The 56430-nt window shown below is 72.8% G+C and carries 48 protein-coding genes (2 of these 48 only partly in view); 23 read left to right on the top strand and 25 right to left on the bottom strand.

Annotation, left to right across the window (positions count from 1 at the left end; genetic code table 11):
• On the bottom strand, window positions 1–249 hold the 5' portion of the coding sequence (locus tag SXIM_RS00715) for a TerC family protein (RefSeq protein WP_030726672.1). 714 nt of this gene lie to the left of the window's left edge; 249 of the gene's 963 nt are visible here — the first part of the coding sequence; it begins with the start codon at window positions 247–249; its stop codon lies beyond the left edge, outside the window.
• Between the two features lie 223 nt (window positions 250–472).
• Here SXIM_RS00715 and SXIM_RS00710 point away from each other — a divergent pair, with 223 nt between their 5' ends.
• A complete protein-coding gene (locus SXIM_RS00710; protein ID WP_158707972.1) occupies window positions 473–1702 on the top strand; it encodes an MFS transporter in 1230 nt (409 codons plus the stop codon).
• Here the strand turns inward: SXIM_RS00710 and SXIM_RS00705 are convergent.
• Together SXIM_RS00705 and SXIM_RS00700 are read right to left on the bottom strand one after the other, a co-directional pair.
• Window positions 1686–4025 carry a glycoside hydrolase family 95 protein gene (locus SXIM_RS00705; protein WP_246156801.1) on the bottom strand — a complete coding sequence of 780 codons (2340 nt, stop codon included), beginning with the start codon at window positions 4023–4025 and terminating at the stop codon, window positions 1686–1688. The two genes, SXIM_RS00710 and SXIM_RS00705, sit on opposite strands and share 17 nt — an antisense overlap.
• 36 nt (window positions 4026–4061) lie before the next feature.
• Window positions 4062–4517, bottom strand: a complete 456-nt coding sequence (locus SXIM_RS00700) for an ATP-binding protein (RefSeq protein WP_234306749.1) — start codon at window positions 4515–4517, stop codon at window positions 4062–4064.
• Between the two features lie 112 nt (window positions 4518–4629).
• Here SXIM_RS00700 and SXIM_RS00695 point away from each other — a divergent pair, with 112 nt between their 5' ends.
• The gene (locus tag SXIM_RS00695; RefSeq protein WP_046722633.1) at window positions 4630–5520 is read left to right on the top strand and encodes a helix-turn-helix domain-containing protein; all 891 of its coding nucleotides are present in this window, start codon (window positions 4630–4632) and stop codon (window positions 5518–5520) included.
• A 2-nt stretch (window positions 5521–5522) separates the two neighbouring features.
• A complete protein-coding gene (locus tag SXIM_RS00690; protein WP_030726660.1) occupies window positions 5523–5759 on the top strand; it encodes a DUF397 domain-containing protein in 237 nt (78 codons plus the stop codon).
• Window positions 5760–5838: 79 nt separating this feature from the next.
• Here SXIM_RS00690 and SXIM_RS00685 read toward each other — a convergent pair whose 3' ends face one another.
• On the bottom strand, window positions 5839–8802 hold the full coding sequence (locus tag SXIM_RS00685) for a glycoside hydrolase family 2 TIM barrel-domain containing protein (protein WP_046722632.1): 2964 nt from the start codon (window positions 8800–8802) through the stop codon (window positions 5839–5841).
• A gap of 283 nt (window positions 8803–9085) precedes the next feature.
• Between SXIM_RS00685 and SXIM_RS00680 the strand changes: the two genes are divergently transcribed.
• The gene (locus SXIM_RS00680) at window positions 9086–9898 is read left to right on the top strand and encodes an SGNH/GDSL hydrolase family protein (RefSeq protein WP_030738497.1); all 813 of its coding nucleotides are present in this window, start codon (window positions 9086–9088) and stop codon (window positions 9896–9898) included.
• A gap of 60 nt (window positions 9899–9958) precedes the next feature.
• Here the strand turns inward: SXIM_RS00680 and SXIM_RS00675 are convergent, their stop codons facing one another.
• A complete protein-coding gene (locus SXIM_RS00675; protein ID WP_046722630.1) occupies window positions 9959–11230 on the bottom strand; it encodes an SWIM zinc finger family protein in 1272 nt (423 codons plus the stop codon).
• Window positions 11227–14085: a DEAD/DEAH box helicase gene (locus tag SXIM_RS00670; protein ID WP_030738502.1), complete on the bottom strand. Its 2859-nt coding sequence runs from the start codon at window positions 14083–14085 to the stop codon at window positions 11227–11229. The genes SXIM_RS00675 and SXIM_RS00670 overlap by 4 nt, the downstream gene beginning before the upstream one ends.
• A gap of 189 nt (window positions 14086–14274) precedes the next feature.
• On the opposite strand from SXIM_RS00670, the gene SXIM_RS00665 reads away from it, so the two are divergent.
• From SXIM_RS00665 to SXIM_RS00650, 4 genes are all read left to right on the top strand, one after another.
• Entirely contained in the window at window positions 14275–15393 is a 1119-nt protein-coding gene (locus tag SXIM_RS00665) for a fatty acid desaturase family protein (protein ID WP_030738505.1), read from the top strand.
• A 43-nt stretch (window positions 15394–15436) separates the two neighbouring features.
• The gene (locus tag SXIM_RS00660; RefSeq protein WP_030738508.1) at window positions 15437–15619 is read left to right on the top strand and encodes a hypothetical protein; all 183 of its coding nucleotides are present in this window, start codon (window positions 15437–15439) and stop codon (window positions 15617–15619) included.
• A 201-nt stretch (window positions 15620–15820) separates the two neighbouring features.
• The gene (locus SXIM_RS00655; protein ID WP_030738511.1) at window positions 15821–16213 is read left to right on the top strand and encodes a roadblock/LC7 domain-containing protein; all 393 of its coding nucleotides are present in this window, start codon (window positions 15821–15823) and stop codon (window positions 16211–16213) included.
• A 907-nt stretch (window positions 16214–17120) separates the two neighbouring features.
• Window positions 17121–17900, top strand: a complete 780-nt coding sequence (locus SXIM_RS00650) for a DUF6397 family protein (protein ID WP_046725355.1) — start codon at window positions 17121–17123, stop codon at window positions 17898–17900.
• A gap of 14 nt (window positions 17901–17914) precedes the next feature.
• On the opposite strand, the gene SXIM_RS00645 is transcribed toward SXIM_RS00650, so the two are convergent.
• On the bottom strand, window positions 17915–20428 hold the full coding sequence (locus SXIM_RS00645; RefSeq protein WP_030738516.1) for a DEAD/DEAH box helicase: 2514 nt from the start codon (window positions 20426–20428) through the stop codon (window positions 17915–17917).
• 126 nt (window positions 20429–20554) lie between these two features.
• Here SXIM_RS00645 and SXIM_RS00640 point away from each other — a divergent pair, with 126 nt between their 5' ends.
• Window positions 20555–21340: a metal-dependent hydrolase gene (locus tag SXIM_RS00640; protein ID WP_030738518.1), complete on the top strand. Its 786-nt coding sequence runs from the start codon at window positions 20555–20557 to the stop codon at window positions 21338–21340.
• 111 nt (window positions 21341–21451) lie between these two features.
• Here the strand turns inward: SXIM_RS00640 and SXIM_RS00635 are convergent, their stop codons facing one another.
• Both SXIM_RS00635 and SXIM_RS00630 read right to left on the bottom strand, forming a co-directional pair.
• Window positions 21452–23269 carry an ABC transporter ATP-binding protein gene (locus SXIM_RS00635; RefSeq protein ID WP_030738519.1) on the bottom strand — a complete coding sequence of 606 codons (1818 nt, stop codon included), beginning with the start codon at window positions 23267–23269 and terminating at the stop codon, window positions 21452–21454.
• Window positions 23266–25038, bottom strand: coding sequence for an ABC transporter transmembrane domain-containing protein (locus SXIM_RS00630; protein ID WP_030738521.1), 1773 nt, complete (start codon window positions 25036–25038; stop codon window positions 23266–23268). Before SXIM_RS00630 ends, SXIM_RS00635 begins: the two co-directional genes overlap by 4 nt.
• 199 nt (window positions 25039–25237) lie before the next feature.
• On the opposite strand from SXIM_RS00630, the gene SXIM_RS00625 reads away from it, so the two are divergent.
• Both SXIM_RS00625 and SXIM_RS00620 read left to right on the top strand, forming a co-directional pair.
• The gene (locus SXIM_RS00625; protein WP_030738523.1) at window positions 25238–25606 is read left to right on the top strand and encodes an ArsR/SmtB family transcription factor; all 369 of its coding nucleotides are present in this window, start codon (window positions 25238–25240) and stop codon (window positions 25604–25606) included.
• A gap of 15 nt (window positions 25607–25621) precedes the next feature.
• Window positions 25622–26179, top strand: a complete 558-nt coding sequence (locus SXIM_RS00620; protein WP_046722628.1) for a DUF6886 family protein — start codon at window positions 25622–25624, stop codon at window positions 26177–26179.
• Between the two features lie 505 nt (window positions 26180–26684).
• On the opposite strand, the gene SXIM_RS27170 is transcribed toward SXIM_RS00620, so the two are convergent.
• Complete coding sequence (locus SXIM_RS27170; RefSeq protein WP_168222735.1) at window positions 26685–26843, bottom strand: hypothetical protein; 159 nt, start codon at window positions 26841–26843, stop codon at window positions 26685–26687.
• 56 nt (window positions 26844–26899) lie between these two features.
• Between SXIM_RS27170 and SXIM_RS00615 the strand changes: the two genes are divergently transcribed.
• Window positions 26900–27493 (top strand): membrane protein, encoded by a 594-nt coding sequence (locus SXIM_RS00615; protein ID WP_030738527.1) that lies wholly within the window; start codon window positions 26900–26902, stop codon window positions 27491–27493.
• Between the two features lie 427 nt (window positions 27494–27920).
• Here the strand turns inward: SXIM_RS00615 and SXIM_RS00610 are convergent, their stop codons facing one another.
• The 3 genes from SXIM_RS00610 to SXIM_RS00600 form a co-directional block, all read right to left on the bottom strand.
• Window positions 27921–28514: a lytic polysaccharide monooxygenase auxiliary activity family 9 protein gene (locus SXIM_RS00610; protein ID WP_030738528.1), complete on the bottom strand. Its 594-nt coding sequence runs from the start codon at window positions 28512–28514 to the stop codon at window positions 27921–27923.
• 203 nt (window positions 28515–28717) lie between these two features.
• Window positions 28718–29686: a hypothetical protein gene (locus tag SXIM_RS00605; protein WP_030738530.1), complete on the bottom strand. Its 969-nt coding sequence runs from the start codon at window positions 29684–29686 to the stop codon at window positions 28718–28720.
• Between the two features lie 143 nt (window positions 29687–29829).
• Window positions 29830–30849: a hydroxyacid dehydrogenase gene (locus SXIM_RS00600; RefSeq protein WP_030738532.1), complete on the bottom strand. Its 1020-nt coding sequence runs from the start codon at window positions 30847–30849 to the stop codon at window positions 29830–29832.
• A gap of 156 nt (window positions 30850–31005) precedes the next feature.
• On the opposite strand from SXIM_RS00600, the gene SXIM_RS00595 reads away from it, so the two are divergent.
• Together SXIM_RS00595 and SXIM_RS00590 are read left to right on the top strand one after the other, a co-directional pair.
• Complete coding sequence (locus SXIM_RS00595) at window positions 31006–32103, top strand: LacI family DNA-binding transcriptional regulator (RefSeq protein ID WP_030738535.1); 1098 nt, start codon at window positions 31006–31008, stop codon at window positions 32101–32103.
• 344 nt (window positions 32104–32447) lie between these two features.
• Window positions 32448–34433 carry a glycoside hydrolase family 31 protein gene (locus SXIM_RS00590; protein WP_046722625.1) on the top strand — a complete coding sequence of 662 codons (1986 nt, stop codon included), beginning with the start codon at window positions 32448–32450 and terminating at the stop codon, window positions 34431–34433.
• Between the two features lie 130 nt (window positions 34434–34563).
• On the opposite strand, the gene SXIM_RS00585 is transcribed toward SXIM_RS00590, so the two are convergent.
• Window positions 34564–36162, bottom strand: a complete 1599-nt coding sequence (locus tag SXIM_RS00585) for a phytoene desaturase family protein (protein ID WP_046722623.1) — start codon at window positions 36160–36162, stop codon at window positions 34564–34566.
• A 122-nt stretch (window positions 36163–36284) separates the two neighbouring features.
• Between SXIM_RS00585 and SXIM_RS00580 the strand changes: the two genes are divergently transcribed.
• The 3 genes from SXIM_RS00580 to SXIM_RS00570 all read left to right on the top strand — a co-directional run bounded on the left by SXIM_RS00580 (window position 36285) and on the right by SXIM_RS00570 (window position 41034).
• Window positions 36285–38132 (top strand): DUF2264 domain-containing protein, encoded by a 1848-nt coding sequence (locus SXIM_RS00580; protein WP_046722621.1) that lies wholly within the window; start codon window positions 36285–36287, stop codon window positions 38130–38132.
• A 94-nt stretch (window positions 38133–38226) separates the two neighbouring features.
• Window positions 38227–40059 carry an ABC transporter ATP-binding protein gene (locus tag SXIM_RS00575; protein WP_030738543.1) on the top strand — a complete coding sequence of 611 codons (1833 nt, stop codon included), beginning with the start codon at window positions 38227–38229 and terminating at the stop codon, window positions 40057–40059.
• A 114-nt stretch (window positions 40060–40173) separates the two neighbouring features.
• Window positions 40174–41034: an alpha/beta hydrolase gene (locus SXIM_RS00570; protein WP_046722620.1), complete on the top strand. Its 861-nt coding sequence runs from the start codon at window positions 40174–40176 to the stop codon at window positions 41032–41034.
• On the opposite strand, the gene SXIM_RS00565 is transcribed toward SXIM_RS00570, so the two are convergent.
• On the bottom strand, window positions 41031–41663 hold the full coding sequence (locus SXIM_RS00565) for a TetR/AcrR family transcriptional regulator (protein WP_030738549.1): 633 nt from the start codon (window positions 41661–41663) through the stop codon (window positions 41031–41033). The two genes, SXIM_RS00570 and SXIM_RS00565, sit on opposite strands and share 4 nt — an antisense overlap.
• Before the next feature lie 38 nt (window positions 41664–41701).
• Window positions 41702–42103, bottom strand: a complete 402-nt coding sequence (locus SXIM_RS00560) for an NUDIX hydrolase (RefSeq protein WP_030738552.1) — start codon at window positions 42101–42103, stop codon at window positions 41702–41704.
• A gap of 96 nt (window positions 42104–42199) precedes the next feature.
• Between SXIM_RS00560 and SXIM_RS00555 the strand changes: the two genes are divergently transcribed.
• A complete protein-coding gene (locus tag SXIM_RS00555; RefSeq protein WP_053116053.1) occupies window positions 42200–42886 on the top strand; it encodes an NERD domain-containing protein in 687 nt (228 codons plus the stop codon).
• 21 nt (window positions 42887–42907) lie between these two features.
• Here the strand turns inward: SXIM_RS00555 and SXIM_RS00550 are convergent, their stop codons facing one another.
• Window positions 42908–43336 carry a PPOX class F420-dependent oxidoreductase gene (locus SXIM_RS00550; RefSeq protein WP_046722618.1) on the bottom strand — a complete coding sequence of 143 codons (429 nt, stop codon included), beginning with the start codon at window positions 43334–43336 and terminating at the stop codon, window positions 42908–42910.
• Window positions 43337–43350: 14 nt separating this feature from the next.
• Entirely contained in the window at window positions 43351–44430 is a 1080-nt protein-coding gene (locus SXIM_RS00545; protein WP_046722616.1) for a DUF2332 domain-containing protein, read from the bottom strand.
• 203 nt (window positions 44431–44633) lie between these two features.
• On the opposite strand from SXIM_RS00545, the gene SXIM_RS00540 reads away from it, so the two are divergent.
• Complete coding sequence (locus SXIM_RS00540) at window positions 44634–45305, top strand: ThuA domain-containing protein (RefSeq protein ID WP_046722614.1); 672 nt, start codon at window positions 44634–44636, stop codon at window positions 45303–45305.
• Between the two features lie 56 nt (window positions 45306–45361).
• Complete coding sequence (locus tag SXIM_RS00535; RefSeq protein WP_030738566.1) at window positions 45362–46354, top strand: aldo/keto reductase; 993 nt, start codon at window positions 45362–45364, stop codon at window positions 46352–46354.
• A 124-nt stretch (window positions 46355–46478) separates the two neighbouring features.
• Here SXIM_RS00535 and SXIM_RS00530 read toward each other — a convergent pair whose 3' ends face one another.
• From SXIM_RS00530 to rhaI, 7 genes are read right to left on the bottom strand one after another with little or no spacing between them, the layout of a single operon-like run.
• Entirely contained in the window at window positions 46479–47045 is a 567-nt protein-coding gene (locus SXIM_RS00530; protein WP_030738569.1) for a TIGR03086 family metal-binding protein, read from the bottom strand.
• Window positions 47046–47087: 42 nt separating this feature from the next.
• Window positions 47088–47723, bottom strand: coding sequence for a LutC/YkgG family protein (locus SXIM_RS00525; RefSeq protein ID WP_046722612.1), 636 nt, complete (start codon window positions 47721–47723; stop codon window positions 47088–47090).
• Window positions 47720–49177: a lactate utilization protein B gene (locus SXIM_RS00520; protein ID WP_046725353.1), complete on the bottom strand. Its 1458-nt coding sequence runs from the start codon at window positions 49175–49177 to the stop codon at window positions 47720–47722. Before SXIM_RS00520 ends, SXIM_RS00525 begins: the two co-directional genes overlap by 4 nt.
• A 26-nt stretch (window positions 49178–49203) precedes the next feature.
• Window positions 49204–49959, bottom strand: a complete 756-nt coding sequence (locus tag SXIM_RS00515) for a (Fe-S)-binding protein (protein WP_030738577.1) — start codon at window positions 49957–49959, stop codon at window positions 49204–49206.
• Window positions 49959–51467 (bottom strand): rhamnulokinase, encoded by a 1509-nt coding sequence (locus SXIM_RS00510; RefSeq protein WP_078846795.1) that lies wholly within the window; start codon window positions 51465–51467, stop codon window positions 49959–49961. The genes SXIM_RS00515 and SXIM_RS00510 overlap by 1 nt, the downstream gene beginning before the upstream one ends.
• Before the next feature lie 25 nt (window positions 51468–51492).
• Window positions 51493–53532 carry a bifunctional rhamnulose-1-phosphate aldolase/short-chain dehydrogenase gene (locus SXIM_RS00505; RefSeq protein WP_046725351.1) on the bottom strand — a complete coding sequence of 680 codons (2040 nt, stop codon included), beginning with the start codon at window positions 53530–53532 and terminating at the stop codon, window positions 51493–51495.
• Window positions 53533–53537: 5 nt separating this feature from the next.
• Window positions 53538–54698 carry an L-rhamnose isomerase gene (gene rhaI, locus SXIM_RS00500; protein WP_030738586.1) on the bottom strand — a complete coding sequence of 387 codons (1161 nt, stop codon included), beginning with the start codon at window positions 54696–54698 and terminating at the stop codon, window positions 53538–53540.
• Between the two features lie 159 nt (window positions 54699–54857).
• On the opposite strand from rhaI, the gene SXIM_RS00495 reads away from it, so the two are divergent.
• The 3 genes from SXIM_RS00495 to SXIM_RS00485 form a co-directional block, all read left to right on the top strand.
• Window positions 54858–55178, top strand: a complete 321-nt coding sequence (locus tag SXIM_RS00495; protein ID WP_030738589.1) for an L-rhamnose mutarotase — start codon at window positions 54858–54860, stop codon at window positions 55176–55178.
• A 56-nt stretch (window positions 55179–55234) separates the two neighbouring features.
• Entirely contained in the window at window positions 55235–56257 is a 1023-nt protein-coding gene (locus SXIM_RS00490; protein ID WP_030738592.1) for a LacI family DNA-binding transcriptional regulator, read from the top strand.
• A 93-nt stretch (window positions 56258–56350) separates the two neighbouring features.
• Window positions 56351–56430, top strand: the start of a protein-coding gene (locus SXIM_RS00485) for a secondary thiamine-phosphate synthase enzyme YjbQ (protein ID WP_030738597.1). 343 nt of this gene lie beyond the right edge of the window; 80 of the gene's 423 nt are visible here — the first part of the coding sequence; it begins with the start codon at window positions 56351–56353; the stop codon falls past the right edge of the window.

Raw genomic sequence — 56430 nt, 5'->3', positions numbered from 1 at the left:
GAACAGATTGTCCACACTCAACGACTTCTCGGTGACATAACCGGCGAAGAATTCACCGGACGCCTGGCCGCCTCCGAACACCGCGATGCCGATGCCGAACAGCACGGCCAGGAGTATCCAGATGACGGTCCAGGTTCCCGCCTCTTTGAGCGAGACCTCATGGGGCTTGCGCCCGAAGAAGAAGTCGACAGCGATGAAGGCGCACAGCACCACGATGGTGAGCACCCACATGGGCAACGAGACGTCCACTGATCCTCCGGTATATCCGTTGTCCCGTCCCATCCTGCCCGACGCCATCCCAAGACCCCTGATGCCCCCGTATTCGCACGCATCCGATCCCCATTGCGCACACATCCGGCCCCCGCTGTTTCCCTGAGCGTTCACCGCCGTTCATCCGACCGGCCGACGGCGGAACTCCGCCATCGGCGAAATGCGGGTGCGCGCCTCCACCACGACCGGGATGATGCGGATCATGGGACAGACTGCCGCGGGGCTGCGGAGCTACGGTGCGATCTTCCGGGTACCGGGCGCCAAGCAGTTCATAGCGGCAGGGTTCATCGGCCGGATGCCCACGGCGATGCTCTCGCTCGGCACTGTCTTTCTGATCACCGCGATCACCGACAGCTACGCCACGGCCGGTCTGGCCTCCGCGGCCGGTGCCCTGTGCTACGCGCTGATCGTCCCGCAACTGGGCTACCTCATCGACCGCTTCGGCCAGCGCCGCGTGCTGCGCCCCCTGGCCGCCGCCTTCGGTACCGCCGCCGCGCTCTTCCTGCTCGCCGCGCACCTGGACGCCCCGGTGTGGCTGCTGTGCGCCTCCGGGGCGGCCTTCGGCGCCTTCATGCCCCCGCTGGGAGCGATGGTCCGCGCCCGCTGGAGCCATCTGGCCGAGCGGGACGAGGGCGGCAGACTGCTGAAATCCGCCTTCTCCTTCGAGTCCGTCGCCGACGAGCTGATCTGGGCCGTCGGCCCGCTGCTCGTGGCCTTCGCCGTGCTGGTCCACCCGGCCGCCGGGGTCGCCGCCGCCGCGCTGACCGGGGTGACCGGCTGCCTGCTGCTGGCCCAGCAGCGCGGCACCGAGCCGCCGGTCGCCCCGGTGCAGAAAGTCCGCGCCCGGGCCATCACCGCGCCCGGCATGCCCTGGATGTGCGCGGTCTACCTCTTCACCGGGGCCATGTTCGCCGCGTTCGAACTCGCCACCATCGCCTTCGTCGACCGGTACGGCGAGACCTGGATGACCGGCGCCGTGCTGGGCACCTACGCCGTCGGCAGCGCGATCGGCGGCCTGTGGTACGGCGCCCGCGACTGGTCGCTGCCGCTGGACCGGCTGTTCCTGCTCGCCATCGCGTCCGTGGTCGCGGGCATGGCCCCGTTGTGGGCGATGCCCGGCGTCCCGGCCCTGTGGGCGATCTCGCTGTTCGCCGGCATCCTCACCGCGCCCGCGATCATCGCCGGCTACAGCCTGGTCCGCGAGGGGGTGCCCTCCCACATGATCACCGAGGGCCTCACCTGGCTGTCCACGGCGGTCGGCGTCGGCCGGGCCGCCGGCGTGGGGCTGACCGGACTGGTCATCGAACACCACGGGCCGCGCTGGGCGTACGCGCTGGCCCTGGGCTTCGGCGTGCTCGCGGTGGCCATGGGGCTGTCGGGCGCCCGCACCCTGCGCGCCATGGCCACCGCCCGGCTCACCCGCGCGGCGTGAGCAGATAGACCTCCCCGGCCCGCGTCATGAACTCCGTCACCCCGTCCGCGTCCCGCCGGGCCGCCACCTCGGCACCGTCCAGCGTGACCGTCACCGGCGCCGCCGTACGGATCCGGGCCGTCGTGCCGGCCCGCGAACCGATCCGCGCCTCGGCCAGGGCCCCGCCGGACCAGGACAGCGCCACCTCGAAACCGCCGCGTGCCAGCAACCCCCGCACCCGGCCCTCCGGCAGCGCCCCGGGCAGCGCGGGCAGCAGCTCGATCTCCGCGCCGTGGCTCTGCACCAGCCACTCGGTGATCCCGGCCGTGGCACCGAAGTTGCCGTCGATCTGGAACGGCGGATGGAGATCGAAGAGGTTCGGAGCGGTCCGCTCCGGCGTCAGCTGGTCGGTCAGCAGCTTGTACGAACGGTCGCCCGCCGCCAGCCGCGCCCAGAAGTTGATCTTCCAGCCCAGCGACCAGCCTGTCCCCGCGTCCCCGCGCTGCTCCAGCGTCACCCGGGCCGCGTCGAACAGCTCGGGGGTGTGCCGGGTGATCTGCGCCCCCGGATGCAGCCCGTAGAGGTGCGAGATGTGCCGGTGGCCCTGCTCGGGGGCCCGCGCGTCCCAGTCCTGCTGCCACTCCTGCAACTGCCCCTGGGCCCCGACGCGCATCGGTGGCAGCCGGTCGGCGGCGGCCCGCACCTCGGTACGCAGCTCCCCGTCCACCCCCAGCACCCCGGCGGCACCGTCCACCGCGGCGAACAGATCCCGCACGATCTGCCCGTCCATGGTCGGCCCCGCGCACAGCGTGCCGCCCTCACCCTCGTGGTGCGCGTTCTCCGGGGAGATGGAGGGACAGGTCACCAGATGGCCGGTACCGGGGTCCTCCACCAGGGTGTCCAGGAAGAACCGCGCGGCCTCCGCCAGCACCGGGTAGTCGGCGCGCAGCCGCTCGGCGTCCCCGGTGAACCGGTAACGCTCCCACACCGCCAGCGCCAGCCAGGCCCCGCCGGTGGGCCACATCCCCCAGGTCGCCCCGTCCACCGGCGCGGTGCCCCGCCACAGATCCGTGTTGTGGTGCGCGACCCAGCCCCGGGCCCCGTACATCTGCCGGGCGCTGCGCGCACCGGACACCCGCAGGTCGTGCAGCAGGGCGAACAGCGGCTCCCAGCACTCCAGAAGGTTCGCCGGGCCGGCCGGCCAGTAGTTCATCTCGGTGTTGATGTTGATCGTGTACTTCGATCCCCACGGCGGATCGGTCAGGTCGTTCCACAGCCCCTGGAGGTTCGCCGGCTGGGTGCCCGCGCGGGAGGCGGCGATCAGCAGATAGCGGCCGTAGTAGAAGTAGAGCGCCGCCAGTTGCGGGTCGGCACTGCCGTCCCCGAAGGCCGCGACCCGCTCGTCGGTGGGCAGCGCGGCCGCCCCGGTGGCCGGGATCTCCAGGGCCGTGCGGTCGAACAGAGTGGCGTGATCGGCCACATGACGCGCCAGCAGCTCCTCGTAGGGCCGCTTCGCCGCCTCGGTCAGATCGCGCAGCGCGCGGTCCGCCGGATCGGCGCCGAGGTCCTGCCAGTCGACGTGGTTGGTGCCCGCCGAGACCAGCAGCGTCACCGCGTCGGCTCCGGAGACGCGCAGGACCCCGTCCGCCGAGGAGACCTCGCCGCCGGTGGCCAGCGCCCGCACCAGCGCCCGGTACCGCACCCGGCCCGCCACGCCGTCCCAGTCGCCGCCCCGGCCGTCCAGGGCGATCGTGGCACCGTCCGGGGACAGGGCGGTGCTCTCCATCGGGCTGTCGAAGGAGGCGGTGAACCCAACGGCGCCGGGCGCGTCCGCGCTCAGCCGCACCGCGATCACCTGGTCGGCGGCGGTGGCGAACACCTCCCTCCGGTGTTGTATCCCCCGGCGGACGAACTCCACGGTGTGCACCGCGCGGGACAGGTCCAGCTCCCGCCGGTAGCCGCTCACCGGCTCGTCGCCGCCGTCCAGGGCCAGCCGCAGGCTGCCCACCGTCTGATAGGGCATCTGCCGGACCGGAACGCCCATCACCTCGGCCTCCAGCAACCGGTGGGCCGCCGCCCACGCGCCGGCGAAGACCAGCCGCCGCGCCTCGGGCAGCGCGGCGGCCGCCCCCGGGTTGTCGTAGCCGTGCGGGCCGCCCGCCCACACCGTGTCCTCGCTGAGCTGCAACTCCTCGGTGTCCGTACCGCCGTACACCATCGCGCCGAGCCGGCCGTTGCCGACCGGCAGCGCCCGCAGCCACTCATCGGCGGGACGCGGATACCACAACACGTACGGGGAGCCACTGCGCTGCATGCCGAACCTCTCGGTAAGTGCGGTACGCACGCCGGGAGGTGAGCCGGATCGGCGGGTGGGCACCGCTCAGCGTGCGGCCGGGCCGATCGCCAGGTCGGCCCAGACTACGTGCCCGCTGCCCGCGTCCCGGGGCCGTACCCCCCAGACCTCGGCGAGCGTGCACACCAGCAGGAGCCCCCGGCCGCCCTCGTCCTCCATGGCGGCCGCCGTCGGCATCCCGGCCGGACCCGCGCCCGCGCTGGAGACCGCGATCCGCAGCAGCGATCCCAGTATCCGCACCTCGCAGCCCACCGACCGACTGCCGGTGTGCCGCAGGGCGTTGGTCACCAGCTCCGAGACGATCAACTGCGCGTTGTCCGTCAGCTCCACCGGGGACCGCCACTCGGTGAGCTGGGCCCGGACCCGGCGCCTGGCCTCGCCGACGGAGGCGTCCACGGCGGGCAGCCGGAAGATCAGACGCTCGTTCCCGAGAAGGGAGGTGTCATAACGCTCTAAGGGCTGAGCGTGTGAGGAGGAAGCCACCCCCATACTCTGAGTGTTGACCGTCGCATCCGGCAAGGGGCATCCTGCAAATTACAGAACCGTTGATATCACTCTGTTGTACTTGCCGGGCCGCGTGGCACACTGCTCTCCGATGACAGCAGCCGGATGGGGGCGGGCAGTGGCAGGAACGCCGGGCGCGGCACCGACCGCTCTGCGCGTGGTACTGGGCAGAAGGCTCCAGGACCTGCGCGAAGAAGCGGGCTACACCTTCGAGGAGGCCGCCGCCGCCCTCGACGTCACCCACGCCACCATCCGCCGGATGGAGAAGGCCCAGGTCGGCCTCAAGGTCCCGTACGTGGAGAAGCTGCTGCGGATCTACGGGGTGACCACCACCGAGGAGATCGACGGCTTCCTCAACCTCGCCCGCGAGGCAAATCGTCCCGGATGGTGGCACCACTATCGCGATGTGCTGCCAGAATGGTTCAGTGCCTTCGTCTCCCTGGAGGCAGAGGCCGACCAGATCCGTGCCTACGAACCGCACTACGTACCAGGGTTGTTGCAGACCGAGGCCTACGCCGCCACGGTGCTGCGCTCCGGGATGCCGCACGCACCGGCCAGCGAGATCGACCGGCTGGTCGCGCTGCGGCTCGCCCGCCAGGACCTGCTCCAGCGCAAGCAGCCGCCGCTGCTGTGGGTCGTCATCGACGAAACCGTGCTGCGCCGCCCCTTCGGCGGACCCAACGTCATGCGTGCACAGATCTCCCGGCTGATCGAAGCCGTCTCCGCACCGCATGTACGGCTCCAGATCATGCCGTTCAGCGCGGGACCGCATCCCGCGATGTACGGCCCCTTCCACCTCTTCCGGTTCCCCATCCCCGAACTGCCCGACGTCGCCTGTGCGGAGAGCCTGATAGGCGCCGCGTACTTCGATCAGCGCGAGGATGTCTCACTGTTCCGGGAGGCGCTGGACCGGATGTGCGCACAGGCCGCGCAGGTGCACCGTACTGAGGTGATCCTCAGTCGTATTCGCAAGGAGATCTGACCATGGATCGGATATACAACGGCATGCCGGCCACCCAACTGGCCACCGAGGGCTGGCGGAAGCCCTGGAGCGGCGGCAACGGCGGCAGCTGCGTGGAGGCGCTGCGGCTGCGGGACGGCCGGGTGGCGCTGCGTCAGTCGACCGACCCGGACGGCCCCGCACTCATCTACTCCGGCCATGAGATGGCCGACTTCATCCAGGGAGTGAAGTCGGGGGACGCCGACTTCCTGCTGGTGTGATCCCCTACCGGTGACCGGGAGCGGCCACCGGGCTCCAGCACCCGGTGGCCGCGGCCCCTGCGCCGTTACGGGGCCGCCGTCACCCCTCGTCCAGCGCACCGAGGACCACCGAGAAGGCGGTCGGCTCGGGCGTCAGGTGGTATCGCGGCAGCGGACCCGGGCCGCACGACTGGGAGCCGATGCCGTGCTGGCCGGCGTCCAGATGCACCCACACCGTGCCACCGGGCGTCAGATCCGGGGCGTGCGTGGCAGTGTCCAGCTCCTGGGTGCTCCAGCGGCGCGCGGTGAAGTACAGCGGTTGCCCGCCCGCGGTCAGCCGCAGTCCGGCGGCGCCGGACCCCGTACCGGGCAGCGCGCGCAGCTCGGCCCAGCGGACGTCGGCGCGGGCGCCGTTCTCCTGCGGGCGCACATAGGGCGTGTGCAGGGCGTCCACGGTGGCCTCCCAGCGGCCGATCCGGGCGGCGGCCCGGGTGTCCGGGTACGCCTCCCCGGGCCCGCCGCCGTACCAGCGGGCGAGGCCGAGACCGGCCGGCAGCCCCAGCCGCAGCCCCAGCCGGGGGAGCGGCACCTGCCACTCGCCCTGCGGGGTGACCTCGACATCCAGGCGCAGCTCCCCGTTCTCGCCCGCGCTCCAGCGGTAGACCGTGGCCAGTCCGACCTCGGCGGCGGCCGGGGCGACGCGGGTGCGCACGGTGAACGTGCCGTCCCCGGCGAGCTCCACGGCGTCCACCCGGTGACGCATCCGGTCCAGTCCCAGATCGCGCCAGCGTTTGGCGAGGCGGGTCTGGTCCACCCACTCCATGCCCTCGTCGTTGTCGGTCGGGGCTCGCCAGGTGTCCAGCCGGGGGCCCTGGTGGAGGGTCAGTCCGGACAGCGAGCGCAGTTCGCCGCTCGCCGCGTCGAAGACGGCCGGACCGAGCGCCACGGTGGTGCCCTCCCGGCGCGCGACAACAGCGGACGCGCCCGCGCTCGGTGTAGTACGGGGGCGCGCGGCGTCGGGGAACTGACCCCAGGCCACCTCGTGCCCTGCCGGGGCCCAGGCGGTGTCCGCCGACAGCACGGCGGTGACGGTCCAGAATCCCTCGCCGGCCGCCGCGGTGTCGGGCGCCGCGGGCAGCGGGACATCGACGGACGCTCCGGGGGCCAGCTCCGGGACGGTCAGCCAGCCGGAGGCGATGAGCTCGCCCTCGACTTCGTAGCGCCAGGCGAAGGAGAGGTGGGCCAGACCGAGGAAGTCGTGGCCATTGCTGACGGTGATCGTTCCGGCGGCGGAGTCGCCGGTGATCCGCACCGGTTCGATGACCTTCTTGTACTCGATCAGGCCGGGGGAGGGGGTGCGGTCCGGGAACAGCAGCCCGTCGCACACGAAGTTGCCGTCGTGCACGTCTTCGCCGAAGTCGCCGCCGTAGGCGTAGTAGGGGCGCCCGTCCGCTGTCCGCTTCGGCAGCCCGTGGTCGATCCATTCCCACACGAAGCCGCCCTGGCAGCGCTCGTAGGTCTCGAACAGCCGCTGGTACTCGCTGAGTCCGCCGGGGCCGTTGCCCATCGCGTGGGCGTACTCGCACAGCAGGAAGGGCAGCGAGGCACGGTGCGCCTCCAGCTCCGGGTCGGCCAGCGGCTCCTCGGCGCGCTGCCCGATCCGCTCCACCTCCTCGTGCGAGGCGTACATCCGGGAGAAGAAGTCGGAGTCGCGGTAGGTGGAGTCGTTCTCGTAGTGCAAGGGACGGGAGGGGTCGCGCTCGCGGATCCAGGCCGCCATCGCTGACAGGCCCTGCCCGGCGCCGCATTCGTTGCCCAGTGACCAGATGACGACCGAGGGGTGGTTCTTGTCGCGCTCCACCATCCGCCGCGCCCGGTCGATCAGGGCGGGCGTCCACCGTTCGTCGGCGACGGGGTTGCCGCGCCAGTCGGGGAAGTAGCAGAAGCCGTGGGTCTCCAGGTCGGCCTCGTCGATCACCCACAGGCCCAGTTCGTCGCACAGGTCCAGGAAGGCGGGGTGCGGCGGGTAGTGGCTGGTGCGCACCGCGTTGATGTTGTGCCGCTTCATCAGCTCGATGTCGGCGCGCATGGTCGCCTCGTCGACGGCGCGGCCGGTTTCGGGGTGGAACTCGTGCCGGTTGACGCCCCGGAAGAGGATCCGGCGGCCGTTGGCCTTGAAGAGGCCGTCGCGCACGCCCACGGTGCGGAAGCCGAGCCGCAGCGGGATGCGTTCGCCGGCGGTGGTCAGCTCACCCGCGTACAGCCGGGGGTGCTCGGCGGACCACGGCTGGACCGGGACCCGTACCTCTTCGCCGGTGGGCACCTCGATACCCAGTTCGGGCACGGTCACAGTGCCGGCCCGGTCGCACTCCACGCGCAGGATGCCCTCGCCGGTGGTGTGGTCGTATCCGGCGTGCGTGAAGAAGTCGGTGGGTGCCTGCTCGGGGCGGTGCAGGAGGGTGACGTCCCGGAAGATGCCGGGCAGCCACCACATGTCCTGGTCCTCCAGGTAGCTGCCCGCCGACCACTGGTGGACACGGACCGCCAGGACGTTGCCGCGCGGGCGCTGGAGGTGCCCGACCGCGAACTCGTGCGGCAGGCGGCTGCCCTGGAAGGTGCCCAGCTCCCGGCCGTTGAGCCAGACCCGGGCACAGGACTCCACGCCGTCGAAGCGCAGAACGGTGTCGCCGCCGGCCGGCCAGTCGGCGGGCAGGTCGAAGACGTGCCGGTGGTCGCCGGTGGGGTTCTCGGTGGGGGCGCGCGGCGGGTCCACCGGGAAGGGGTAGCTGACATTGGTGTAGGCGGGGGCGCCGTGGCCCTGGAGCACCCAGTGACCGGGGACGGTGACGGTGTGCCAGTCGCCGGCGGTGAGGTCGGCGTCCTCGGCGGTGAAGCCGGTGTCCGCGCCCTCGGCGGTGGGCGAGAGGCGGAAGTCCCAGGTGCCGTTCAGGCTCAGGCGGGCGGCGTCGGAGGCGGCGTACCAGGCGCGGGCGGGGAGGGTTCCGCTGCCGGGCGAGGGCTGCTCGTAGTAGGGGAGCGGATCGTCCTTGGGCCGGGTGTGCATGCGACTCCTCGGGCGGCGTGGCGGAGCCCGCCGCGCGCGCCGTGATGTTGGAATGTGTTCTGCGCTGTTCGGTCACGCTAAAGCGCGAACCCCCTTCCGACAACCCCTGGGGAAAGTCGGAAAACCGACAAGAGGTGCGCGTCGGCCACAACTCCGGTGCCCGTTTTGTCGTTGTCGTTGACGCGCTGTTCATCTCCTTGGCATGGCTGCGACTTGCGCCGGGTACAGCGCAGGCGGAGTGATCAGCCAACCCACCCCCCACAGACCTTCCTTGGGAGGCTCCATGAAGTTGAGCCGTACGGCGAAGGTGGCCGCTACCGCGGCCCTCGCCCTCTGCGTCACCGCCCTCGGCCCGGCCGCCGCATCCGCGCAGGACACCCCTGCCGCCGCGGCGGACGCCTATGTGGCTCTGGGGGACTCGTACTCCTCCGGCGTCGGCGCCGGCAGTTACGACGACGCAAGCGGTGACTGCCGCCGCTCCACCGTCGCCTATCCGCAGCTGTGGGCCAACGCGAACGCCCCCTCGTCCTTCGACTTCACCGCCTGCTCGGGGGCCCGCACGGCCGACGTCATCAACTCCCAGCTCGACCCGCTGAACGCGAGCACCACCCTGGTGAGCATCAGCATCGGCGGCAACGACGCGGGCTTCGCCGACACCATGCAGACCTGCGTGCTGAGCGGCACCAGCGCCTGCGTGGCCGCGGTGAACACGGCCAACGAGTACATCACCACCACCCTCCCGGGGCAGCTGGACACGGTCTACGACGCGATCCGGGCCAAGGCGCCCAACGCCCGGGTGGTCGTGCTCGGCTACCCGCGCATGTACCAGCTCGACGGTTCCTGCGCGGTGGGCATCAGCGAGGAGGCACGGGCCGCGATCAACAGCGCCTCGGACAACCTGAGCGAGGTCACCGCCAAGCGGGCGGCGGATCACGGCTTCGGCTACGGCGACGTCCGCCCGGCCTTCTCCGGTCATGAGATCTGCTCGTCCGACTCCTGGCTGCACAGCGTGACCTGGCCGATCGGCGACTCCTACCACCCCACGGCGGCCGGTCAGTCCGGCGGCTACTACCCGGTCCTGGAGAACCTGGCCTGAGGCACCCGCAGCACCCACCGGCGGGGCGCCCCCGACCCTGGGGGCGCCCCGCCGGCGCGCTCAGTCCCGCTCCGCCGCCTCACGGGCCGTCAGCAGGGCCCCGGCCGGGTCGGCGGCGGGCGCACCGGCCGGCGTCCAGCGGCCCGCCTCCTTGCGGAACGGCCACCACCGGCCGTCCGCCCCGTACCGCACCTGCGCGCCCTCGCCCACCACCGTCCAGTGTGTGCCCGCCGCCCGCAGCCGCGGCCTGGCCACCGCGTCGTCCGCCCACGCCGCCGCCAACTGCTCCACGGCCTGCGCCGGCGCAGGCCCCGGCGGATCCTCCAGCACCGCGAGCCCCGCGCCGCCGCCCGCCCGCCAGGCCCGTACCGCCAGCCGCAACTCCCGCACCGTACGCCCGCAGCCGCGTGCCAGCCGCGCGGCCACCGGATCGGCCGGTCCCGCCGCAGCCAGCCGCACCGCGTCCTGCCACACCCCCTCCTCCTGCGGCACCGGCTGCCCGGCGTGCCCGGGGCGCAGCGCCAGCGCCAGCAACACCCGGGCGCGGGCCGCCGCGTCGGCGGCCAGGAACTCCAGCGCCGCCGCGTCCACCCCCGGCACGTCGCAGGCCACCAGCGCGGGCGGGACGCCCGCACGCTCCACCGGTGGCGGGGGCGGCGGCAGCGCGGGATCGCCGTGCGCCGCCCGCGCCGCGTACCGCTCGGCGGCCGGCACTCCCGCGGGCTCGCGCGCCACCGGCGCCCCGGCCGGTGCCGAGGCCGCCCGCAGCTCCCGCAGCAGTTCCTCCTCCCCGCGCCCGCGCAACAGCAGCAGCACCCACGGATCCTCGTCCAGCAGCCGCGCCGCCTGATAGCACAGCGCCGCGCTGTGCACGCAGTGGTCGAACTCCCCGCACTCGCACTGCGGCTCCAGATCACCGATCCCCGGCAGCAGGTCCACCCCGGCCGCGCCCGCGTCCGCCACCAGATCCGGGGGCATGTCCCGGTCCAGCAGCGCCGCGATGTGCCCGGCCTCGCCCGCCACCACGGCCAGCAGCCGCCGCCACTCGTCCGCCGTCAGCCGGCGCAGCGTCACATCCGCCCGCCGGCCCACCCCGTCCCGGTCGCGCACCACCGCGGTCAGCCGCCCCGGCCGTACCGACACCGCGCCCACCGCCCCGGCCCGCGCGGCGCGCCGCCCGTCCGCCATGCGCGCGCTCTCCAGCGCCGAGTCCTCGACCGCCCGCAACCAGCCGACCCCCCACCAACTGCTCGCGAACCCCCGGCCGCGAGCCGGCGGCAGCGCGGCGAACACCCGTTCACCCTCGTACGGTGCTTCCTCGTCCCAGGTCATGACACCCTCCGCAGCGTCACCAGTTCGGCCAGCTCGGCGTCCGACAGCTCGGTCAGTGCCGCCTCGCCCGCACCGCCGAGCACCGCGTCCGCGAGCGACTGCTTGCGCCGCAGCAGCGCCGCGATCCGGTCCTCGACCGTGCCCTCCGCGATCAGCCGGTGCACCTGGACGGGGCGGTCCTGCCCGATGCGGTACGCGCGGTCCGTCGCCTGCGCCTCGACCGCCGGGTTCCACCACCGGTCGAAGTGCACGACGTGCTCGGCCCGGGTGAGGTTCAGGCCGGTCCCTGCCGCCTTGAGCGACAGCAGGAACACCGGCACCGCACCGCTCTGGAAGTCCCGTACCAGCTCCTCGCGCCGGGCCACCGGCAGCCCGCCGTGCAGCAGTGCGCTGGGCACCGCGCGGGCCCACAGATGTTCCGTCAGCAGCCGTGCCATGCGGACGTACTGGGTGAAGACCAGCACCTGGGCACCGGAGGCCAGGATGCTCTCCAGCAGTTCGTCGAACGCCTCCAGCTTCCCGGAGCGGCCCGCCAGCCGGGGCGCGTCCTCCTCCTTCAGGAACTGTGCCGGGTGGTTGCAGATCTGCTTGAGGGAGGTGAGCAGCTTGACGATCAGGCCGCGCCGCGCGACGCCCTGGGCGCCGGAGATCTCGGCGAGGGTCTCGCGCACCACGGCCTCGTACAGCCCGGCCTGTTCGGGGGTGAGCGAGACCGCCCGGTCCGTCTCGGTCTTCGGCGGCAGCTCGGGCGCGATGCCGGGGTCGGACTTGCGGCGGCGCAGCAGGAACGGGCGTACCAGGGCGGCCAGTCGCTCGGCGGCGGCCGGATCGGCGCCGGACTCCACGGCGTCGGCGTAGCGGGTGCGGAAGGCCGGCAGGCGGCCGAGCAGGCCCGGCGTGGTCCAGTCCACGATGGCCCACAGCTCGGTGAGGTTGTTCTCCACGGGGGTGCCGGTCAGCGCGACGCGCGCCGACGCGGGGAGTGTGCGCAGCGTCTTGGCGGTGGCGGAAGCGTGGTTCTTGATGTGCTGGGCCTCGTCCGCGACGACCAGGCCCCAGTCGGCCGCGGCGGCCAGCTCCGCGGCGTCCAGCCGCATGGTGCCGTAGGTGGTGAGCACGAACTCGCCGTCCGCCAGGCCGGTCAGATCGCGGGCGCCCCCGTGGTGCCGGCGCACCGGTGTCCCGGGGGCGAACGCCTCGATCTCCCGCTGCCAGTTGCCCAGCAGCGAGGCCGGGCACACCACCAGGGTCGGTCCCGTGTGCTCCGCCGTGCTGTGGCGGTGCAGATGGAGCGCGATGAGGGTGATGGTCTTGCCGAGCCCCATGTCATCGGCGAGCACCGCGCCCAGGCCCAGCGAGGTGAGCCGGTGCAGCCAGCCCAGACCGCGCAGCTGGTAGTCGCGCAGGGTGGCGGCGAGCGCGGGTGGCTGCGGGACGGGCCGGTGCAGCGGGCTCTGCGGGTCGGCCAGTCGGCGGCGCAGTTCCTCGAGCGCGCCGACGGCCCGTACCTCGATGGGCTCGCCGTCCTCGGTTTCCTCCGTTCCGCCGCCGTCGCGCTCCACCTGTCCGGTGAGCGCGGCGCGCAGGGCCTCCACGGCGGTCAGCTTGCGGTCGGGGCGGGCTCGGGCGCGGCGCAGCGCCTCCGGATCGACCAGCACCCACTGGTCGCGCAGCCGCACCAGGGGGCGGCCGGACTCGGCGAGCCGGTCGAGTTCCTCGCGGGTCAGCGGGGTGTCGCCGAGGGCGAAGCGCCAGTCGAAGGCGGTGAGCGCTCCGGGGGACAGCAGGGAGGGCGCCGGACCGGGGCCGGGGTGGTCGGCGGAGCCGACGACGGCGTGGGTGGTGAGGGTGCGTACCAGGTCCCGGGGCCAGTGCACCTGGACGCCGGCGGCGCCCAGCGCGCGGCTGACCGGTGCGCCGAGGAGCTCGGCGATCTCCTCGTCGGCGAGGTCGACGGCGTCGGGGACGGCGGCGGACAGCAGCGGAGCGAGGGCGTCCCAGGCGGTGGCCGCGCGGCGCAGTGTCAGCAGCGCGTCGGTGCGGGCGGCGGGGGAGAAGGCGCCGGCGGGGGCGGTGCCCGCGAAGACCTGCGCGGCGTCGGCGACGACGGTGGGATCGGTGCGGCTGTGCAACTGCGCGACGGCCCGGAACCGGCCGCCGGGGAGGTCCAGCTGGTGCGCCTCCACCCGCAGGGACAACCGCACCCCGGCGTCCTGTCCCGCGGCGACCTCGGCGGCCCAGGCGCGCAGCCGGGGGCGGGGCTCGGGGCGGACGGTGCGGTCGGCGAAGGCCGGGCCGCCGGCCGCCAGCGCGGCGGCGGGGGTGCGTGGCAGGGTGTCGGCGACGGCGTCGAGGAAGGCACGCAGGAGGGAGTGGGGCGCGGGCAGCAGCGGCGGGTCGTCCGGTCCGTGCCCGGGCAGCGGCACGGCGTGGGCGTGCACCGGCATCGCGTCGGCCAGCTCCCGCAGCCGCTCGGCGTCGGAACCCTCCAGCGGACCGAGCCGCCAGGCGTCGTGCTCCTGGGTGCTCAGTCCCGGCAGCAGCCGTCCCCGGGCGGCGAGTTGCAGGGCGAGGACGGCGGCGGCGCCCCAGAACGCGGCGGAGCCGGTGGCGGAACCCGACCTGGCCCGGGTGAGCAGCGGCAGCGCGTCGCGCACCGGCAGGACCAGCGCGGGCACGGTCACCGCCGTCACGGTGCCCCCGTCGGCCGGGAGGGCCACCGTCAGCTCCCTGTTCTCGGGCGTGACGGACGGGGGCAGCCGTCCCGGCAGCTCGGGGGGCGCGCCGTCCGGGCTCCAGAAGGCCACCTCGGAGGCACGCGGTGGGTCAGCCGGGAGAAAGACGGCGGCGCTCATGCATTCCTCAAAGTTGACTAGCTGGCGGGGCAGCGGCCGAGGGTACCCCATAGCCGGGGGAGGGCGGAAACCCCCGCCGGGGGGTGGGGCTGGGTACACCATGGTCCGGGGGCTGCGGCCATGGCCGGGGGCCACCGGCGGTTCATAGGTTCGTCACGACCGATCCGATCAGCCCGTACCGGAGTTGCCATGCCCGAAGCCCCGGCCCCCGCCGTGCCCGTACCCCTTCCCGTGTCCGTGCCGGTGACCCCCGCGCCGCACGGGGACGAGTTCGCGCCACTGCTGCGGCAGATCAGGAGCCAGGGCCTGCTGGAGCGGCGGCGCGGCTGGTACGCGGCCTCCATCGCCGTCAACGCGCTGGCGCTGGCCGTGGTGATTGCCGCGATGGTGTGGCTGGGGGACACCTGGTGGACGCTGCTGCTGGCGATACCACTGGCCCTGTTCTCCACCCGCACCGCGTTCATCGGGCACGACGCGGGCCACTCCCAGATCGCCGGCCGGCGCGCCGGCCGGGTGATCGGGCTGATCCACGGCAATCTGCTGCTGGGGATGAGTTCGGCCTGGTGGAACGACAAGCACAACCGGCATCACGCGAACCCCAACCACCTCGACAAGGACCCGGACGTGGGGGTCGGGGTGCTGGTGTGGACCGCCCACCAGGCGGAGAAGCGGGAGGGCTTCGGCCGCTGGCTCACCCGCAACCAGGCGAGGCTGTTCTTCCCGCTGCTGCTGCTGGAGGGGATGGCGCTGAAGGTCTCCAGTGTGCAGATGGTGCTGTCCTCCAAGGGCTGGGAGCGGCAGGGGCTTCGGCCGCGACTGGTGGAGGGGCTGCTGCTGGCGGCCCACGTCACCGGCTACGTGCTGCTGCTCGGCGCCGTGCTCTCCCCGGGGAAGGCGGTGGTGTTCGCCCTGATCCACCACGCGCTGTTCGGGCTGCACCTGGGCTCGGTCTTCGCGCCCAACCACAAGGGCATGGAGATCCCGGGTCCCGAGGACCGCTGGGGGCACCTGAAGCGGCAGGTGCTCACCTCGCGCAACGTGCGAGGCGGTCTGGTCACCGACTGGCTGATGGGCGGGCTCAACTACCAGATAGAGCACCATCTCTTCCCGAGCATGGCCCGCCCGCACCTGCGGCTGGCCCGCCCGCTGGTGCGGCACTACTGCCGCGAGGCGGACGTGCGGTACACGGAGACCGGGCTGCTCGACTCCTACCGGCAGGCGCTGGGCCACATGCACGCGGTGGGAGCTCCGTTGCGGGAGGGGCGTGTTCCCGCCGGAACGGGGGACACTGGGAGTGCGTTCAATTGAGGGGCGGCGACCGTCGCCCCTCGCGGCGGAGAGGAATCGGACGATGTCGACAGGTGGGAAGGTCGCGATCGCGGGGATCGCCGTGGGGCTCGTGCTGTGGTGGATGACCAGCTTCTGGATCGCGGCACTGGTGATCTTCGGGGTGCCGGCGGGCGCGTACCTGCTGCTGGACCCCTCCCAGCGGCGCCGGGTGCGCCGGGTGGGGCGCAAGGAGCTGGGCCACTGAACCGGGGCGCCCGCCGGGCGCCTTCGGCCGGTGACGGTGTGAGATCCCTCATGGAGTGCCCGCCGCGGCACCCGCAGGTGCGGCGGCGGAGCGGAAGCGGTACGGTCCCTTCCGGATGGCGCTGAGAACAGGTGGTTGCCGACGGCCTCTTCCTGGGGAAGGCTGACACAGCAGTCGCCTTACGAGAAGGGGGAGCTGGGGATGGCACTGAGCACCACACTCGACTGGATGCTGGATGATCTGGTCAAGCGCCTGCCGCGGGTGCGGCATGTCCTTCTGCTGTCCAGCGACGGACTGGTGACGTCGGTGAGCAGAGGGCTGAAGCGCAACAGCGCCGAACATCTGGCGGCGGTGGCCTCCGGGTTGCACTCCCTCGCCAAGGGAGTGGGAGAGCATTTCCGCAGCGGCGGCGTACGGCAGACGATGATCGAGTTCGACGACGGAGTGCTGCTGGTGACGGCGGCCGGTGACGGCAGTTGTCTGTGCGTGCTGGCCGGCTCGGACGCGGACATCGGGCAGGTCGGGTACGAGATGACGCTGCTGGTGAACAAGGTGGGCGAACACATGGGCCTGCCGGCCCGGGAGACGCCCTAGTCACTCTGTGGAGTGATATCGCCACAGATTGTTGCAGTGGGTGATGGAGCGGCCTACTCTGATGACACAGCGTAGTCAGAGTTCAGGAGAAGAGGCCGCCATGTCCCCCCACCCCACCACCCACCAGCACACCGAGACGGCGCGGATCCCGACGGCCACCGGTGCCAAGGGTCCGACGCCTGCTGCCGGCCGTCCTGGCCGGTCCATGGCCCCGGAGAGTTCCGGCGCCGTGCGAGGCCCGTACGACGGCGCGCCGCGTGCCGGGGAGGCCGCCGTGCCGACCCTGGCGGGCGAGCCGGCCACCGTGCCCGGGTGCGTTCCGGCCGCCCGCGCGGGGCGGACGCCCAACGGCACACCGGTGTCGGGGGACGGGCCTCCGGCCACCTGCGCGGCGACGGCGTGTGCCGGAGCCGACGAGCCGTCCGCCACCGCTCCGGGCCCGCCCGACGCTCCCGACAGCGCACTCGGCTCCGCTCTCCGCGCCCGCTCCGCACCGGCTGAGGCTCTCCACGGTCCGCCGGGACGGGGGAAGGGCAGGCCGCATCCTGGTGACGCGTCGGTTTCGGCGCCGGCGCGGATCGGCGAACCGGCCGCGCTCGCTCCGCCGCCGGCCGGGGCGTGCAGCGGCGCGCATGTTCCCCGTGGCGCGGTCCCGGTGACGGGCCCTCTCCACGGTGCGCCCCGCCCGGGAGCCGACGCCCTCCAGCCGGCCGTGTGCTTTCGTGTTGCCCGTCGCGCCGCGGACGCCTGCGGGGCAACCGCCGATCGGCCACCACCGCTGCCCGGTGCCACCCGGCCCGGGGGAGGGCCGCCGCCCGCCGCTGATCCCGGCCACGAACCCAGCCAGGCCCCTCCCGCGCCGCCGCTGCTCATTCCCGAGGACGACACCGGGCCGCGGGCCGGAGATGTGCCCGTCGGCCTCTGGAGCCGTGCCATCCGCACCACCGTCCGCGAACTGGGCTTCACCCGGCAAGAGTTCGAGACCGCACTCGACCTGGACGAGCTGCCCACCGTGGACTGCGCCGGCGCACCCTGGCGCCGCAGGGTGCCGCGCGCCGCACTCGACCGGCTGCGCGGCGACCGCCGCACCCGCACCGGACTCCGGGACCGCGTCCACCTGGTCAACGCCTCCGGCGGTGCCGACCTGCTCGGCATCAGCACCGCCCGCTTCGCCCGGCTGGCCAGGGGCGGCTGCTTCAGCCCGGTCGGCTTCCACCTCAACCGCTACCACGCACTCGTCTGGCGCTACGCCGCCGGCGAGTTGCGGGACCTGGCCGGGCACCGCCCCGAACTGCTGCGCGGAGCCGCACCCGAGGGACTGCGCAAAGCTCTCGCGGCCGGGCAGGACTGGCGGCCCAGGAAATGGCGCGGCCGCCGCACCGCGCTGCTGATGCGGCAGGCCGCCGGCCCCTGGGAGAAGGCGGCGGTGCCCGCCGCCCTCCTGGAACCCCCGGTGCTGCGCGAGGTGGTCCCGGACCCCGACGAGCGCGCCCACCTCGCCCTGCTGCGCCCGCCGCTGCTCAGCCTTCCACCGGGAGGCACCCGCACCGAACCGATCCGCGACGTACTGCGGGCCACCGACCCGGAAGAGGTCCGCTGGTACCGGTCCCTGCTGAAGCGCCACCTCGGCGTCGCCAGGGCCGCCCGCCCCGCACCCGGAACGGTCCCGGCACCGTGCGGCGCCTGATGGGCGCGCACCGCTCAGAGCTGGCCGACATCCACGACCTGGAGCACCGCCCGCCCCTCGGTGTCCGAGGCGGTCAGATCCACCTCGGCGGTGATGCCCCAGTCGTGGTCGCCCGCCGGGTCGGCGAACGTCTGCCGCACCCGCCACAGGCTGTCCTCGGGCCGCTCCTCGATGCTCAGCAGCTTCGGGCCGCGGGCATCGGGGCCGGTCCCCAGCTCGTCGTACTCGTCCCAGTAGGCATCCATCGCGCGCGCCCAGCGCTCCGCGTCCCAGCCGGCGTCGCCGTCCAGCGCGCCGAGTTCGGCGGTACGGTCCCAGGCCGCCAACTCCACCCGGCGGAACAGCGCGTTGCGCACCAGCACCCGGAAGGCCCTGGCGTTCGCGGTGACCGGCTTGACCTGGTCGGCCCGCTCCTGGGCCTCCTCGGCGTCCTCCTCGGCCGGATTGGCCAGCTGCTCCCACTCGTCCAGCAGGCTGGAGTCCACCTGGCGCACCAACTCGCCCAGCCAGGCCGTGATGTCCTGGAAATCCTCCGATTTCAGGTCCTCGGGGACGGTGTGCTCCAGCGCCTTGTAGGCCCCGGCCAGATAGCGCAGCACGATGCCCTCGGTCCTGGCCAGCTCATAGTTCGAGACGAACTCCGAGAAGGTCATCGCCCGCTCGTACATGTCCCGCACCACCGACTTGGGGGACAGCGGGTGGTCCCCGACCCACGGGTGGCTCCTGCGGTAGACGCCGTAGGCGTGGAAGAGCAGTTCCTCCATCGGCTTGGGGTAGCTGATGTCCATCAGCCGTTCCATGCGCTCCTCGTACTCCACGCCGTCGGCCTTCATGGCGGCGACCGCCTCGCCGCGCGCCTTGTTCTGCTGTGCCGCGAGGATCTGACGGGGGTCATCGAGCGTGGACTCCACGACGGAGACCATGTCAAGGGCGTAGGAGGGCGATTCGGGGTCCAGCACCTCGAAGGCGGCCAGTGCGAAGGTGGACAGTGGCTGGTTGAGCGCGAAGTCGGCCTGGAGGTCAACGGTCAGCCGCACGATCCGGCCCTGGGCGTCGGGCTCGGGCAGCCGTTCCACCACGCCGCCGTCCAGCAGCGAGCGGTAGATGGCGATCGCCCGCCGGATGTGCCGCAGCTGGGCCCGGCGCGGCTCGTGGTTGTCCTCCAGCAGCCGCCGCATCGCCTCGAACGCGTTCCCGGGGCGGGCGATGACCGACAGCAGCATGGCGTGGGTGACCCGGAACCGGGAGGTCAGCGGCTCGGGCTCGGAGGCGATGAGCTTCTCGAAGGTGGACTGGCTCCAGTTCACGAAGCCCTCGGGGGCCTTCTTGCGGACCACCTTGCGCCGCTTCTTCGGGTCCTCGCCCGCCTTCGCCAGGGCCTTCTCGTTCTCCACCACGTGCTCGGGCGCCTGCGCCACCACGAACCCCGCCGTGTCGAAGCCGGCCCGCCCGGCCCGGCCGGCGATCTGATGGAACTCCCGGGCCCGCAGCACCCGTACACGATTGCCGTCGTACTTGGTCAGCGCCGTGAACAGCACCGTGCGGATCGGGACGTTCACCCCCACCCCCAGGGTGTCGGTGCCACAGATGACCTTCAGCAGCCCGGCCTGCGCCAGCTTCTCCACCAGCCGCCGGTACTTGGGCAGCATCCCGGCGTGGTGCACCCCGATGCCGTGTCGCACGAACCGGGAGAGATTACGGCCGAAGGCGGTGGTGAAGCGGAAGTTGCCGATGAGCGCGGCGATCTGGTCCTTCTCCGCCCGGGTGCACATGTTGATGCTCATCAGCGCCTGCGCCCGCTCCACCGCCTGCGCCTGGGTGAAGTGGACGATGTAGACCGGGGACTGATGCGTCTCCAGCAGTTCGGTGAGGGTGTCGGTGAGTGATGTGGTGCGGTACTCGTAGCTCAGTGGTACCGGACGGGTGGCGGAGCGGACCACCGCCGTCGGGCGGCCGGTGCGGCGGGTCAGATCCTCCTCGAACCGCGTCATGTCGCCGAGCGTCGCGGACATCAGGACGAACTGGGCCTGCGGCAGCTCGAGCAGCGGGATCTGCCACGCCCAGCCCCGGTCCGGCTCGGCATAGAAGTGGAACTCGTCCATCACCACCTGGCCGATGTCCGCCTCGGCGCCGTCCCGCAGCGCGATGGAGGCCAGCACCTCGGCGGTGCAGCAGATCACCGGCGCGTCCGCGTTCACCGAGGCGTCACCGGTGAGCATGCCGACGTTCTCGGTGCCGAAGATCTTGCACAGATCGAAGAACTTCTCCGAGACCAGGGCCTTGATGGGCGCCGTGTAGAACGTCACCTCGTCCCGGGCGAGTGCGGCGAAGTGCGCGCCGGCCGCCACCAGGGACTTGCCGGACCCGGTGGGCGTGGACAGGATGACGTTCGCGCCCGAGACCACTTCGATCAGCGCCTCCTCCTGAGCGGGGTACAGGGAGATTCCCCGCTCTTCCGCCCATGACGAGAACGCGTCAAAGAGGGCATCGGGGTCGTTGTCGGCAGGCATCTGATCGATAAGGGTCACCGCTCCATAGTGCCCGCACCCAGGCGCTAAACCGCAACCGGCTGCTCATCCCAAGATCACATGGGACTACGCTGTGCCGCCAACAGAACTCCACAGACGACGAGTAGAAGGCGGGGGCGCTACCAGATGATGGGACCGGCGCATTCACTGTCCGGCGCGATGGCCTGGCTGGGGGTGGGCCTGGCGGCGGCTGCCGCCGATCATCCGATGCCCTGGCCCGTCCTGCTGGCCGGAACGCTGATCTGCGCGGGCGCCGCCCTCGCACCCGATCTCGACCAGAAGGGCGCCACGATCTCCCGCGCCTTCGGACCACCGTCCAAATGGCTGGCCGGGCTGATCGACAAGCTCTCGGTGGCCGTCTACAACGCCACCCGGGCCAAGCGCGAGAGGCGCCGCTCCGGCGGCCACCGCACTCTCACCCACACCTTCCCCTGGGCGCTGGCCGTCGGTGTCGGCTTCTCCGCCGCCGCCGTCCTCTTCGGCCGGTGGGCGGTGCTGATCATCCTGTTCATCCACATGGTGCTCGCCGTGGAGGGACTGCTGTGGAAGATGGCCCGGATGTCCAGCGACGTCCTGGTGTGGCTGCTCGGTGCCACCAGCGCCTGGATCCTGGCCGCCGTCCTGGACGAGCCGGGCAACGGCTCCACCTGGCTGTTCAGCGAGCCCTACCTGTGGCTGGGCATCCCCATCGTGCTCGGTGCCATGGTCCACAACTTCGGGGACGCCCTCACCATCTCCGGTGTCCCCATGCTGTGGCCGCTGACCATCAAGGGCCGCCGCTGGTACCCCGTGGGCACCCCCTCCGTCATGCGCTTCAAGGCCGGCGCCTGGGTGGAGAACAAGGTGCTGATGCCGGTCTTCATGGTCGTCGGCGCCGCCAGCGGCATCGGAGCCCTGGTCCTGGCCGCCTGAACCGGCTCCCGGAGGCCGGGGTGGCGGCCCCACAGGACCCGCCACCCCGGCCTCCGGGTCACCCGGCCGCCGCCCGGCACTCGTCAACTGCCACGTTCCGCGGCCGGCCCCTCAGCGCACCGTCCCGGCGTCCTCCTCCTGCGCCGGGGCCCCGTGCCACGAGCGCCACAACGCCGCGTACGCCCCGCCGGCCGCCACCAGCTCGTCATGGCTGCCCAGCTCGCTGATCCGGCCGTCCTCCACCACCGCGATCACATCCGCGTCGTGCGCGGTGTGCAGCCGGTGCGCGATCGCGATCACCGTACGACCGTGCAACACCCGGCCCAGCGAACGCTCCAGATCACGTGCGGCCCGCGGGTCGAGCAGCGAGGTCGCCTCATCCAGCACCAGCGTGTGCGGATCCGCCAGCACCAGCCGCGCCAACGCGATCTGCTGCGCCTGGGCCGGGGTCACCGCCACCGCTCCGGAGCCCACCTCGGTGTCCAGACCCCGCGGCAACTCCCGCACCCAGCCGTCCGCGTCCACCGCGCCCAGCGCCGCCCACAGTTCGGCGTCCGTCGCCCCCTCCCGGGCCAGCCGCAGGTTGTCCCGCAGCGGTCCCACGAACACGTGGTGCTCCTGGTTGACCAGCGCGACCTGCTCCCGTACCCGCTCCGCCGGCATCCCCGCCAGCCGCGCACCTCCCAGCGTGATGTCACCGCTGCCCGGCGCGTAGATCCCCGCCAGCAGCCGGCCGAGCGTGGACTTCCCCGCACCCGACGGGCCCACCAGCGCCATCCGGGTCCCCGGCGGCACCCGCAGCGACACCCCGTGCAGCACATCGCGCCCGGCCAGATAACCGAACCGCACCTCCTGGGCCGTCAACTCCCGCCCGTCGGGCGACAGCGAGGCATCCGCGTCGGGATCCTCGACCTCGCGCACCCCGACCAGCCGGGCCAGCGACACCTGCGCCACCTGGAGCTCGTCGAACCAGCGCACGATCATCCCGACCGGCTCCACCAGCATCTGCGCCAGCAGGGCCCCCGTCGTCAGCTGACCCACCGTCATCCAGTCGTTCAGCACGAAGACGCCGCCGATCATCAGCACCCCGGACAGAATCAACGCGTGGTACACGTTGATCGTCGGAATCAGGATGGTGCGCAGCCACAACGTGTACCGCTCCCACTGGGTCCACTCACGCACCCGGCGCTCCGACAACTCCACCCGCGCCGACTCCAGGCGGTGCACCTCGATGGTGCGCCCGGCGTCCACCGTCTCCGCCAGGGCGGCGGCCACCGCCGCGTACCCGGCGGCCTCCGCCCGGTAGCCGGCCGGTGCCCGCCGGAAGTACCACCAGCAGCCCGCCACCAGCACCGGCAGCGCTATCAGCACCCCCAGCCCCAGGGCCGGGGCCGTCACCACGATGCCGCCCAGCAGCAGTCCCGCCCACACCACCGCGATCGCCAGCTGCGGCACCGCCTCGCGCATCGCCTGCGCCAGCCGGTCCACGTCCGTGTTGATCCGGGCCAGCAGATCCCCGGTTCCCGCGCGCTCCAGCACCCCCGGCGGCAGTGCCACCGACCGCACCAGAAAGTCCTCGCGCAGATCCGCCAGCATCCGCTCGCCCAGCACCGCGCCGCGCAGTCGCACCATCCGTACGAAGAACGCCTGCACCGCGAGCGCCACCGTGAACAGCGCCACGGTCCGCGTCAGATGCAGTTCCTCGGCGCCCGCCGCCAGATCCTGCACCACCCGCCCCAGCAGGTACGGGCCCACCATGGAGGCCAGCACCGCCAGCGTGTTCACCCCCACCAGCAGGGCGAACGCCCTCCGGTGCCGCCGCAGCAACTCCCTGACATACGCCCGCACCGTGTGCCGGCCCGCCACCGGCAGGATGGTGGCGTGCTCCACGGACGCCGGATCGTACTCGGGAGGCGAAACGCCCATCATGCCGTCTCCTCGGCGTAGTGACTCGTCTGCGGCTCCCGGGTGACAACCGCCCGGTACCCCGCGTGGGAGCTCAGCAACTCCCGGTGCCCGCCGGTGGCGGCCACCCGTCCGTCCGGCACGAACACCACCTCGTCCGCGCGGTCGAGCAGCAGCGGCGACGAGGTGAACACCACCGTGCTGCGCCCGGCCCGCAACTCCACCAGCCCTTCCGCGATCCGCGCCTCGGTGTGCGAGTCCACCGCGGAAGTCGGTTCGTCCAGCACCAGCACCTCGGGGTCGGTCACCAGCGATCTGGCCAGCGCCAGCCGCTGCCGCTGCCCCCCGGACAGCGAACGGCCCCGCTCGGTGATCCTGGCCTCCATCGGGTCGCCCGCCGGGCCCGCGGACGACCGGGACAGCGCCGCCAGAACGTCCTCGCACTGCGCCGCCGCCAGCGCCGCCGTCACCTCGACCTTCCCCGAGGACGGCACCGCCAGCAGTTCCCGCAGCGTCCCCGACATCAGCACCGGATCCTTGTCCTGCACCAGCACAGCTGTACGTGCGGTGGCCAGCGGCACCTCGTCCAGGGGCACGCCGCCCAGCAGCGCCGAGGGCTCACCCCGGCCGTGGATCGGATGTCCGCCGAGCCGTTCGGCGAGCCGCTCGGCCGTGTTCGGATCCCCGCACACCACCGCCGTCAGCAGCCCTTCGCGGACCACCACACCGCTGGCCGGATCGCTCAGGTCGCCACCGAGCGGGCCCTGCTGCCCGGCCCCCGCGTCCGTCCCGCCGGTCTCCCGCAGCAGCCCCAGAACCCGCACCGCCCGCTTGGCGGAGGGCCGCGAGAACGTGAACGCCATCGCCGTCTCCTGGAAGAGCCGCAGCGGGAACATCAAGAACGTGGCCGCCCCGTACACGGTGACCAGCGCACCCGTCGAGATCCGGCCCTCACTCGCCATCCCGGCTCCCTGCCACACCACCGCGATCAGCAGCAGCCCCGGCATCACCACCTGCACGGCGTCGATCAGCGACCACATCCGCGCGCTGCGCACCGAAGCCGCCCGCACCTCCTGGGAGGCCCGCCGGTAGCGGTCCAGGAACAGCTCCTCGCCACCGATGCCGCGCAGCACCCGCAGCCCGGCCACGGTGTCGGAGGCGAGCTCGGTGGCCCGCCCGGACTTGCCGCGCTCGGCGTCCGCGCGGCGCACGGCGGCCGGCAGCAGCGGGACGAAGGACAGCACCACGGCCGCCACCCCCGCGAACACCAGCAGCCCCAGCTGCGGCTCGAAGATGATCAGACCCGTGCACACCGACAGGGCCACCACCACGGCGGCCCCGAACCGGGAGACCGACTCGACGAACCAGCCGATCTTCTCCACGTCACCCGTGGAGACCTTGACGATCTCACCCGCGGCGACCCGCTGGGTGAGCATCCCGCCCAGTTGGGTGGCGCGCCGGGCGAGCAGCTGCTGGACCCGGGCGGCCGCCGTGATCCAGTTGGTGACGGCGCGGCGGTGCAGCATCGTGTCGGCCAGCGTCATGGAGAGCGTGATACCGAGCATCAGCAGGCCGGTGAGGGCAAGGTCCCGGCCCGATTGGTTCACCACCGCCTGGACCACCAGGCCGAGCGCCAGCGGCAGCATGGCGATGCTCGCCTGGTGCAGAATGCCCCACAGGAGGGCCTGTGCCTGACCGCCCGCCTGTTTGCGGAACAGCCACAGCAGAAATCGGAAACCGGACCGTACGTCGGGTTCGCCGGGGTCGGAATGCGGAAGATCGCGAATGTGCATGACATCCCAGAGTCAGTACGTGCGGAACTGGGCAACCTGCCAAGCCTCACGGCCCGCACCCGCCAAAATCAACGGGTTTTTCCCGGCCACCACCGCAATTCACCAGCACGCGCGGAAAACCACCGATAATCCCCCGGAAATGCTTTCTCCCCGACGGCCGCTCTCCCGGACCACCGGGCCCGGCACGTACCATGCGGGGATGGGACATGGAGCCGACCGCCGGGACCCCCCGGCCGCCAAACTGGACGCGGAGAGCGCCGCATCCGTGGCCGCGACCCTCCAGGCGCTGGCCACTCCCTCCCGGCTGCTGATCCTCGCCCGGCTGCGGGAGGGACCGCTGCCGGTCACCGAACTCGCGGCGGCGGTCGGCATGGAACAGTCCGCCGTTTCCCACCAGTTGCGGCTGCTGCGCACCCTGAGCCTGGTCAGCGGCAGCCGGCAGGGCCGCCGGATCGTCTACAGCCTGCACGACCATCACGTGGCGCAACTGCTGGACGAGGCCGTTTACCACATCGAGCACCGGCGCCTCGGTCTGCGCGACCGGGACCCGTATCCGCAGCCCTCCTAGACCCGGCCCGCACGGATGCGTCCCGATCCCGGTGAGGTGCTGCATTTCTCCGAGGACCCCACCATCGCCCGTTTCGTACCCCATGTGGCCCGCACCGCCCGGCAGCCGCAGCCGTACGTGTGGGCCGTGGACGCGGCCCGGGCCCCCGACTACTGGTTCCCCCGCCAGTGCCCGCGCGCCATGGTCTGGACGGTGCCCGGCGCCACCATGGAGGACCGGGAGCGGTTGATCGGCCCGGGTGGCGGGGAACGCGTGCACGCCATCGAGTACGACTGGCTGGAGCGGATGCGCACCACCCGGCTGTACGCGTACCGGTTGCCCGCCGCCGTCTTCCGGCCCTTCGGGCAGCCGGTGCCGCACGCCCACGTCGCCACCGTCACGGTGGAGCCCCTGGGGCCGGCGGAGCCGGTGGGGGACCTGCTGGAGCTTCACCGGGCGGCCGCGATCCAGCTGCGGGTCCTCGACAACCTGTGGCCGTACTGGAGGGCGGTGACCGCCGCGGGTCTGGGATTCAGCGGTATCCGGCTGCGCAATGCGAAGCCGGCACCCCCCGATCCGCGTCCGGCGGGCTGATTCCCCTTCATAAAAGTAATGCGCGAGGTGTTGACGCAGAACACCCGTGCTCCCACCATGAGGGGCATCCCCACTGAGTGGGAGCGCTCCCATCCGGGTCGCGTGGCGCGCTCCCACTCAGCGGTGGTTCAGCTCGCCGCGCACGATGGAGAAGGGCCGCAGCCATGCCATCCCCCACGTCACGCCGCACTCTGCCCCCCGGGGCCGTCCCGTGATCACCGGGCCGGTGCCCCGGATTCCCTGTGAGCGCCCGGCCGTCCGGCCGCCCCCGGACCACCGCCCGCTGCTGCGGGCCCGGCTCCGCGAGGCCAACCGGCGCAGCGCGTTCAACCGCCGAAGCCGGGCCGAAGGGCTGTAGCCCCGGCCCCCGCCGACACGGCCGCGCCGCGATACGTGCGGCCGCCGTACCGCCCACCGACCTCCGCGCCCGCCGTCGTGCCGCCGCTCCGGACCCCTGTACGGGGGAGCCCCGGCGGGTCGCGGGTGCCGCGCCGCTCCGGTCCTGTCAGGGACGGCAGGGACCGAAGCGGACCTCGCCCCGGACGACCACCGCCTCCAGCCGGGTGGCGTCCGGGGCGGACGCGGCGCCGCTCCGCATGATGTGCCAGTAGTGCGCCGTCAGCTGGGAGCGCTCCCAGGCACGGAGGGCTCCGACGCTGTTCACGAGCCCCGGCCGACGGCCACCCCCGCCACGACCATGACCGAGAAGGGCCTCTCGCCATGCCATCCCCCATCACCGCGGATCCTTCCGTCCGCACCTCCCGGCACTCCTCCTCACCACCGGCCGACCCGCTGCCGCTCACGGTCCGCCGCGCGCTGGCCGCGCTGCGGATCGCGACCGGCGTCATCTTCCTGTGGGCCTTCATCGACAAGACCTTCGGCCTCGGCTACGCGACCGCCTCGCAGAACTCCTGGCTGAACGGCGGCTCGCCGGCCCGCGGCTATCTGCTCAGCGTCAGTTCCGGGCCGCTGGAGTCCGTCTTCCACTCCTGGGCCGGGCAGGTCTGGGTCGACTGGGCCTACATGGCAGGCATGCTCGGGGTGGGGTTAGCGCTGGTGGCCGGGGTCGCGCTGCGGATCACCGCGCTGGCGGGTGGCCTGATGCTGCTGACGCTGTGGGTGGCCGAGTGGCCGCCGGCCCGGCATCTGTCGGACGGTTCGCCGAGCATGTCCCCGAACCCGCTGGTGGACCAGCATGTCGTCTACATCGCCGTTCTGGTCGTGCTCGCGCTGTGCTCGGCCGGCCGGACCTGGGGGCTCGGCGGCACCTGGGCCCGGCTGCCGCTGGTCGCCCGCCACCCCTGGCTGCGATGAGGGACCGCGGGCGCGCGGGGAGTGGGTGACGGCCTCCTCCCGCGCCCGCTCCATCCCCGGCCCGGAGCATCGCGCCGCCGCCCACGGGCGGCGCGACGCACCGGGTCCTGGGGCTGTTCACGGCCCACAGCGCGGCGGTTTCCCCCGCCGGGCGCTGCCGCGATCCGGGTCGGGTACGCGTGGTGCCGCGGAGTCCCGTGCGCCGTCACCGAGGGACGCTCCGTTCGACGTGGTGGGCCGGCAGCCACCGAACGGTCCCGGCTCGCGGGTGGATCACGCTGTGCGTGGCGGCGCCCGCGAGGCGCCTTTCGTCGTGTCGACTGGTGGCCGCTGCCGCCGGGGTGTCATCGCGTGGCACCCGGCGGCAGCGGCGGTCGGTGGGGGAGGGCGCGGAGGTGGACCGGTCAGCGACCGGTCACCGCTCGCCTCACAGGTCCACGTCCGCGCAGGAGTAGAAGGCGTTCGGAGTGTCGGCGACGTCCCAGACCGCGAGGATCATGTGGCGTCCCGACTTCTGGGTGGGCACGGTGCCCTGGTGCTGCTCGTTGGCGGCCGGGTGCCGGCCGCCCAGCGGCACGGTCATGAACGGCTGCGGTTCCAGGTCGGCCCGGGTCAGTGGCCGGCTGGGGTTGTATCCGTCGCGGGTGATGTAGTAGCGGAAGTCGCTGGTGCTGTGCGTGACCGTGAAGGTCCAGCTGAAGGTGTAGCCCTGACCCGGCGTCAGCCGGGTGGCCGGCCAGCTGCCACCACGCGGATCGTCCAGCTGGGCGAACCGCGCGTTGCCGCCGGCACAGATCTGTCCGTCGGCGGGGCCGCCCTGCGGGAAGCCCTTGGGGCCCTCGACGCTCTGCGGCTCCCACTGGATCTCGCCGCAGTTGCTGACCGCGCCCTGGGCGCAGAACGACTGACGGCTGGTCGGTGCGGTGCTGTAGCCGTGGGCGTGGGCGGTGCCGCCGGTGCCGAGCACCGTGATCGCGGCGAGCCCGAGCCCCGTGGCGGCGGCGGTGATCTTTCTGCGCATGCTTCGCTCCCGGAGATGTGGGGGGTGGAGAGCTCCGTGCACGGGTGCGAGTGCTGCGGTCTAGACCAACTCCGACGGTAGCGCCGGGCGATGCGTCATGTCCAGACCAATGTGCGGACCGGGGTGCGGATCCGGCGCGCCGCCGTACGGGCGGGGGAGGGCCGGGCCTCACCGGCACCACCCGCCCCCGTGGCGCGCGTGGCTCAGACAACCTGGACGTTGTAGCGGTCCTTCATGTGCCGCCAGAAGTCACGCGCCATCCACACGTCGAACTCCGTCACCCGGCTCGCCGAACCCGCCTTCATCAAGAAGTTCGGAACCCCTGTCGGCGTCCAGTCGTAGAAGTCGTCCAGCCCGAGCGTGTGCCCGATCTCGTGCAGCAGGATGTGGATGTCGGGCTGGTTCATCGCGCCGACGAAATACTCCCGGCCGATCCGCTGGCCCCAGTCCCCGCCGGCCCCGCCGCCGAAGCCGTCCGTCAGCCACAGCGACTGGTCGTAGTGGCGTGCCACCCCGCCGGGACACCGCGGGTAGCTGCCGTTCTGGTTGAAGAAGCGCCCGCACTCCGGAGCACACTGCGGTGCCCCGCCGCCGTCCGGATTGCCGATGTACAGATCCACGGAGTTGTCGTCCCACTGGAACGTCGACCGGTTGGCCGTGGCCCAGCCGACCACATTGATCTGCACCCGCGCCTGCGGGAACCCGTCGAAGCCGCGCAACTGGTCGTACCACTTGTCCGACTGCTCCTGCAGGACCCGGTGCACCTGGTCCCGAAGCTGCGCGCTCACCGGCGCGTCGGACTCCCAGCGCACGCAGTAGTTGAGATAGCCACCGCCGTTGGCCATCAGCTGGTCCCAGCCGTAGTTGCGGAAGCCGTACAGATCCGGGTAGGTCTGCTCCACGTGCTGCCAGACCTCGTTCAGCGGCTGGACGAGGTGCGCGGGGGGATTCCACTCCGCCGCCGTGCCGATGTCCGACGGCGCCCGCCGGCCCGCTGTCGCCACCTGCGGCGCCGCGCTGCTCTCCCGCGTCACCTCCGGCTGCACGGCGGCCGGTGCGAGGCCGGCCGCCGTCGCGGGAGCCGTCAGCGCCGTACCCAGACCCGTGGCGGCCGCGGCCACCGCGATCACCACTGTGGCGCGCCATCGGCGCCCAGACCTCAGGGGGGACATGCTCTCTCCTGGTGTGAGAGGAACGACGGACAGGGGTGACGGACGGCGGCGTTCGCGCGGCCGTGCCGAACCCGGTCGCCCGAACGCCCCGTCCGCCTGTCCGTCGCCGCCCGGGAGGCAGAGGTTGCCGCCCGGACCGGCGCTCAGGCGATCGTGTCCAGATCCGATCGCTGCACCCGGTGCCGCAGCGGCCGGCCCGCGCACAGCGCTGCCGCCTCCTGCGCCACCACCTCGCCCAGTCGCTCCAGTTCATTGCCCAGCGCCCCGGCGATGTGCGGCGTGAGCAGGACGTTCTCCAGTCCGAACAGCGGTGAGTCCACCGGCAGCGGCTCCGGTTCGGTCACGTCGAGCACCGCCGATATCCGGCCGGACACCAACTCCGCCTCCAGCGCGTTCTGGTCCACCAGCGACCCGCGCGCGGTGTTGATCACGGTGGCGCCGTCCGGCAGCAGTGCCAGCCGCCGGGCGTCCAGCAGCCGCCGGGTCGCGGGCACGGCCGGGGCGTGCAGGCTCAGCACCGTACTGACGGCGCACAGTTCGTCCAGCGGCAGCGGGGCCACACCCAGCTCCCGCGCCTCCTCCGCCCGCAGATACGGATCGTGCACCGCCACCTCGAAGTCGAACGGGCGCAGCAGTTCGATCACCCGGCGCCCGATCCGGGACGCGCCCACGATGCCGACCCGGCGCCGGTAGTTGCCCATGGTGTGGGTACGTGCCGCCGCCGGCGGGCGGCGTTCGGCCGTGTACCTGGCCGCCGTGCCCAGCGCGTCCTTGCCGCTCAGCAACATCGCGCCCAGCGTGAACTCCGCCACCGGCAGCGCGTTGGCGGCGGCGGCCGAGGACACCGAAAGGCCGCGCTCCCAGCACGCCTCGGTGATGTGGTGCTTGACGCTACCGGCCGCGTGCAGCACGGCGCGCAGCCGGGGCAGCCCCGACAGCACCGGCTCGGTCAGCGGCGCACAGCCCCAGCCGGTGATCAGGACCTCCACCTCCGCCGGGTCGATGCCACCGGCCGGCACCGGGTGCGGCGCGGCATCGTCCGGCAGCCGCAGCACCCCCGACAGCCGCTCGCGCACACCCGGGGGGAAGAGCCGGGGGAGATGGGCCGGGTCCATGACGAACAGCGCGGCGGGCCGCGCCGCGCCGTTGTGGATGCTGGGCATTGGTGCTGGTCAGCTCCCCATGACAGAAAACGTTGTCTGCCCAGCCTGAACACCGGCCCAAGGGCACGTCAAGGGCGTGAAGCGGCGAAGTCGCGTGCCGGCCCCTCCCGTTAGACTGCGCCGAATGAGGAGAAACGCTTTCTGCGGAGCGCTGCCATGACGTCGGCCGGCGGAGCACCGGCCACGCTGCGCGACGTCGCGCTACGGGCCGGTGTGTCGATGGCCACGGTGTCCCGCGTCCTCGCCGACAACTACCCGGTCGCCCAGCGCACCCGCCAGCGGGTGCTGCGCGCCATCAAGGACCTCGACTACGTCGCCAACACCCACGCCCGCGCGCTGCGCGGCCGCGGCACCCCCACCGTCGCCTTCGTCCTCAACGACGTGCGCGGCGCCTCCTTCGCCTCGGTCGCACACGGCGTCGAGCAGGAAGCGGCCAGGCGCGGCAGGATCTGCCTGATCTGCACCACGCAGGGCGACCCCGAACGGGAACTGTCCGTCGTGCGCACCATGCGCGAACAGGGCGCCGGTGCCGTCATCCTCATCGGCGGAGTGGTCGATGACGCCGCCTACCGCGGTCAGATGACGGCCATCGCGCACTCCCTGGACGCCTCCGGGTCCCGGCTGGTGCTGTGCGGACGCCCTCCGCTGGGCCCCGATGTCCCCGCCACCGTCGTGGAGTACGACAACGAGGGCGGCGCCTACGCCGTGGTCAGCCGGCTGCTGGCCCAGGGTCACCGGCGCGTCCTCTTCCTGGGCGCCGCCGCCAACGGCTCCACCACGGCTGCCGGCCGCCTCGCCGGCTACCGCCGCGCCCTGGCCGACCACGCCGTGGCGGTCGACGAGGCCCTCGTCGTCGCCACCGAGTTCAGCCGGGCCGACGCCTACGAGAAGCTGACCGCCCGGTTGCGCGAGGGCCGCGACTTCACCGCGGTGTGCGCCGTCACCGACACCGTCGCCGCCGGCGCCCTGGCCGCACTCGGTGACCGGGGTCTGCGCGTCCCCGAGGATGTCTCGCTCACCGGCTACGACGATGTCGACCCGGCCACCGACCTGCGCCCGCAGCTGACCACCGTGCACGTGCCGTACGAGGAGGTCGGCCGCACCGCCGTACGCCTGGCGCTGGGCCTGCGCGCGGGGGAGGTCTCCTCGGCCGCCCAGCACGCGGTGCTCGGCACCCACGTGGTCATCCGGGACTCCACCGCCCCGCCCACGACCCGCCAGGGTCCTTCCGCCCCGGCCGGGGAACCGGCGTGACCGGCACCCACCCGGTCCGGCCCGGCCACCACGCCGACCCCGACTTCCCGTTCACCGCGGGCCGCCGGTGGCTCCACCCCGCCATCGATCGGTTCCCCGGCTGACCCACCGCACCCTCCTCTCCTCATCCGCCCCGGTCACGGGGACGGCCCACGGCACCGCTCCCGGCCCCGGGCGACATCGAGTGCGACGGCAGTCTCCGGACGTACCGCGGCGCGGACCTGCGGATCGGTGTCGGCCGAGCCGGAACCCGAAAGTTTCGGCGCCGCCGACGCGGTTTCCCTCCCCTCCCTCCGGGGCCACCATGATCCACAGAAGGGCCCACACACCGGAGGACAGCACGTATGAGCACCACCGTCACCGTCCACCCACGGCATCTGGAGCGGCTCTCGCCGGGGGAGGTGCTCCGGGTCGAGCCCTGGGGGAACGACGCCGTGCGGGTACGCGCCGGAGCCGCCGGAATACGCGCCGCCACCCCCGGCGCCCTCGACGCCCCGCCCTCCGACAACGGGACCGCGTACACCGAGCCGGCCGACGCGGGCGGCGGCCGGCTCGTCAACGGCCGGATCACCGCCCACCTCGACGCCCGGGGCCGGCTCCGTTTCACCCGCACCGCCACCGGCGAGGAACTGCTGGCCGACGCCGAACCGTACAAGGGCTGGCCGCCGCCCCGTACCCACACCCCGCACGGCGACGGCGGCTACCGCCTCGAACAGCGCTTCGCCGCCCACCCGGACGAACGGCTCTACGGGCTCGGCCAGCATCTGCACGGCCGGCTCGACCAGAAGGGCCTGGTCATCGAACTCGCCCAGCGCAACGCCGAGGTCAGCATCCCGCTGCTGATCTCCTCCCGCGGCTACGGGCTGCTGTGGAACAACCCCGCCCTCGGCCGCGTCGAGCTCGCCCACGACGCCACCCGCTGGGTGGCCGAGCGCAGCGAGCAGATCGACTACTGGGTCACCGCGGGCGACACCCCCACCGACCTGATGGCCTCCTACGCCGCCGCCACCGGCTACCCGCCCCCGCTGCCGTACTGGGCCACCGGCTTCTGGCAGTCCCGGCTGCGCTACCGCACCCAGGAGGAACTGCTGGAGGTGGCACGCGAGTTCGCACGCCGTGAGCTGCCGCTGTCGGTCATCGTCAGCGACTTCTTCCACTGGCGCCAGATGGGGGACTGGAGCTTCGACCCCGTCGACTGGCCCGACCCGGCCGCCATGGTCGCCGAACTGGAGACCCTCGGGGTCCGGCTGATGGTCTCCATCTGGCCCACCGTGCACCCCGAGGGCACCCACCACGACGCACTGCACGCCACCCGCGGCCTGGTCGCCGACCGGCACGGCGGACTGCTCACCCAGAACTGGCCCGCACCGGGCGGTTTCGCCCCCACTCATTACATTGACCCCACCGACCCCGCCGCCCGGCGGCTGCTGTGGGACGCGGTGCGCGAGGGCTACCACCGGCACGGCATCAGCGTCTTCTGGCTGGACGCCTGCGAACCCGACATCGCCCCGCCCCTGCAGGAACGCGCCGAGTACGCCATCGGCGGCGGCCGGCAGACCGGAAACCTCTACCCGCGCGAACACGCCCGGGCCTTCCACGAAGGGCTCACCGCCGAGGGTGAGGAGGAGATCGTCACCCTCAACCGTTCGGCCTGGGCCGGAAGTCAGCGTTACGGGGCGGCCCTGTGGTCCGGTGACATCCCCGCCACCTTCGACTCGCTGCGCGTCCAGATCCGCGCCGGACTGAACGTCGCCCTCAGCGGCATCCCCTGGTGGACCACCGACATCGGCGGCTTCCACGGCGGGGACCCCGCGGACCCCGACTACCAGGAACTGATGGTGCGCTGGTTCCAGTACGGGGTGCACTGCCCGCTGTTCCGGCTGCACGGGGACCGCGACCCGAACCAGCCCTTCGGCGTGACGATGACCGGCGGGCCCAACGAACCATGGTCCTACGGCCCGGTCTACCCCCTGATCCGTGACCAGATGCTGCTGCGCGAGCGGCTGCGCCCCTACGTCCAGGAACAGATGGACATCGCCCACCGCACCGGCACCCCGCCGATGCGCCCGCTGTTCTACGACTTCCCCGAGGACCCGGCCGCCTGGGAGGTGGAGGACCAGTTCCTGCTGGGCCCCGATCTGCTGGTGGCACCCGTCGCCGAGCCGGGCGTCCGGGCACGGAGCGTTTACCTGCCGGCCGGCACCCGCTGGCGGGACGCCCACGACGGCACGGTGCACGACGGCGGGGGTACGGTGCGGGCGGCGGCCCCGCTGGAGCGCATCCCGCTGTACGTCAGGGAGGGCCGCACCCTGCCCATCCACCCGGCATGAGGGGGGCGTGTCCGGGGCTGCGACACTGCCCCGGACACGCCCCCCGGCCCCGGCGGCGCGGAGGCTCCCTCGACCCGCGCCGTACCGGGGCCGGCCGGACACCACGTCCCACCCGCCACCTGCCCCCCGCCTACCGGCCCAGCGCCGCCATCGCCGCGTTGTGCCCCGGGATCCCGCTCACCCCGCCGCCCCTGGCGGCGCCGGAACCGCACACCAGGACTCGTTCGTGCCCGGTCCCCACACCCCAACGGTCCGCCGGCCCCCGCGCACCGTCCGCCCCCTCCCGGAAGGGGAAGTCCAGATCCCCGTGGAAGATGTTTCCGCCCGGCAGCCACAGGTCGCGCTCCAGGTCCAGCGGCGTCTTCACCTCCAGACAGGGCCGGCCCTCCCCGTCCACCGCCAGACAGTCCGCGATCGGCTCCGCCAACTGCTCGTCCAGCTGCGCCAGCGCCGCCGCCAGCAGCCGGTCCCGTACCTCCGCCTCGCTCTGCCCGCCCCCGGCGAACAGCCGCGCCGGGGTGTGCAGTCCGAACAGGGTCAGGGTCTGGTACCCGGCCCCGGCCAGCTCGGGGGAGAGGATCGAGGGATCGGACAGCGAGTGGCAGTACAGCTCACTCGGCGGTGCCGCCGGCCCCGTCCCGGCCACCGCCTCCCGGTAGGCCGTCTCCAACTGGGCGTATCCCTCCGCCACGTGGAACGTCCCGGCGAAGGCGTCCCGCGGGTCGACCGAGGCGTCCCGCAGCCGGGGCAGCCGGCGCAGCAGCATGTTCACCTTCAGCTGCGCGCCCTCCACGGGCTCGGAGGGCTGCCCCGCGGCCTCCCCCAGCAGCCGTGCCAGCACCTGCGGAGACGCGTTGACCAGCACCCGCTCCGCTCCCACCGCGCCGTCGCGCCCCTCCCCGTCGGCGAAGCGCACCTCCGCGCGCCCGCCGGGACCGCCGTCCGGTGAGATGCCGGTGACCTCGTGCCCGGTCACCAGTTCCGCCCCGGCCCGCCGCGCCGACGCCGCCAGCGCGTCGGTGACCGCTCCCATACCGCCCACCGGAACGTCCCAGTCGCCGGTGGAGCCACCGATCACGTGGTACAGGAAGCAACGGTTCTGCCGCAGCGACGGGTCGTGGGCCGAGGCGAAGGTGCCGATCAGACCGTCCGTGAGCACGACCCCGCGCACCAGGTCGTCCGCGAACCGCTCCTCGATCGTCTCGCCCAGCGGCCGCTCGAACACCGCCTCCCAGGCCGCCTCGTCGCCCACCCGCTCCCGCAGTTCGGCTCGGGTGGGCAGCGGTTCGGTGAGGGAGGGGAAGACCCGCGCGGCCAGGCGCCGGGTCATCGCGTAGAAGTCCTGCCACGCCTCGAACTCCCGGTCCGAGCCGGTCAGCCGGGCGAACGCCTCACGGGTGCGCTCGGTGCCGCCCCCGACCAGCAGCCCGGTGGCGCGCCCCTGGCGGACCACCGGCGTGTACGAGGAGAACTCACGCTTGGCCGGGGTCAGCCGCAGCCCCAGGTCCCGCACGATGTGGTCCGGCAGCAGGCTCACCAGGTAGGCGTACCGCGACAGCCGGGCGGCCACGCCCGGGAAGGCGGTGGCGGAGACCGCCGCGCCCCCGGTGTGCGCCAGGCGCTCCAGCAGCAGTACGCGTCGCCCGGCGCGGGCGAGGTAGGCGGCGGCGACCAGACCGTTGTGGCCACCGCCGACGATCACGGCGTCATACGAGGAGTGGGCAGGCATGGGGTCTGACTAGCATGTCCGCCGCTTTCCGGCCAGTGTCCCGGCCGGGGTCTGGAAAGCGTTTGCTGTCCTGGCATAGGGTGCCCGGCGGACCGGCCCCCGAGCGATCAGGCGGCACACGCATGGCCAACCACCCCTTCACCCTTCCGGACGAGGACCGGGCGCTGAGCCCGCACACCGGCTGGACCCGTGCCCACTGGGAGGCGGTCGCAGACGGCCTGCTGAACGCGGTCACCCCGTACGCCACCGGGGGAGGGGCGCTCTACCACCTGCCCGGCGGCCCGCCCAGCGGTTCCGGGCCGCGCTCGGACGGACTGGAGGGGTACGCGCGGACCTTCCTGCTGGCGGCCTTCCGGGTGGCCGGTTCGGGGGGTGATGACCCGCACGGCTTCCTGGAGCGGTATGCCACCGGCCTGGCCGCCGGCACCCGCGCGCCCGGCGGGGACGGCCCGGAGGACTGGCCGCTGATCACCGACCGCAGCCAGCCGCTGGTGGAGGCCGCCTCCATCGCGTTCGCACTGCGCCTGACCCGGCGCTGGCTGTGGGACGAACTGCCCGCCGGGGTACGGGAACGGGCCGCCCGCTGGCTGTCGGACGCGCTCACCGCCGAGGCATGGGAGTGCAACTGGGAGCTGTTCCCGGTCACCGTGGGCGGTTTCCTCGCCGAGGCCGGCATCGAGACGGCGGCCGCCGAGGCCGCCGTCGCCCGCGGCCTGGACCGCATCGAGCCCTGGTACCGGGGCGACGGCTGGTACAGCGACGGCCCGCTGCGGCACTTCGACTACTACAACGGCTGGGCCATGCATCTCTATCCGGTGCTGCACGCCTGGCAGTCGGGCGACGCCGCCCTCCTCGCCCGGTACGGCGGCCGGCTCGCCTCCCACCTCGCCGACTACGCACGGCTGTTCGGCGGTGACGGGGCCCCCGTGCACCAGGGCCGCTCCCTCACCTACCGGATGGCCACCACCTCCCCGCTGTGGCTGGGGGCACTGACCGGCCACACCCCGCTGGCACCCGGTACGACCCGCCGGCTGGCCTCCGGTGCGCTGCGCTACTTCCTGGACCGGGGTGCGGTCAGCCCCCAGGGGCTGCTGTCGCTCGGCTGGCACGGGCCCTACCGGGGGGTGCTCCAGCGCTACTCCGGGCCGGCCTCGCCGTACTGGGCGAGCAAGGCGTTCGCCGGGCTGCTGCTGCCCACCGGCCACCCGGTGTGGACGGCGACCGAGGAGCAGGGCCCTGCCGAGCGGTCCGACGCCGTCACCCCGCTGCCGGTGCCGGGTTGGCTGCTGCAGTCCACCGTCTCGGACGGGGTGGTGCGGCTGCACAATCACGGCAGCGAGGACGCCCGGTACGACCCGTACTACACCCGGCTCGGCTACTCCACGGTGACGGGCCCCACGCAGGGTGGCACCGGACCGGCCGCCGACAACCACTTCGGCCCGCTCGTCGGTGGCGAACCCGCCCCCCGTACCGCGATCGAACCGCTGGGCGCGGGTGAGGGCTGGGCGGCCTCGGCCCACGAGGCGGGCGGGTACCGGGTGATCTCCGTGGTGCTGGCCCACGGCGCCACCGAGGCCCGTATTCATCTGATGATCGACAGTGAGCCGGGAGTGGCGGTCCGCCACACCGGCTGGGCAGTGGGGGAGGGGCTGCGCTCCGAGCTGCACCCGGTGCATGGTTACACCCTCGAACCCCCGTTGTCCGCACTCCCCACTGCCTTCACCCCGGAGGCCCGGCTCCCCGTCCTCACCGGACACACCGGTACGGCGCCCGAGGACCGGCTCTTCATCGCCCTCGCCCGGCTGACCGGCGACGACGCGCCCCCACCGCTGTCCGCACAGGCCGGGGTACGGGTGACCACCCCCACCGATCCCGACGTCCCGGGGCCCGTCCACGAGATCACGGTGGAGTGGACGGAGGGCCCACGGCGTCTGGTACGGATCACCCCGCACGCCGTGCGCGTCGGCTGAACCGGAGGCATCCGCCGGGCGTCACCCCGCCCGGCGGTGCCGCCGCGCCGTAGGCTTGAGGGCTGTCCCCCCATGACACCCTCCGAAGGAGCACATGCCGCACGACACCGTACTGCGAACCGGCGATCCGGTCGGCGATCCGGCCGCCCCGCAGTCACCCGCTCAGATCCGCCGCATCCTCACTCTCTTCCGTCCCTACCGGGCGCGCCTGGCCGTCGTCGCCCTGCTCGTCGGCGCCTCCTCCCTGGTGGCCGTCGCCTCCCCGTTCCTGCTCCGCGAGATCATCGACACCGCGCTGCCCCAGCAGCGCACCACGCTGCTCGCCCTGCTCGCCCTGGGCATGATCGTCACCGCCGTGATGAGCAGCGTCTTCGGCGTGCTCCAGACGCTCATCTCCACCACCGTGGGCCAGCGCGTCATGCACGATCTGCGCACCCAGGTCTACGCCAAGCTCCAGCAGATGCCGCTGGCCTTCTTCACCCGGACCCGCACCGGCGAGGTGCAGTCCCGCATCGCCAACGACATCGGCGGCATGCAGGCCACCGTCACCTCCACCGCGACCTCCCTGGTCTCCAACGTCACCGCCGTTGTCGCCACCCTCGTGGCCATGCTCGCCCTCGACTGGCGCCTGACCCTGCTCTCCCTGGCCCTGCTGCCCTTCTTCGTCTGGCTCGCCCGCCGGGTCGGCCGCGAGCGCAAACGCATCACCGCGCAGCGGCAGAAGCAGATGGCCACCATGGCCGCGATGGTCACCGAGTCCCTGTCGGTCAGCGGCATCCTGCTGGGCCGCACCATGGGCCGTTCCGCCGGTCTGACCCGAAACTTCTCCGAGGAGTCGACCCGGCTGGCCGACCTGGAGATCCGCGCCTCGATGGCCGGCCGCTGGCGGATGGCCACCATCGGCATGATCATGGCGGCGATCCCCGCCCTGCTCTACTGGTCGGCCGGCGTGCTGCTGCAACTCGGCGGCACCCCGCCCTCCATCGGCACCCTGGTGGCCTTCGTCAGCCTCCAGCAAGGGCTGCTGCGCCCGGCTGTCTCCCTGCTGTCCACCGGCGTCGACATCCAGGCCTCGCTCGCCCTCTTCCAGCGGATCTTCGAGTACCTCGATCTCCCCGTGGACATCACCGAGCGCCCCGGCGCGCTGGAGCTGCGGCACGCCAAGGGCGAGATCCGGCTGGAGGGGGTGTCCTTCGGGTACGAGCCCACCGCCCCGCCCACGCTCAGTGGTATCGACCTGACGGTCCCGGCCGGCGCCTCGCTCGCGGTCGTCGGTGCCACCGGGTCCGGCAAGAGCACTCTGAGCTATCTGCTGCCCCGCCTGTACGACGTCACCTCGGGCGCGGTGCGGCTGGACGGCATCGATGTCCGGGAGCTGGACTTCGCCTCCCTGGCCCGCGCGATCGGCGTGGTCTCCCAGGAGACCTACCTCTTCCACGCCTCGGTGGCCGACAATCTGCGCTTCGCCAAGCCGGACGCCACCGACGCGGAACTCGAGACCGCCGCCCGCACGGCCCGCATCCACGACCACATCGCGGCCCTCCCGCAGGGCTACGACACCGTGGTCGGCGAGCGCGGCTACCGGTTCTCCGGCGGCGAGAAGCAGCGTCTGGCCCTGGCCAGGACCATCCTGCGCGACCCTCCGGTGCTGGTGCTCGACGAGGCCACCAGTGCGCTGGACACCAAGACGGAACGCGAGGTCCAGCGGGCCATCGACGCCCTGTCGGCCGGCCGGACCACCATCACCATCGCCCACCGGCTGTCCACCATTCGCGATGCCGACGAGATCGTCGTGCTGGACGGCGGCCGGATCGCGGAGCGCGGCACCCATGCCCAACTACTGGCTCTGCAGGGCCACTACGCCGAACTGGTGCGCCGCGACGGGGCCGCAGTCGGGGACCGGGAGGCCCTCGACCTGACCCCCTGACGGGTGCGGGCCCGGCCCGGGGAGGCCGGGCTGCGGCGGTGTCGCCGCTCCAGAAAACTGTGCGAACGATCGTGCTAATATCTCGCAATCGACCGTCCCACGAGGGGATTCAGCATGGCTCTGACCGCCGACCTGACCCGTACCGCCCTGCGCCTCACCTCCCGGATAGCCCCCTCCCTGGCCGTGAGCGCCGCCCTGCCCTCCTTCCGCCGGCCCCACACCTCCGCCCGGCCACGCCCGGACGAAGAAGCGCTGATGCGCGCCGCACGCCGCGAAACCGTCAGCGTGGACGGCCGGGACGTGGTCGTCTTCCGCTGGGGCAACGGGGAGCGTCCGGTCCTCTTCCTGCACGGCTGGATGTTCCGCACCTCCCGCTTCGTGCCGCTCGTCCGCGCGCTGACCGAGCGCGGGTACAGCCCCGTCGGCTTCGACGCCCCGGGACACGGCGAGTCCTCGGACGGCGAGACCACGATCCTGCAGTACGGCGACATGGCGCGCCGCCTCGCACCGGACGACGGCCACTACGAGGCGGTCGTCGGCCACTCCCTCGGCGGGCTCGCCGCCTTCTGGGCGCTCCGCGAAGAGGTCACCGCCACCCGGCTGATCACCCTCGCCCCCATACCCGACCTCACCCACCTCGTCGATTCCTTCTGCGCCGGCGCGGGCCTCACCGGGCGGGCCAAGGACGTGCTGCGCACCCACGTCGAGGAGGACATCTTCGCCGGCGTACCCAACGTCTGGGAGCGCTTCTCGGCCACCTACCGGCCCGCCCGGCTCACCCTGCCGATCCTCGTCGTCCACGACGAGGACGACGACGTGATCCCGGTCGCCCACGCCCGCCGCATCGCCGACACCTACGGCAGCCAGGCCGACCTGCTCATCACGCGGGGCCTGGGCCACCGGCGGATCCTCGCCGACCCCCAGGTCATCGAGGGCGTACTGGACTTCGTCTCGGCGACCGACCCGGTCCACTAGACCCCGGCCCCGGTCACGGCCGCCGCCCGCAGCCGCCCGCGGACGGCGGCCGCCGCCCGTTCGTACCCCGTCTCGTCCCCGAGCAGCGCGGATGTCGTGTTCGCCATGTCCAGCAGCGCCACCAGCTCGAAGCCCAGCTGCGCCGCGTCGGTGTCCGCCCGCAGCTCACCGGCGGCCCGTGCCGCCGTCAGCGCGTCCGTGATCAGCTGGTCCCACTCCTGACGGGCCAGGGCCACCGCATCGCGCACCGCGCCTTCCCTGGCCGCGAACTCGGTGGCCACGGCGAGGAAGAAACACCCACCGGGGAACACCCGGCCCCGCGAGTACTCCAGATAGCCGTCGCACAGCCGCAGCACCCGCGCCACCCCCTCGGGCATCTCCAGCACCGGCTGCACGATGGCCTTCACGAAGACCGACCTCGCCGCCCGCACCGTCGCCAGCTGCAGCTCCTCCTTGGACCCGAAGAGCGCGAACACCCCGCTCTTGCTCAGCCCCAGCTCGCCGGCGATCCGCCCGATCGAAAGCCCTCCCAGGCCCTCCACGGAGGCGACCTCCATGGTCCTGCGCAGCACCAGGCGGCGCGTGGCGTTCCCGCGCTCCACCCGCCCGTCGCTGTGCACCGCTTCCACCACCGCTCACCCTCCTCCACGAACCGCCATGGTAAAGCTCAGCGCAGCCGTCCGGCCGCGGCGAGATCCTCGAAGACCGCGTGATCCACCGGCGCCGTGCGCTCCTTCTCCGCCAGCGAGAGCCAGGCCATCTCCTCGATCTCGCTGCTGGCGCTCAGCGTCCCGTGGAAGTCCGCCGTGTAACAGGCCATCCGCACCATCGTCCCGGCCGGATAGCCGTCCGCCTGCGCCTCGTACGTCCCCACATGGGCCACCGTCTCGGGCACCAGTGCCACCGTCAGCTCCTCGCGCACCTCCCGCAGCAGCGTCTCGTGGTCGCTTTCCGAGCCGTCCCGCTTGCCGCCGGGGATGTAGAACAGCCGCTTGCCCCGCGAACGCACCCCCAGAATCCGCCCCCGGTCCAGATGCACCCATGCCACGGTGTCGATCAGCCCCGCCACGATCCCGCACTCTCCTTCGCCGGTACCCGTCCCCGGCGGGATGCCTGTTCGCCGCCGGACCGTGACGATGGTGTCATGGACCCGAGGGGGTGACGGATGGAGCCCGGTCAGGAACCGAACCCGGCCCGGCGCCGCGACAGCGGCCCGCTGTGGCTGCATCCCGACGACGATCTGGCCCCCAACCGGCCTGGCGAGACGCTGTACGGGCTCCTCGACCGCCGTCCCGCGCACCCCGCCCGCCGGCTGGCCCGCGCCCTGCTCGGCCGGGACGGCGAGGCCGTGGCGCTGCGGCGGCGGCTCGCCGGGGAACAGTCGGCCGGGGCCGCCCTCGACCGGCTCACCGGCGCCGGCTGGCAGGTGCTGCACTCCATCCCGCTGCCCGGCGCCGCCACCCTGCCCCACCTGGCGATCGGCCCGGCCGGGGTCTTCGGCTGCCACACCGTGGGCCACCGCGGACGCCCGCTGCGCATCGGGGACCCGGACGAGGACCTGGTGCGGGTCGGAGCCCGGCGGACCGAGCCCCATCTGCGGCACTGCCGACGCGGCGCGGCCCGTGCCGCGCACGCCCTGACCCGGGGCTGTGGCTTCCCGGTACCGGTGGTCCCGGTGCTGATCTGCGTGGCGGCCGGGCGGATCGGGTACGGCACGGTGCCCTCCGACGTGCGGATCCTGCGGGAGGGTGACCTCGACCGGCTCACCCTGTACGGGGCCGTCCTCACTCCGGACCGGGTCAGCGCCATCCACGGGGTGGCCCGTGACCGCCGCACCTGGCGCGAGGTGTGAACACGCCGGCGCGTACGCCGCCTACTCCGCCAGATCGGCGACGGCGGACACATGCTCCACCCGCAGCCGCACCAGCAGTTCCCCCGGTACGCCGTTGCGCTCGCCGTACTCCTTCGCCCGGTCGGCCCCCATGTACCGCTCCGCGATCCGGGTGGCCCATTCCCGCAGCTGCCCCGGTTCCTCGCTGAGGCTCACCCGCCCGCGCACCACGGCGAAGCTGAACGGGGGGCGCTCGTCGTCGACACACAGCGCCGCCCGGCCCTCCCGGGCCAGGTTGCGGCCCTTGACGGTGCCCTTGCCGGTGTTGAAGACGATGTCGTCGCCGTCCACCAGGAACCACACCGGCGCCACGTGCGGGCCGCCGTCCTCGCTCACCGTCGACAGCTTCCCGGTCCTGGTTCCCGCGCTGAGGAAGGTCCGCCACTCGTCCGCAGTCATCAGATGTCCCATGGGCCCATCGTGCGTCAGTCCTGACCCGGGGACCACGCGGGCAGACCGTGCGGCGCGGCGAACGCCAGGAATTCTTCAGGCGCCCGGCCCAGCCGCGCCGAGAGCGCGAACCGCTGCAGCTCACCCACCGTGCGCGGCTCGAACGACAGATGCACGAACCCCGCGTCCACCGTGGACGCCGCGGCCAGCCGCTCCAGTTCCCGCTCCACCAGGGCCCATTCGGCGTCCGGCACGTACTGGCGCATCACCGAGTGCCAGACCACGGTCATGGTGCCGGGCTCCAGTCGCACGCCGGACAGGAACTCCGCGGCGCCCGCCGCGCCCACCGTGGCGGGTACCTTGGCGGCGATGCGCAGGGCCCCGTCCAGCCGGCGCACCCGTGCTGCCTGGTCCGGCCACACGTAGGCGCGCAGGGCGAGCGCCCCGTCGGGGGACAGCGGATCGATCGGGGTCAGGTCGCAGCCCCTGCGCTCGACGATGCGCAGCGCCTGATGCCGCCGCACCCCCTCGGTCAGCCAGCCGGGCGCCTCGCCCTTCCACACCGGGTCCAGTTTCACGGCCGAGTCGGGGTTGCCCCAGGAGAAGTCCGGGGCCTGGTAGCGGAACTGCTCGGCCCGCAGATTCAGTCCCGCGCTGGAGCCCAGCTCGAACAGCCGGATCGGCAGCGCGGCGGTGGGAACGGCGTACAGCAGCCCGGCCAGCAGCAGGACCGCCCTTCCCACCTCGTTGGTCTGCGGTGGCCGTCCGAGCCACTCGCGCACCCAGCCGGGCTCCGCCGCCACGGTGGCCAGGAAGGCGGACCAGCCGGCATCCGGACGCCCGGGATCGAAGACCCCGCCCGCGCTGGGATAGTGCTCGGCCAGCTCCGGCGCCCGCCCGGTGAGCACCAGGGCGTGCACCGCGCCCATCAGCCGCAGCGGCAGCGCGTCGGTCTCGCTGAGGTCGCCGTACCCGTCGAGCACGTCCGCGCACGGGCCGCCCTCCCGGATGTCCCGGGCCACCCGTTCCAGCAGAGCCCCGTACAGCGGGGAGCCCAACCGGGCGCAGGCGATGGCCTGCTTGCTGAAGACGAGGGCAACCTGATCACGGGGCATCCGTACTCCTCACTCGGGAATGCCCAAGATCATGGGGCCCTGAAGGCGGTCAACGGAAGACACTTGGGCGGGTTGTTATCTGATTTCCCACGATCCGGCGGATCTGAAGCGCGGAGGTACGGCGCACACCCCCCAGCCGGAGAAAGCGCCCCCCGGCGCCCGGCACCGCCCGTGCGGCGAAGCGCCTTCTAGCATAGGGATCCATGACCTCCGAGCATCTCGTCGTGTTCACCCGCACCGCCGGATTCCGCCACGATTCCATCCCCGCGGGCGTCGGCGCCCTGCGCGCGCTGGGCGCCGAGCGAGGCCTCACCGTCGTGGCAACCGAGGACCCGGACACGCTCGCCGCCGCGCTGCCCGGCGCCGCCGCGGCCGTCTTCCTGTCCACCACCGGTGCCGTTCTCACCCCGCCGGCCCGGGACGCCCTGCGCGCCCACCAGGAGGCGGGTGGCGGCTTCCTCGGTGTGCACTCCGCCTCGGGCACCGAGTACGACTGGCCGTGGTACGGCGATCTGGTCGGCGCCCGCTTCGACGGTCACCCCGCGCTCCAGCCGGGCGTGGTCCAGGTGGAGGACCACGACCACCCCGCCACAGCTCATCTGCCGGCGCGCTGGACCTTCACGGACGAGTGGTACCACTTCACCGCCAGCCCGCGCGGCCGGGTCCGCGTCCTGGCGTCCGCCGACGAATCCACCTACACCGGCGGCCGGATGGGCGCCGATCACCCGCTGGTGTGGTGCCACGAGAACACCGGTGGGCGCTCCTTCTACACCTCTCTCGGCCACACCGCCGAGGCGTACGGGGACGAGGCGTTCCGGGCCCATCTGCGCGGCGCACTGGACTGGGTCACCGAGCTCTCGGAAAAAGATCGATGATCTGATCGATTCTGTGCCAGGATGAAAGAAAACGTTTAACCTCGCGAGGAGACCCGGTGCCCTACGCCGCAGCCGCCGACCGCTACGACACCATGCAGTACCGCCGCTCCGGCCACAGCGGCGTGCTGCTGCCCGCCGTGTCCCTGGGGCTGTGGCACAACTTCGGTGACACCAGCCCGCTGGAGACGCAGCGGGCCGTGCTGCGCCGCGCCTTCGACCGCGGCATCACCCACTTCGACCTCGCCAACAACTACGGCCCGCCCCCCGGTTCGGCCGAGATCAACTTCGGCACCCTGTTCGCCCAGGACTTCCGCCCCTACCGCGACGAACTGTTCATCGCCTCCAAGGCCGGCTACCACATGTGGCCCGGCCCGTACGGCGAATGGGGCTCGCGCAAGTCCATGATCGCCAGCCTCGACCAGTCCCTCACCCGCATGGGCCTGGACTACGTCGACGTCTTCTACTCCCACCGCTACGACCCCGACACCCCGCTCGAGGAGACCCTCGGCGCCCTCGACCACGCGGTCCGCTCCGGCAAGGCCCTGTACGCCGGCATCTCCAACTACCCCGCCGAGCAGCACCGCCGCGCCGTGCAGATCCTGCGCGAACTCGGCACCCCGCTGCTCATCCACCAGTCCCCGTACAACATGCTGCACCGGGCCCTGGAAGACGGCGTCCTGGACGCCATCGGTGAGACCGGAACCAGCCTCATCGCCTTCTCCCCGCTCGCCCAGGGCCTGCTCACCGACCGCTACCTGTCCGGCGAGGTGCCGCAGGACTCCCGGATGGCCGTGGGGCACTTCCTCAAGCGTGACGCCCTCCCGGCCGAGCGGCTCACCCTGCTGCGGTCCCTCAACGAGGTCGCCGAAGGACGCGGCCAGACCCTGGCCCAGCTGGCGCTCTCGTGGGTCCTGCGCGACCCCCGGGTGGTCTCGGTGCTGATCGGCGCCAGCAGCGTCGCCCAGCTCGACCAGAACCTCGCCGCCCTGGAGGCCGGTCCGCTCACCGAGGACGAACTGGCCCGTATCGACACCCTGCTGGCCGGCTGACCCACCGCACCCGGAGCCCCGCCCCCACGACGACGGGGGGCGGGGCACTCTCCGGACGCCCAGTCCGGCTCGATCAGCTCGATCACCCGCAGCCCGGCGGCCGTCGCGAGCGCCCACCCGCCGATCAGGCCGGGTCACGTCCCAGCAGCGCCACCAGCCGCTCCTGCACCGGGGCGTCCGGCGCCACCTCCACCGGCGGGTCGAAGATCCCGAACCCCTGCCAGCCGCCGATCTGCGGCTCCACATACGTGAACACCATCTCCGCCACCTCCTCGTCCAGCCGGTCATCGGTGTCCGTGCCGCGCGCCAGGTCCCAGGCGTGCACCGTCAGATCCAGCGTCATCTGCCGCGCGTAGTCCTCCGCCGGGGTCAGCCCGCCACTGGTGTGCACCGGGGCATCCAGCGCCCCCGGCCCGGTGAACGCCGTCCGGGCCTCGCGCGCCGCCCGCTCCCAGACCGCCACCGGGTCATCGCCCAGCACGTCCCCGTCGTAGCGGTCGCCCACCTCGGTCAGCGTCTCCCCGCGCAGCAGATGCGGCGCCCACAACTGCTCCCCGGTCACATGGTTGACCAGATCCCGCACCGACCACTGCGCGCACGGCGTGGGCGCGTCCCACTGCCCGGCGCCGACCAGCCGCACCCGGCGGTCGAACCCCGCCAGGGCCCGCTCATAGGCTTCCGTCAGCCGCATGGGGTACCTCTTTCTCGCGTGTGTGTGATACCCCCGCAAACGTCACCCCCGGACCAGCACCACCTCGAGCGTGCGCGGCCCGTGTACGCCCTCGACCCGGTCGAGTTCGATGTCACTGGTGGCCGAAGGACCCGATATCCACGTCAGCGGCCGGCCCGGTACCAGCCGTGGCAGTGCCTGCCCGACCGAATCCACCACCTGCTCCGGCGCGCGCACCACCACCACGTGATGGTCCGGCACCAGGGTGATCCGACGCCGCCCCTGGGCGGGCCCGCCGTCCAGCACGATCGTCCCGGTCTCCGCGATGGCCACCGCGCAGCCCGTCACCACACTGTCCACCGCGTCCAGTTCGGCGGCGGTCAGCTCCGCGGTGTCCGGCACCTGCCGCACCCCGTCCACCGCCGTCCACGCGGCCGGCAGCCCCTGCGGCACCACCACCGACCGCGCCCCGCGCGCCGTCAGCAGCCCGCCGATCAGCGCCGGCAGCCCGGCCTCGTCCGTGTGGTGCACCAGCGCCCGGTAGTCCGCCAGATGCTCCGCCAGCATGCCCACCGGGTCGGCCGGGGAGTGGCTGGCCAGATAGTCCCGCACCACCGGCACCTGATCCGGCGTCTCCTCGCGCGGCACATCCGCCAGCGCCCGCCGCACCCGCGCCAGAACCATCTCCCGCGCGCTCATTCCCCGCCCGCCTCTCGCGTCCGCCGCTGCCACCAGTCACGGAACGGCTCGGCCGGCACCGCCGGCACATCCCGGCTCGCCGTCCACGCCCGACCCGGCCCCAGCAGCCGCCGCCGCGGCACCAGCCGCCGCGCCCGTCCCGCCAGCCGCTGACCGGCCCGCAGCGCCCCCGGACGGTCCAGCGCCCAGGTCGCCGCCCGCAGCGCCGCCCGCTCCGCCGCATGCCCCTTCGCCGGACGGATCCGGGTCCGGGTGCCCCGCACCGTCACCGGCCCGCCCTGCACCACCCGTTCCCGCAGATGCACCAGCACCTCCGGGATGTCGATGGCCACCGGGCACACCTCGTAGCAGGCCCCGCACAGCGAAGAGGCGTACGGCAGCGACGCGTCCAGCTCACTGGCCGTCCCGCGCAGCTGCGGCGTGAGAATCGCCCCGATCGGCCCCGGGTACGGCGACCCGTACGCGTGCCCCCCGGCCCGCTCGTACACCGGGCACACATTCAGACAGGCCGAACAGCGGATGCAGCGCAGCGCCTGCCGGCCCACCTCGTCGGCCAGCGTGTCGGTGCGGCCGTTGTCCAGCAGCACCAGATGGAAGACCCGCGGCCCGTCGCCGTCCGTCGTCCCCGTCCACATCGAGGTGTACGGATTCATCCGCTCCGCCGTCGAGGAGCGCGGCAACGTCTGCAGGAACACCTCCAGGTCCTGCCAGGACGGAATCACCTTCTCGATCCCCACCACCGAGATCAGCGTCTCCGGCAGCGTCAGGCACATCCGGCCGTTTCCCTCGGACTCCACCACCACCAGCGTGCCGGTCTCGGCGACCATGAAGTTCGCCCCGGAGATACCGACCCTGGCGCGCAGGAACTTCTCCCGCAGATGCAGCCGCGCCGCCTCCGCCAGCTCCGCCGGGGAATCCGTGAGCCCTTCGGGCGCCGCCCGCCCCCAGCGCGCCATCTTCTCCGTGAAGATGTCCCGGATCTCGCCGCGGTTGCGGTGGATGGCCGGCACCAGGATGTGCGAGGGCAGATCGTCGCCCAACTGCACGATCAGCTCGGCCAGATCCGTCTCGTTGGCGCGGATGCCGGCCGCCTCCAGCGCCTCGTTGAGACCGATCTCCTGGGTGGCCATCGACTTGACCTTGATGACCTCCCGCTCCCCGGTCTCCCGCACCAGATCGGTGACGATCCGGTTGGCCTCCGCCGCGTCCGCCGCCCAGTGCACGATCCCGCCGGCCGCCGTGACCGACGCCTCCAACTGCTCCAGATAGTGGTCCAGATGACGCAGCGTGCGGTCCTTGATCGCCGCCCCGGCCGCACGCAGCCGGTCCCAGTCCGGCAACTCGGCGACCGCCGCCGCCCGCTTGTCGCGGATGGTGTGCGTGGCGTGCCGCAGATTCCCCCGCAGCGTCGTGTCGCCCACCGCGTCCTTCGCCGCCCGGGGGAACGGCGGCATGCCCAGATACGTACCCGTACCACCGCTCACCGGAACGGCACCTCCTCGGTGTTCGCCAGAATCTCCGCGATGTGCACCGGCCGCACCCGCGAACCCAGCCGGGACAGCGTGCCCCCGATGTGCATCTGACACGAGTTGTCCACCGTGCACACCGCCGAAGCACCCGTCGTCTCGATGTTGCGGGCCTTGTCCGCGCCCATCGCCGCCGACACCGCCGCGTTCTTCACCGCGAACGTGCCGCCGAAGCCACAGCACTCCTGCGCCCCGGGCAGCTCCACCAGCTCCAGCCCCCGCACCGCCGACAGCAGCCGGCGCGGCCGCTCACCCAGCCCCAGCATCCGCAGCCCATGACAGGTGGGGTGGTACGTCACCCGGTGCGGGTAGTACGCCCCCACATCCGTCACCCCCAGCACATCCACCAGGAACTCCGTCAGCTCCAGCGTCCTGGGCACCACCGAGGCCGCCAGCTCGGCCAGCTCCCCGCCCCGCCCCTCCGCCGCCGCCTTGCGGCCGATGCGCGGGTAGTTGTCCCGCACCATCGCCGCACACGAACCCGAGGGCGCCACGATGTAGTCGTACCCCTCGAACGCCTTGGCGTAGCGGCGCACCAGCGGCTCGCTCTCGTACCGGTAGCCCGTGTTGAACTGCGGCTGCCCGCAGCAGCTCTGCTCGGAGGGGAAGTCCACGCTCACCCCCAGCCGCTCCAGCAGGGTGACCACCGCCCGCCCCGTCTGCGGATACAGGGTGTCGTTCACACAGGTGACGAACAGCGCGACCCGCATCACCGCCCCACCTCCCGGCCGCCGGAGATCCGGGCCGCCGCCCGGTCCCACGCGCCCGCGTCACCCATGGGCTCATGGTGCCGCAGCGGCGCCGTGGCGCGCAGCAAGCCCCGCAACTCGGCGAGTCCACCACCGAGCACCCCCGCCGCCCTGGCCTGCACCAGCACATTGCCCAGCGCCGCCGCCTCCGCGGGACCCGCCACCACCGGCAACCCGCAGGCGTCCGCCGTCAGCTGGCACAGCAACTCGTTCCTGGCTCCGCCGCCCACCACATGCACCGTTTCCACACTCCGCCCCGACAGCCGCTGCGCCTCACGCACCGTCACCCGGTGGGCCAGCGCCAGCGAATCCAGCACACAGCGTACGGTTTCGGCCGCGTCCCTCGGCTCGGGCTGACCCGTACGCGCACAGGCCCGCGCGATCCGCCCCGGCATGTCCCCGGGCGCGATGAACTCCGGATCACCCGCGTCCACCACCGAACGCAGCGGCTCGGCCCGGGCGGCGTCGCGCAGCAGCGGCTCCAGCTCGTACGGCGTGCCTGAGCGCTCCCACTCCCGCAGACACTCCTGGAGCAGCCACAGCCCCATGATGTTGCGCAGATAGCGCACCGTGCCGTCCACGCCCAGCTCATTGGTGAAGTTCGCCCGCCGGCTCTCCTGCGACAGCACCGGCGCGTCCAGTTCCAGGCCGGCCAGCGACCAGGTACCGGTGGCGATGTACGCGAACCGTTTCCCGGACGCCGGCACCCCGACCACCGCCGAGGCGGTGTCGTGCGAGGCCACCGCCCACACCGGCACCGGGCCCGCCAGGCCCGTCTCCGCCAGCACCTCCGGCGTCAGCTCCCCGGCCGGATCACCGGGCAGCCGCAGCGGCGGGAAGAGCCCCTGATCGATGTCCAGCGCCTCGGCCACCACCGGCGACCAGGACCGGGTCCGGGGATCGATCAGCTGCGTGGTGGAGGCGTTGGTCAGCTCGGTCCCGGCCCGGCCCGTCAGCCAGTAGGCCATCAGATCCGGTATCAGCAGCAGCCGGTGCGCCGCCGCCAACTGCGCCGAACCCCGCGCCGCCACCAACTGGTACACGGTGTTGAACGGCAGTTCCTGCAGGCCGGTGGCCGCGTACAGCTCACGCGGCGGCAGCACACCGGCCACCTGGGCCGCCACCCCGTCGGTCCGGCCGTCCCGGTAGTGCACCGGATTGCCCAGCAGCGCGCCCGAGGCGTCCAGCAGCCCGTAGTCGACCGCCCAGGAGTCGATGCCGACCCCGGCCAGCGGGCCGCCGGCCTCCCGGCCGGCCGCCCGCAGCCCGGTCAGCAACCCGTCCCACAGCGCCAGGACATCCCAGTGCAAGGTGCCCAGGACCCGTACGGGACGGTTCGCGAACCGGTGGGCCTCGCGCAGCGACAGCTCACCGCCGCCGGCCCGCGCGAGCATCACCCGGCCGCTGGAGGCACCGAGATCCACCGCGGCGAAATCCCGCGCGGCGCCGGTGGGGGAAGAGGCGGACACAACTCTCCTCGGGGGTTGTCGGGACTCAGCGCAGGAACGCCGCGGCCACCCCGGCGTCGACCGGGATGTGCAGACCGGTGGTGTGGGTGAGATCCCCGCCCGTGAGCGCGAAGACCGCCGCCGCCACGTGCTCCGGCAGCACCTCCCGCTTGAGCAGGGTCCGCTGGGCGTAGAACGCGCCCAGGTTCTCCTCGTCCACGCCGTACACGGCGGCCCGCTTGGCGCCCCAGCCACCGGCGAAGATGCCGGAACCGCGCACCACACCGTCGGGGTTGACGCCGTTGACCCGGATGCCGTGCTCGCCCAGTTCGGCGGCCAGCAGCCGCACCTGGTGCGCCTGGTCGGCCTTGGTCGCGCCGTAGGCGATGTTGTTGGGTCCCGCGAACACCCCGTTCTTCGACGAGATGTAGACGATGTCACCGCCCATGCCCTGCGCGATCATGATCCGCGCCGCCTCCCGGGAGGCCAGGAACGAGCCGCGCGCCATGATGTCGTGCTGCAGGTCCCAGTCGGCCGCCGTGGTCTCCAGCAGCGGCTTGGAGATGGAGATCCCGGCGTTGTTGACCACCAGGTCCACCCCGCCGAACGCCAGCGCCGCCGCCTCGAAGGCCGCCGCGATCTGCTCCTCGGACGTCACATCGACGGCCACCGCGACAGCCCGGTCCGCACCGCCCAGCTCCTGCGCCACCGCACGCGCCGCCGCCTCGTCCCGGTCGGCGACCACCACGCACGCGCCCTCGGCCGCCAGCCGCAGCGCCGTCGCCCGGCCGATGCCGCTGCCCCCACCGGTCACCAGCGCGACGCGGGTCGCCAGCGGAGCCGGCGGCGGCATCCGCCGCAGCTTGGCCTCCTCCAGTTCCCAGTACTCGATGCGGAACTTCTCCGACTCCTCGATGGGGGAGTAGCGGGAGACCGCCTCGGCCCCGCGCATCACGGCGATCGCGTTCACATAGAACTCGCCCGCCACCCGCGCGGTCTGCTTGTCCTTGCCGAAGGAGAACATCCCCACCCCCGGCACCAGCACGACGGCAGGATCCGCGCCCCGCATCGCGGGCGAACCCGGCTCGGCGTGCCGCTCGTAGTACGCCCGGTACTCCTCCCGGTACGCCGCGTGCAGCTCCTTCAGCCGTGCCACCGCCTGCTCCAGCGGGGCATCCGCCGGCAGGTCGAGCACCAGCGGCGCGACCTTGGTGCGCAGGAAGTGGTCGGGACAGGACGTGCCCAGCGCCGCGAGCCGCGGGTGCTCGGCACGGGCCAGGAAGTCCAGTACCGGCTCGGAGTCCGTGAAGTGACCCACCTGCGGCCTGTCGGTGGAGGCGAGCCCGCGGATCACCGGCGCCAGCGCGGCCGCCCTGGCCCGGCGCTCGTCCCGCGGCAGCGCCCCGTACCTGGGCAGCTCGGCCCCGAACGGCTCCGCCGCGCCGCGCTCGGCCAGGAACGCCTCGGCGGTCCGGATGATGTGCAGCGAGTTGCGCTCGCACTCCTCACTGGTGGCGCCCCAGGCGGTGATCCCGTGCCCGCCCAGGACGCAGCCGATCGCCTCGGGGTGCGCCCGCCGTACCGCCGCGATGTCCAGACCCAGCTGGAAACCGGGCCGCCGCCACGGCACCCACACCACCTTGTCGCCGAAGCACTCCTTGGTCAGCGCCTCACCGTCGGCCGCGCACGCCAGCGCGATCCCCGAGTCGGGGTGCAGGTGGTCGACGTGTGCCGCCTCCACCAGACCGTGCATGGCGGTGTCGATGGAGGGGGCCGCCCCGCCCCGGCCGTGCAGGCAGTAGTCGAAGGCCGCCACCATCTCGTCCTCCCGGTCCACACCGGGATACACGTCCTTCAGAGCCCGCAGCCGGTCCAGGCGCAGCGCCGCCAGACCTCCCTCGGCCAGGGTGCCCAGATCGCCGCCCGAGCCCTTGACCCACATCAGTTCCACGTCGCCGCCGGTGACCGGGTCACTCGCGGTGCCCTTGGCGGAGGTGTTGCCACCCGCGTAGTTGGTGTTGCGCGGATCGGCGCCCAGCCGGTGCGAACGCTCCAGCAACTGCGCCACGATGTCCGAGTGCGTCATGCTGATCAGGCCCCCCATCCGGCCTGCTGACCGCCCTGGCGGTCGGCGACGATGCGCTCGGCCCAGCCCGAGCGGGCGTAGGCCCCCATCGGGTCCGGGTCGAGTCCCTGTTCCTGGCGCAGTTCGGCCAGCAGCGGCCGGACGTCGGTGTTGTAGGCGTCCATCAGCACGGCGTTGGCGCCCAGCACATCACCGGAGGTCTGCGCCGCCGCGAGGGCCGCCGCGTCCACCAGCAGTGCCTTGGCGGTCGCCTCCTGGACGTTCATCACCGAGCGGATGATCGCGGGGATCTTCGCCTCGATGTTGTGGCACTGGTCGAGCATGAAGGCCACGTCGCTGGTGAAGCCGCCGCCCCGCACCACCTCGTACATGATCCGGAAGAGCTGGAAGGGGTCGGCCGCCCCCACCATCAGGTCGTCGTCGGCGTAGAAGCGGGAGTTGAAGTCGAAGCCGCCCAGCTTCCCCTCGCGCAGCAGCAGCGCGACGATGAACTCGATGTTGGTGCCCGGGGCGTGGTGCCCGGTGTCCACCACCACCTGTGCCTTCGGGCCCAGCTTCAGGCAATGCGCGTACGCGGTACCCCAGTCCGGGACATCGGTGGTGTAGAAGGCGGGCTCGAAGAACTTGTACTCCAGCAGCATCCGCTGGTCGTCCCCGAGCCGCTCGTACACCGCGGCCAGCGCCTCGGCGAGCCGGTCCTGGCGCAGCCGGATGTCGTCCTGCCCCGGGTAGTTGGTGCCGTCGGAGAACCACAGCTTCAGATCCCGCGAGCCGGTGGCGTCCATGATGTCGACACAGGCCAGGAGGTGGTCCAGGGCCTTGCGGCGCACGGCGGCGTCGGGGTGGGTGACACTGCCGAGCTTGTAGTCGTCGTCCTGGAAGACGTTGGAGTTGATGGCGCCGAGCCGCAGCCCGAGATCGCCCGCGTACGCGGCGAGGCCGGCGTAGTCGTCGACCGTGTCCCAGGGGATGTGCAGCGCCACGGTGGGCGCCACACCGGTGAACCGGTGCACCTGGGCGGCGTCGTCCAGCTTCTCCCGCGGGGTGCGCGGCACTCCCTGCTGCGCGAACACCTTGAAGCGGGTGCCGGAGTTTCCGTAAGCCCACGACGGGGTCTCGATGGACTGCGTGGTCAGGGCCGCCTTGACGGCGGATGGAGCGGTCATGCGATCAGGGCTCCCGGGCAGCTGTGAATCGTTTCATAGAGACGCTATGAGGCGCCTCGATCGCTGTCAAGGGAACGGCAGGCCATGATCTTGACGCCGGCGGAGCGGATGACTAGCTTGCCGAGGGCCAATATGAAACCTTTCAGGAGGGTCGGGTCCATGCCACGAGTGTGCTTTCTGCTGAAGGTGCGCGCGGACCGCACCGAGGAGTACCGCGAACGGCACGCCGACGTGTGGCCCGAGATGAAGCAGGCGCTGTCCGAGTCCGGCTGGCACAACTACTCCCTGTTCCTGCGCGAGGACGGGCTGCTGGTCGGCTACCTGGAGACGGACGACTTCGCGGCGGCCCAGCGCGCCATGGCCGCCACCGAGGTCAACGCCCGCTGGCAGGCGGCCATGGGGGAGTACTTCGAAGCGCTGGACGGCGCCCGGCCCGACGAGGCGATGCGCCCGCTCACCGAGGTCTTCCACCTCCCCTGAGCACATACCATGGCCCGGCGGCAGGGAGCGGCGGAGCGAAGAACGGGGCAGGTCGGATGGCACAGACGGTGGGCATCAAAGAGGTCGCCCGGCACGCGGGGGTGTCGGTCGGCACCGTCTCGAACGTGATCAACCGCCCCCACATGGTCGCCGAGGAGACCCGCGAGCGGGTGCTCGGCGCGATCGGCGAGCTGGGCTACGTCCGCAGCGAGTCCGCCCGCCAGCTGCGGGCCGGCCGCAGCCGCATCATCTCGCTGCTCGTGCTGGACATGGCGAACCCGTTCTTCGTGGACGTCGCCTCCGGCGCCGAGCGCGTCGCACGCGGCGCATCGCTGGGCGTGATGCTGTGCAACAGCGCCCAGAGCGTCACCGAGGAGGCCGACTACCTCTCCCTCTTCGCCGAACAGCGGGTGCGCGGCGTCCTCGTCACCCCGGCCGATCTGACCGGCCGCAACCTCACCGAGTTCCGCCGGCACCGCATTCCCTTCGTTCTGGTGGACCGCGTGCTGCCCAGCGCCGAGGGCTGCTCGGTCTCCGTCGACGACGTCCTGGGCGGCCGGCTGGCGGCCCAGCACCTGCTCGACCAGGGGCACGCGTCGATCGCCTATGTGAGTGGGCCGATGTCGCTCCAGCAGTGCCGGGACCGCCGGGACGGCGCCCTGGCCGCGCTGACCGACGCCGGCCTCGACGCGTCGGCGCTGCACGTGCTGGAGGCCGACCGCCTCGATGTCCCCGAGGGTCGCGACGCCGGCGCCCGGCTGCTGGGCATGGACCCCCGGCCCTCGGCCGTCTTCTGCGCCAACGACCTGCTGGCCCTGGGCGTGCTCCAGGCCCTGTTCGCCGAGGGCGTGCGGGTGCCCGAGGACATCGCCCTGGTCGGCTACGACGACATCGAGTTCGCCGCGGCCGCCGCCGTGCCGCTCACCTCGGTACGCCAGCCCGCCGTCCGGATGGGCCGCCAGGCCGCGGAACTCCTGCTGGAGGAGACCGGCGACGAGGCCGACCGTCACCGGCACCAGAGCATCGTTCTGGAGCCCGAACTCATCGTCCGCGACTCCACCCTGGCGCCCCGTCACTGAGAGCCCGCCCCCGCGCCCGGCGTACGCCCCCGGTACTCCGAGCGCTTCACCCGCCTGTCCCGCGCGGGGCGCGCAGGCTCTAGCGTGTGGATCATGAGCGACTACTTCCACACGAGCGTGCTCCAGCTGACCACCGGATCCGCCGAGGCGGTGATCGACCTGACCCACCGCTG

The sequence above is a fragment of the Streptomyces xiamenensis genome (assembly GCF_000993785.3).
Lineage (GTDB): Bacteria > Actinomycetota > Actinomycetes > Streptomycetales > Streptomycetaceae > Streptomyces > Streptomyces xiamenensis.
Note: the sequence above shows the minus strand (reverse complement) of the source record. Positions and strands in the feature narration are given on the sequence as shown.

What these genes read in the sequence shown, in the direction of transcription:
- SXIM_RS00710 (WP_158707972.1), top strand. Translation starts at nt 473, where the DNA reads ATGGGACAGACTGCCGCGGGGCTGCGGAGCTACGGTGCGATCTTCCGG.
- SXIM_RS00695 (WP_046722633.1), top strand. Translation starts at nt 4,630, where the DNA reads ATGACAGCAGCCGGATGGGGGCGGGCAGTGGCAGGAACGCCGGGCGCG.
- SXIM_RS00690 (WP_030726660.1), top strand. Translation starts at nt 5,523, where the DNA reads ATGGATCGGATATACAACGGCATGCCGGCCACCCAACTGGCCACCGAG.
- SXIM_RS00685 (WP_046722632.1), bottom strand. Translation starts at nt 8,802, where the DNA reads ATGCACACCCGGCCCAAGGACGATCCGCTCCCCTACTACGAGCAGCCC.
- SXIM_RS00680 (WP_030738497.1), top strand. Translation starts at nt 9,086, where the DNA reads ATGAAGTTGAGCCGTACGGCGAAGGTGGCCGCTACCGCGGCCCTCGCC.
- SXIM_RS00675 (WP_046722630.1), bottom strand. Translation starts at nt 11,230, where the DNA reads ATGACCTGGGACGAGGAAGCACCGTACGAGGGTGAACGGGTGTTCGCC.
- SXIM_RS00670 (WP_030738502.1), bottom strand. Translation starts at nt 14,085, where the DNA reads ATGAGCGCCGCCGTCTTTCTCCCGGCTGACCCACCGCGTGCCTCCGAG.
- SXIM_RS00665 (WP_030738505.1), top strand. Translation starts at nt 14,275, where the DNA reads ATGCCCGAAGCCCCGGCCCCCGCCGTGCCCGTACCCCTTCCCGTGTCC.
- SXIM_RS00660 (WP_030738508.1), top strand. Translation starts at nt 15,437, where the DNA reads ATGTCGACAGGTGGGAAGGTCGCGATCGCGGGGATCGCCGTGGGGCTC.
- SXIM_RS00655 (WP_030738511.1), top strand. Translation starts at nt 15,821, where the DNA reads ATGGCACTGAGCACCACACTCGACTGGATGCTGGATGATCTGGTCAAG.
- SXIM_RS00640 (WP_030738518.1), top strand. Translation starts at nt 20,555, where the DNA reads ATGATGGGACCGGCGCATTCACTGTCCGGCGCGATGGCCTGGCTGGGG.
- SXIM_RS00635 (WP_030738519.1), bottom strand. Translation starts at nt 23,269, where the DNA reads ATGATGGGCGTTTCGCCTCCCGAGTACGATCCGGCGTCCGTGGAGCAC.
- SXIM_RS00630 (WP_030738521.1), bottom strand. Translation starts at nt 25,038, where the DNA reads ATGCACATTCGCGATCTTCCGCATTCCGACCCCGGCGAACCCGACGTA.
- SXIM_RS00625 (WP_030738523.1), top strand. Translation starts at nt 25,238, where the DNA reads ATGGGACATGGAGCCGACCGCCGGGACCCCCCGGCCGCCAAACTGGAC.
- SXIM_RS00620 (WP_046722628.1), top strand. Translation starts at nt 25,622, where the DNA reads ATGCGTCCCGATCCCGGTGAGGTGCTGCATTTCTCCGAGGACCCCACC.
- SXIM_RS00615 (WP_030738527.1), top strand. Translation starts at nt 26,900, where the DNA reads ATGCCATCCCCCATCACCGCGGATCCTTCCGTCCGCACCTCCCGGCAC.
- SXIM_RS00610 (WP_030738528.1), bottom strand. Translation starts at nt 28,514, where the DNA reads ATGCGCAGAAAGATCACCGCCGCCGCCACGGGGCTCGGGCTCGCCGCG.
- SXIM_RS00605 (WP_030738530.1), bottom strand. Translation starts at nt 29,686, where the DNA reads ATGTCCCCCCTGAGGTCTGGGCGCCGATGGCGCGCCACAGTGGTGATC.
- SXIM_RS00600 (WP_030738532.1), bottom strand. Translation starts at nt 30,849, where the DNA reads ATGCCCAGCATCCACAACGGCGCGGCGCGGCCCGCCGCGCTGTTCGTC.
- SXIM_RS00595 (WP_030738535.1), top strand. Translation starts at nt 31,006, where the DNA reads ATGACGTCGGCCGGCGGAGCACCGGCCACGCTGCGCGACGTCGCGCTA.
- SXIM_RS00590 (WP_046722625.1), top strand. Translation starts at nt 32,448, where the DNA reads ATGAGCACCACCGTCACCGTCCACCCACGGCATCTGGAGCGGCTCTCG.
- SXIM_RS00585 (WP_046722623.1), bottom strand. Translation starts at nt 36,162, where the DNA reads ATGCCTGCCCACTCCTCGTATGACGCCGTGATCGTCGGCGGTGGCCAC.
- SXIM_RS00580 (WP_046722621.1), top strand. Translation starts at nt 36,285, where the DNA reads ATGGCCAACCACCCCTTCACCCTTCCGGACGAGGACCGGGCGCTGAGC.
- SXIM_RS00575 (WP_030738543.1), top strand. Translation starts at nt 38,227, where the DNA reads ATGCCGCACGACACCGTACTGCGAACCGGCGATCCGGTCGGCGATCCG.
- SXIM_RS00570 (WP_046722620.1), top strand. Translation starts at nt 40,174, where the DNA reads ATGGCTCTGACCGCCGACCTGACCCGTACCGCCCTGCGCCTCACCTCC.
- SXIM_RS00555 (WP_053116053.1), top strand. Translation starts at nt 42,200, where the DNA reads ATGGAGCCCGGTCAGGAACCGAACCCGGCCCGGCGCCGCGACAGCGGC.
- SXIM_RS00550 (WP_046722618.1), bottom strand. Translation starts at nt 43,336, where the DNA reads ATGGGACATCTGATGACTGCGGACGAGTGGCGGACCTTCCTCAGCGCG.
- SXIM_RS00545 (WP_046722616.1), bottom strand. Translation starts at nt 44,430, where the DNA reads ATGCCCCGTGATCAGGTTGCCCTCGTCTTCAGCAAGCAGGCCATCGCC.
- SXIM_RS00540 (WP_046722614.1), top strand. Translation starts at nt 44,634, where the DNA reads ATGACCTCCGAGCATCTCGTCGTGTTCACCCGCACCGCCGGATTCCGC.
- SXIM_RS00530 (WP_030738569.1), bottom strand. Translation starts at nt 47,045, where the DNA reads ATGCGGCTGACGGAAGCCTATGAGCGGGCCCTGGCGGGGTTCGACCGC.
- SXIM_RS00525 (WP_046722612.1), bottom strand. Translation starts at nt 47,723, where the DNA reads ATGAGCGCGCGGGAGATGGTTCTGGCGCGGGTGCGGCGGGCGCTGGCG.
- SXIM_RS00520 (WP_046725353.1), bottom strand. Translation starts at nt 49,177, where the DNA reads ATGCCGCCGTTCCCCCGGGCGGCGAAGGACGCGGTGGGCGACACGACG.
- SXIM_RS00515 (WP_030738577.1), bottom strand. Translation starts at nt 49,959, where the DNA reads ATGCGGGTCGCGCTGTTCGTCACCTGTGTGAACGACACCCTGTATCCG.
- SXIM_RS00505 (WP_046725351.1), bottom strand. Translation starts at nt 53,532, where the DNA reads ATGACGCACTCGGACATCGTGGCGCAGTTGCTGGAGCGTTCGCACCGG.
- rhaI (WP_030738586.1), bottom strand. Translation starts at nt 54,698, where the DNA reads ATGACCGCTCCATCCGCCGTCAAGGCGGCCCTGACCACGCAGTCCATC.
- SXIM_RS00495 (WP_030738589.1), top strand. Translation starts at nt 54,858, where the DNA reads ATGCCACGAGTGTGCTTTCTGCTGAAGGTGCGCGCGGACCGCACCGAG.
- SXIM_RS00490 (WP_030738592.1), top strand. Translation starts at nt 55,235, where the DNA reads ATGGCACAGACGGTGGGCATCAAAGAGGTCGCCCGGCACGCGGGGGTG.